At 67.3% G+C, this 53772-nt stretch carries 60 protein-coding genes (2 of these 60 running past the window's edge); 24 read left to right on the top strand and 36 right to left on the bottom strand.

Translation table 11 applies throughout. From position 1 onward, the window contains the following. From NDI56_RS10820 to NDI56_RS10835, 4 genes are all read right to left on the bottom strand, one after another. On the bottom strand, positions 1–199 hold the beginning of the coding sequence (locus NDI56_RS10820) for an ABC transporter substrate-binding protein (protein WP_310919528.1). 1421 nt of this gene lie to the left of the window's left edge; only the first 199 of its 1620 coding nucleotides appear in the window; it begins with the start codon at positions 197–199; its stop codon lies beyond the left edge, outside the window. Positions 200–415: 216 nt separating this feature from the next. Continuing rightward, positions 416–1378: an electron transfer flavoprotein subunit alpha/FixB family protein gene (locus NDI56_RS10825; RefSeq protein WP_310919529.1), complete on the bottom strand. Its 963-nt coding sequence runs from the start codon at positions 1376–1378 to the stop codon at positions 416–418. Further along, positions 1375–2136, bottom strand: a complete 762-nt coding sequence (locus tag NDI56_RS10830) for an electron transfer flavoprotein subunit beta/FixA family protein (protein WP_310919530.1) — start codon at positions 2134–2136, stop codon at positions 1375–1377. Before NDI56_RS10830 ends, NDI56_RS10825 begins: the two co-directional genes overlap by 4 nt. A gap of 90 nt (positions 2137–2226) precedes the next feature. Further along, on the bottom strand, positions 2227–3348 hold the full coding sequence (locus tag NDI56_RS10835) for a helix-turn-helix transcriptional regulator (protein WP_310919531.1): 1122 nt from the start codon (positions 3346–3348) through the stop codon (positions 2227–2229). A gap of 155 nt (positions 3349–3503) precedes the next feature. Here NDI56_RS10835 and NDI56_RS10840 point away from each other — a divergent pair, with 155 nt between their 5' ends. The 4 genes from NDI56_RS10840 (at position 3504) to NDI56_RS10855 (ending at position 6829) form a co-directional block, all read left to right on the top strand. Further along, positions 3504–4754, top strand: coding sequence for a DUF7094 domain-containing protein (locus NDI56_RS10840; protein WP_310919532.1), 1251 nt, complete (start codon positions 3504–3506; stop codon positions 4752–4754). A 62-nt stretch (positions 4755–4816) separates the two neighbouring features. After that, a complete protein-coding gene (locus NDI56_RS10845; RefSeq protein WP_310919533.1) occupies positions 4817–5725 on the top strand; it encodes an AEC family transporter in 909 nt (302 codons plus the stop codon). Positions 5726–5764: 39 nt separating this feature from the next. After that, on the top strand, positions 5765–6139 hold the full coding sequence (locus NDI56_RS10850; RefSeq protein ID WP_310919534.1) for a cupin domain-containing protein: 375 nt from the start codon (positions 5765–5767) through the stop codon (positions 6137–6139). Positions 6140–6178: 39 nt separating this feature from the next. Continuing rightward, positions 6179–6829 carry a bifunctional 4-hydroxy-2-oxoglutarate aldolase/2-dehydro-3-deoxy-phosphogluconate aldolase gene (locus NDI56_RS10855; protein ID WP_310919535.1) on the top strand — a complete coding sequence of 217 codons (651 nt, stop codon included), beginning with the start codon at positions 6179–6181 and terminating at the stop codon, positions 6827–6829. A 252-nt stretch (positions 6830–7081) separates the two neighbouring features. Here the strand turns inward: NDI56_RS10855 and NDI56_RS10860 are convergent, their stop codons facing one another. From NDI56_RS10860 to rpl18a, 4 genes are all read right to left on the bottom strand, one after another. After that, entirely contained in the window at positions 7082–8008 is a 927-nt protein-coding gene (locus NDI56_RS10860) for a DUF4397 domain-containing protein (RefSeq protein ID WP_310919536.1), read from the bottom strand. 155 nt (positions 8009–8163) lie between these two features. Then, positions 8164–9513, bottom strand: a complete 1350-nt coding sequence (gene ftsY, locus NDI56_RS10865; protein ID WP_310919537.1) for a signal recognition particle-docking protein FtsY — start codon at positions 9511–9513, stop codon at positions 8164–8166. Positions 9514–9520: 7 nt separating this feature from the next. Beyond that, complete coding sequence (pfdA, locus tag NDI56_RS10870) at positions 9521–9979, bottom strand: prefoldin subunit alpha (RefSeq protein WP_310919639.1); 459 nt, start codon at positions 9977–9979, stop codon at positions 9521–9523. Next, positions 9979–10152, bottom strand: a complete 174-nt coding sequence (gene rpl18a, locus NDI56_RS10875; protein ID WP_220588820.1) for a 50S ribosomal protein L18Ae — start codon at positions 10150–10152, stop codon at positions 9979–9981. The genes pfdA and rpl18a overlap by 1 nt, the downstream gene beginning before the upstream one ends. Before the next feature lie 122 nt (positions 10153–10274). Between rpl18a and NDI56_RS10880 the strand changes: the two genes are divergently transcribed. Continuing rightward, entirely contained in the window at positions 10275–10634 is a 360-nt protein-coding gene (locus NDI56_RS10880) for a DUF5658 family protein (protein ID WP_310919538.1), read from the top strand. A gap of 17 nt (positions 10635–10651) precedes the next feature. Here NDI56_RS10880 and NDI56_RS10885 read toward each other — a convergent pair whose 3' ends face one another. From NDI56_RS10885 to NDI56_RS10900, 4 genes are all read right to left on the bottom strand, one after another. After that, positions 10652–10783 carry a hypothetical protein gene (locus tag NDI56_RS10885; RefSeq protein ID WP_310919539.1) on the bottom strand — a complete coding sequence of 44 codons (132 nt, stop codon included), beginning with the start codon at positions 10781–10783 and terminating at the stop codon, positions 10652–10654. A 136-nt stretch (positions 10784–10919) separates the two neighbouring features. Continuing rightward, a complete protein-coding gene (locus NDI56_RS10890) occupies positions 10920–11585 on the bottom strand; it encodes a translation initiation factor IF-6 (RefSeq protein ID WP_310919540.1) in 666 nt (221 codons plus the stop codon). Between the two features lie 3 nt (positions 11586–11588). Beyond that, complete coding sequence (locus tag NDI56_RS10895) at positions 11589–11867, bottom strand: 50S ribosomal protein L31e (RefSeq protein WP_310919541.1); 279 nt, start codon at positions 11865–11867, stop codon at positions 11589–11591. Next, positions 11867–12019 carry a 50S ribosomal protein L39e gene (locus NDI56_RS10900; protein WP_310919542.1) on the bottom strand — a complete coding sequence of 51 codons (153 nt, stop codon included), beginning with the start codon at positions 12017–12019 and terminating at the stop codon, positions 11867–11869. Before NDI56_RS10900 ends, NDI56_RS10895 begins: the two co-directional genes overlap by 1 nt. A 226-nt stretch (positions 12020–12245) precedes the next feature. Here NDI56_RS10900 and NDI56_RS10905 point away from each other — a divergent pair, with 226 nt between their 5' ends. Continuing rightward, the gene (locus tag NDI56_RS10905) at positions 12246–12674 is read left to right on the top strand and encodes a hypothetical protein (RefSeq protein ID WP_310919543.1); all 429 of its coding nucleotides are present in this window, start codon (positions 12246–12248) and stop codon (positions 12672–12674) included. On the opposite strand, the gene NDI56_RS10910 is transcribed toward NDI56_RS10905, so the two are convergent. Next, positions 12671–13483 (bottom strand): ZIP family metal transporter, encoded by an 813-nt coding sequence (locus NDI56_RS10910; RefSeq protein WP_310919544.1) that lies wholly within the window; start codon positions 13481–13483, stop codon positions 12671–12673. The two genes, NDI56_RS10905 and NDI56_RS10910, sit on opposite strands and share 4 nt — an antisense overlap. A gap of 81 nt (positions 13484–13564) precedes the next feature. Beyond that, positions 13565–14128 carry an RNA 2',3'-cyclic phosphodiesterase gene (gene thpR / locus NDI56_RS10915; RefSeq protein ID WP_310919546.1) on the bottom strand — a complete coding sequence of 188 codons (564 nt, stop codon included), beginning with the start codon at positions 14126–14128 and terminating at the stop codon, positions 13565–13567. Positions 14129–14212: 84 nt separating this feature from the next. Here thpR and NDI56_RS10920 point away from each other — a divergent pair, with 84 nt between their 5' ends. Further along, positions 14213–14944 carry a tetratricopeptide repeat protein gene (locus tag NDI56_RS10920; RefSeq protein WP_310919547.1) on the top strand — a complete coding sequence of 244 codons (732 nt, stop codon included), beginning with the start codon at positions 14213–14215 and terminating at the stop codon, positions 14942–14944. Continuing rightward, on the top strand, positions 14941–15231 hold the full coding sequence (locus NDI56_RS10925; RefSeq protein ID WP_310919548.1) for a DUF424 domain-containing protein: 291 nt from the start codon (positions 14941–14943) through the stop codon (positions 15229–15231). The genes NDI56_RS10920 and NDI56_RS10925 overlap by 4 nt, the downstream gene beginning before the upstream one ends. A gap of 80 nt (positions 15232–15311) precedes the next feature. Here NDI56_RS10925 and NDI56_RS10930 read toward each other — a convergent pair whose 3' ends face one another. After that, the gene (locus tag NDI56_RS10930; protein ID WP_310919549.1) at positions 15312–15830 is read right to left on the bottom strand and encodes a carbohydrate-binding protein; all 519 of its coding nucleotides are present in this window, start codon (positions 15828–15830) and stop codon (positions 15312–15314) included. A 243-nt stretch (positions 15831–16073) separates the two neighbouring features. Between NDI56_RS10930 and NDI56_RS10935 the strand changes: the two genes are divergently transcribed. Next, positions 16074–17321, top strand: a complete 1248-nt coding sequence (locus NDI56_RS10935) for an aminotransferase class V-fold PLP-dependent enzyme (protein ID WP_310919550.1) — start codon at positions 16074–16076, stop codon at positions 17319–17321. A 198-nt stretch (positions 17322–17519) separates the two neighbouring features. Here the strand turns inward: NDI56_RS10935 and NDI56_RS10940 are convergent, their stop codons facing one another. Next, positions 17520–20291: a G8 domain-containing protein gene (locus NDI56_RS10940; RefSeq protein ID WP_310919551.1), complete on the bottom strand. Its 2772-nt coding sequence runs from the start codon at positions 20289–20291 to the stop codon at positions 17520–17522. Positions 20292–20639: 348 nt separating this feature from the next. On the opposite strand from NDI56_RS10940, the gene NDI56_RS10945 reads away from it, so the two are divergent. Next, a complete protein-coding gene (locus tag NDI56_RS10945) occupies positions 20640–21068 on the top strand; it encodes an iron-sulfur cluster assembly scaffold protein (protein WP_310919552.1) in 429 nt (142 codons plus the stop codon). Between the two features lie 55 nt (positions 21069–21123). After that, on the top strand, positions 21124–21888 hold the full coding sequence (locus NDI56_RS10950) for a class I SAM-dependent methyltransferase (RefSeq protein WP_310919553.1): 765 nt from the start codon (positions 21124–21126) through the stop codon (positions 21886–21888). Here NDI56_RS10950 and NDI56_RS10955 read toward each other — a convergent pair whose 3' ends face one another. Both NDI56_RS10955 and NDI56_RS10960 read right to left on the bottom strand, forming a co-directional pair. After that, a complete protein-coding gene (locus NDI56_RS10955; protein WP_310919554.1) occupies positions 21889–23592 on the bottom strand; it encodes a sensor histidine kinase in 1704 nt (567 codons plus the stop codon). Positions 23593–23674: 82 nt separating this feature from the next. Next, positions 23675–25669 carry a heme-binding protein gene (locus tag NDI56_RS10960; protein ID WP_310919555.1) on the bottom strand — a complete coding sequence of 665 codons (1995 nt, stop codon included), beginning with the start codon at positions 25667–25669 and terminating at the stop codon, positions 23675–23677. 176 nt (positions 25670–25845) lie between these two features. Here NDI56_RS10960 and NDI56_RS10965 point away from each other — a divergent pair, with 176 nt between their 5' ends. Next, on the top strand, positions 25846–26736 hold the full coding sequence (locus tag NDI56_RS10965) for a S49 family peptidase (protein ID WP_310919556.1): 891 nt from the start codon (positions 25846–25848) through the stop codon (positions 26734–26736). Further along, a complete protein-coding gene (locus NDI56_RS10970) occupies positions 26729–27760 on the top strand; it encodes a DUF4350 domain-containing protein (protein WP_310919557.1) in 1032 nt (343 codons plus the stop codon). The genes NDI56_RS10965 and NDI56_RS10970 overlap by 8 nt, the downstream gene beginning before the upstream one ends. 21 nt (positions 27761–27781) lie before the next feature. Here NDI56_RS10970 and NDI56_RS10975 read toward each other — a convergent pair whose 3' ends face one another. From NDI56_RS10975 to NDI56_RS10990, 4 genes are read right to left on the bottom strand one after another with little or no spacing between them, the layout of a single operon-like run. Then, positions 27782–28102 carry a DUF5783 family protein gene (locus NDI56_RS10975; protein WP_310919558.1) on the bottom strand — a complete coding sequence of 107 codons (321 nt, stop codon included), beginning with the start codon at positions 28100–28102 and terminating at the stop codon, positions 27782–27784. 56 nt (positions 28103–28158) lie between these two features. After that, the gene (locus NDI56_RS10980) at positions 28159–28392 is read right to left on the bottom strand and encodes a hypothetical protein (protein ID WP_310919559.1); all 234 of its coding nucleotides are present in this window, start codon (positions 28390–28392) and stop codon (positions 28159–28161) included. 49 nt (positions 28393–28441) lie between these two features. Continuing rightward, positions 28442–29896 (bottom strand): RecJ family nuclease, encoded by a 1455-nt coding sequence (locus NDI56_RS10985; protein ID WP_310919560.1) that lies wholly within the window; start codon positions 29894–29896, stop codon positions 28442–28444. Positions 29897–29940: 44 nt separating this feature from the next. After that, entirely contained in the window at positions 29941–30477 is a 537-nt protein-coding gene (locus NDI56_RS10990) for a hypothetical protein (RefSeq protein ID WP_310919561.1), read from the bottom strand. Between the two features lie 352 nt (positions 30478–30829). Here NDI56_RS10990 and NDI56_RS10995 point away from each other — a divergent pair, with 352 nt between their 5' ends. Then, positions 30830–31552, top strand: coding sequence for a PspA/IM30 family protein (locus NDI56_RS10995; RefSeq protein ID WP_310919562.1), 723 nt, complete (start codon positions 30830–30832; stop codon positions 31550–31552). Between the two features lie 20 nt (positions 31553–31572). Here the strand turns inward: NDI56_RS10995 and NDI56_RS11000 are convergent, their stop codons facing one another. The 4 genes from NDI56_RS11000 to NDI56_RS11015 are packed head-to-tail and all read right to left on the bottom strand — an operon-like array spanning position 31573 to position 34842. After that, positions 31573–32325, bottom strand: coding sequence for a uroporphyrinogen-III synthase (locus NDI56_RS11000; protein ID WP_310919563.1), 753 nt, complete (start codon positions 32323–32325; stop codon positions 31573–31575). Further along, the gene (gene cobA / locus NDI56_RS11005; RefSeq protein ID WP_310919564.1) at positions 32325–33110 is read right to left on the bottom strand and encodes a uroporphyrinogen-III C-methyltransferase; all 786 of its coding nucleotides are present in this window, start codon (positions 33108–33110) and stop codon (positions 32325–32327) included. Before cobA ends, NDI56_RS11000 begins: the two co-directional genes overlap by 1 nt. After that, entirely contained in the window at positions 33107–34246 is a 1140-nt protein-coding gene (gene hemC / locus NDI56_RS11010; protein WP_310919565.1) for a hydroxymethylbilane synthase, read from the bottom strand. The genes cobA and hemC overlap by 4 nt, the downstream gene beginning before the upstream one ends. Positions 34247–34296: 50 nt before the next feature. Beyond that, complete coding sequence (locus tag NDI56_RS11015; protein WP_310919566.1) at positions 34297–34842, bottom strand: CDP-2,3-bis-(O-geranylgeranyl)-sn-glycerol synthase; 546 nt, start codon at positions 34840–34842, stop codon at positions 34297–34299. A gap of 100 nt (positions 34843–34942) precedes the next feature. Between NDI56_RS11015 and NDI56_RS11020 the strand changes: the two genes are divergently transcribed. Both NDI56_RS11020 and NDI56_RS11025 read left to right on the top strand, forming a co-directional pair. Further along, positions 34943–35824 carry a proline dehydrogenase family protein gene (locus NDI56_RS11020; RefSeq protein ID WP_310919567.1) on the top strand — a complete coding sequence of 294 codons (882 nt, stop codon included), beginning with the start codon at positions 34943–34945 and terminating at the stop codon, positions 35822–35824. Between the two features lie 40 nt (positions 35825–35864). Then, positions 35865–36521 (top strand): DUF502 domain-containing protein, encoded by a 657-nt coding sequence (locus NDI56_RS11025; protein ID WP_310919568.1) that lies wholly within the window; start codon positions 35865–35867, stop codon positions 36519–36521. Here NDI56_RS11025 and NDI56_RS11030 read toward each other — a convergent pair. Together NDI56_RS11030 and NDI56_RS11035 are read right to left on the bottom strand one after the other, a co-directional pair. Beyond that, positions 36518–37450 (bottom strand): branched-chain amino acid transaminase, encoded by a 933-nt coding sequence (locus NDI56_RS11030; protein WP_310919569.1) that lies wholly within the window; start codon positions 37448–37450, stop codon positions 36518–36520. The two genes, NDI56_RS11025 and NDI56_RS11030, sit on opposite strands and share 4 nt — an antisense overlap. 176 nt (positions 37451–37626) lie before the next feature. After that, positions 37627–39546 (bottom strand): DUF7282 domain-containing protein, encoded by a 1920-nt coding sequence (locus NDI56_RS11035; protein ID WP_310919570.1) that lies wholly within the window; start codon positions 39544–39546, stop codon positions 37627–37629. Between the two features lie 599 nt (positions 39547–40145). Here NDI56_RS11035 and NDI56_RS11040 point away from each other — a divergent pair. Beyond that, positions 40146–41177: a hypothetical protein gene (locus NDI56_RS11040; RefSeq protein WP_310919571.1), complete on the top strand. Its 1032-nt coding sequence runs from the start codon at positions 40146–40148 to the stop codon at positions 41175–41177. 49 nt (positions 41178–41226) lie between these two features. On the opposite strand, the gene ribB is transcribed toward NDI56_RS11040, so the two are convergent. Continuing rightward, the gene (gene ribB / locus NDI56_RS11045; RefSeq protein WP_310919572.1) at positions 41227–41895 is read right to left on the bottom strand and encodes a 3,4-dihydroxy-2-butanone-4-phosphate synthase; all 669 of its coding nucleotides are present in this window, start codon (positions 41893–41895) and stop codon (positions 41227–41229) included. Further along, on the bottom strand, positions 41882–42580 hold the full coding sequence (locus tag NDI56_RS11050; protein ID WP_310919574.1) for a DUF120 domain-containing protein: 699 nt from the start codon (positions 42578–42580) through the stop codon (positions 41882–41884). The genes ribB and NDI56_RS11050 overlap by 14 nt, the downstream gene beginning before the upstream one ends. A gap of 199 nt (positions 42581–42779) precedes the next feature. Between NDI56_RS11050 and NDI56_RS11055 the strand changes: the two genes are divergently transcribed. Further along, a complete protein-coding gene (locus NDI56_RS11055; protein WP_310919575.1) occupies positions 42780–43877 on the top strand; it encodes an outer membrane protein assembly factor BamB family protein in 1098 nt (365 codons plus the stop codon). A gap of 33 nt (positions 43878–43910) precedes the next feature. Here NDI56_RS11055 and twy1 read toward each other — a convergent pair whose 3' ends face one another. Next, positions 43911–44894 (bottom strand): 4-demethylwyosine synthase TYW1, encoded by a 984-nt coding sequence (gene twy1, locus NDI56_RS11060; protein ID WP_310919576.1) that lies wholly within the window; start codon positions 44892–44894, stop codon positions 43911–43913. Positions 44895–44991: 97 nt separating this feature from the next. Between twy1 and NDI56_RS11065 the strand changes: the two genes are divergently transcribed. The 4 genes from NDI56_RS11065 (at position 44992) to NDI56_RS11080 (ending at position 49137) form a co-directional block, all read left to right on the top strand. Then, entirely contained in the window at positions 44992–46032 is a 1041-nt protein-coding gene (locus NDI56_RS11065; RefSeq protein WP_310919577.1) for a PstS family phosphate ABC transporter substrate-binding protein, read from the top strand. Positions 46033–46134: 102 nt separating this feature from the next. Continuing rightward, positions 46135–46509 (top strand): NifU family protein, encoded by a 375-nt coding sequence (locus tag NDI56_RS11070; protein WP_310919578.1) that lies wholly within the window; start codon positions 46135–46137, stop codon positions 46507–46509. Positions 46510–46607: 98 nt separating this feature from the next. After that, entirely contained in the window at positions 46608–48110 is a 1503-nt protein-coding gene (locus tag NDI56_RS11075) for a sulfatase (protein ID WP_310919579.1), read from the top strand. Between the two features lies 1 nt (position 48111). Next, the gene (locus NDI56_RS11080) at positions 48112–49137 is read left to right on the top strand and encodes a lysylphosphatidylglycerol synthase transmembrane domain-containing protein (RefSeq protein ID WP_310919580.1); all 1026 of its coding nucleotides are present in this window, start codon (positions 48112–48114) and stop codon (positions 49135–49137) included. A gap of 49 nt (positions 49138–49186) precedes the next feature. Here NDI56_RS11080 and NDI56_RS11085 read toward each other — a convergent pair whose 3' ends face one another. Next, positions 49187–50302 (bottom strand): GNAT family N-acetyltransferase, encoded by a 1116-nt coding sequence (locus NDI56_RS11085; protein ID WP_310919581.1) that lies wholly within the window; start codon positions 50300–50302, stop codon positions 49187–49189. Next, positions 50292–50516, bottom strand: coding sequence for a hypothetical protein (locus tag NDI56_RS11090; protein ID WP_310919582.1), 225 nt, complete (start codon positions 50514–50516; stop codon positions 50292–50294). Before NDI56_RS11090 ends, NDI56_RS11085 begins: the two co-directional genes overlap by 11 nt. 126 nt (positions 50517–50642) lie before the next feature. On the opposite strand from NDI56_RS11090, the gene NDI56_RS11095 reads away from it, so the two are divergent. Beyond that, on the top strand, positions 50643–51521 hold the full coding sequence (locus NDI56_RS11095) for a beta-keto acid cleavage family enzyme (protein WP_310919583.1): 879 nt from the start codon (positions 50643–50645) through the stop codon (positions 51519–51521). Here the strand turns inward: NDI56_RS11095 and NDI56_RS11100 are convergent, their stop codons facing one another. Continuing rightward, on the bottom strand, positions 51522–52409 hold the full coding sequence (locus tag NDI56_RS11100; protein ID WP_310919584.1) for a ketopantoate reductase family protein: 888 nt from the start codon (positions 52407–52409) through the stop codon (positions 51522–51524). It lies immediately after the preceding gene. A gap of 409 nt (positions 52410–52818) precedes the next feature. Here NDI56_RS11100 and NDI56_RS11105 point away from each other — a divergent pair, with 409 nt between their 5' ends. Next, positions 52819–53274, top strand: a complete 456-nt coding sequence (locus tag NDI56_RS11105) for a hypothetical protein (protein WP_310919585.1) — start codon at positions 52819–52821, stop codon at positions 53272–53274. Positions 53275–53384: 110 nt separating this feature from the next. Here NDI56_RS11105 and NDI56_RS11110 read toward each other — a convergent pair whose 3' ends face one another. Beyond that, positions 53385–53690, bottom strand: a complete 306-nt coding sequence (locus tag NDI56_RS11110) for a DUF7130 family rubredoxin-like protein (RefSeq protein WP_310919586.1) — start codon at positions 53688–53690, stop codon at positions 53385–53387. Positions 53691–53724: 34 nt separating this feature from the next. Continuing rightward, a protein-coding gene (metX, locus tag NDI56_RS11115) for a homoserine O-acetyltransferase MetX (RefSeq protein ID WP_310919587.1) crosses the window boundary here: on the bottom strand, positions 53725–53772 show its 3' end. The gene runs 1149 nt beyond the window's last position; the window shows 48 of its 1197 coding nt (coding positions 1150–1197); its start codon lies beyond the right edge, outside the window; it ends in the stop codon at positions 53725–53727.

The following is a 53772-nucleotide window of genomic DNA, read 5'->3' on the forward strand; positions in this document are numbered from 1 at the left end:
CCGCCTCCCTCGCGTGCTCGTTGAGTTTCTGCCCCCACTCCTTGATGCCCCGCTGCTTGGGCGGGATGTCCGTCGGGCCGTACTCCGTCTCGGATTCGGAGAAGATCCCCCCGCACCCGGCGAGTCCGACCGTCCCCGTTACGGCCAGTGATTTGAGTGCGCTCCGTCGTGATATTCCGTCAGTAATCCGGTCTGTCATTGTGATCTGTCGTGTGCCGAGAGGTCCCACGCCGGTCGTCATAACGACCGACCCATATACGCCCCTCTTGCTGACACGTACATCATTAATCACACATCATAAGTTTACCGGAAACACGGGTTATGGCAGTAAAGAATACCCTACTAGCAGCTGTTAGACATCAAAATTTAGCTATTTACCATACCCCCGTCGGTCGTGCGATAGCCGAGGGCGATTTCAGCGTTCGGGGGGCCGAAACGCGTCGACGAGTTCGGGGACGACGTCGAAGAGGTCCGCGACGACGCCGTAGTCAGCAACGTCGAATATCGGCGCGGTCGGGTCGGAGTTGACGGCGATGACCGTGTCGCTGTCGGCCATGCCGGCGACGTGCTGGACGGCCCCGGAGACGCCGACAGCGACGTACACCTCCGGCGAGACGACCGCACCCGACTGACCGACCTGCCGGTCCGCCGAGAGCCACCCCTTCTTTACCGGCGGACTCGAGGCGGCGACGGTCGCGCCCATGGCGTCCGCGAGGTCGAATATCAGGTCGAGGTTCGATTCGGACCCGATACCGCGACCGACGGCGACCACCACGTCGGCGTCGGTGAGGTCGACGTCGCCGGGTCCGACCGCCTCGAAACCGGTCACCGTCGAGCGGACAGCCGAATCGTCGATGTCGGGTGTGAACGGGCGCACGTCGGCGTCACCGGAGCCCTCGGCGGCGGACCACGCGCCGGGGCGCAGGGTGAGGACTGCGCGCTCGCCGTCGACGGCGAGTGTCTCGACCAGCTTCGACGCGAGGCACTCGCGCGTGACGGCGAGGCCGTCGTCGCCGCTGAGCCCGATGACGTCGGTCACCAGCGGCCAGTCGAGTCGGCTGGCGAGCGCCGGCGCGTAGTCGAGGCCGGTGACCGTGTGGGGCGCGAGGACGAGGTCGGCGTCGACGGCCTCGACGAGCTGTGTGAGCGCCTGCGTGGCCACGTCGTGGTTGAACGCTTCGCCCGCGGCTGTCGTGTGGACCACGTCGACCCCGACGCGGGCGAGCCGGTCGGCGAACCGCTCGGCGCGCCCGCCCACCACGGCGGCGTGGACAGCCCGGTCGGTCCCCGCGGTCAGCTCCCGGCCGGCCGAGAGCAGTTCGAGGCTCACGTCACGCAGCCGACCGCGCCGGTGTTCGGCGACGGCGAGGACGGTCACGGCCCCACCCCGTGTTCGCGCAGGACCGCTGCCAGCGCGGTGGCCGTCTCCTCGGGGCTCCCCTCGAAGTGTGTCACGCCGCCGTCCCGGTCGGGCTCTGAGGTGCCGGTCCGGGTGAGCGGACGCTCGATATCGGCCGGTGAGAGCCCGAGGTCGGCGAGTGACCGCACGTCGATGTCGGCTCGATGGGCCGCCCGAACCGCTCCGAGACTCGCGTATCGAGGCTCGTTGCAGCCGGTCTGTATCGTCAGGACGGCGGGCAGTTCGACCGTCGTCAGCTCCTCGACGTTCCCCTCCAGCTCCCGGCGGACGGAGACGACGCCGGCCTCGCGGTCCGCGTTCAGGTCGGTGACGACCGTCGCCCAGCCGTAGTCGAGTCGGGCGGCAAGCGTCACACCGGTCGCGGCGAAGCCGTCGCCGCCCGACCGCACACCGGTCAGTACGAGGTCCGGGTCGACCTCGGCGGCGACACCGGCGAGCAGACGGGCTTTCGTCTGTGAGTCGAGTGCAGTATCGGCCAGTCGGTCGTCCCAGACCCGAACCGCCCGGTCGGGGCCCCGGGCCAGCGCGTCTCGAACGGCTTCTTCGGGGCCGATGGCGGCGATGACGACCTCGGCGGCGTCGTGGGCTTCCCGGAGCCGGACCGCCGCCTCGATGGCCTGTGCGTCCCACTCGTGGGGGAGCGACCGCTCGTCGAGGCCGCCGTCGAACTCGTCATCGGGGACGGACACCGCCGTCACTGTGACAAGTATTTGCACACCCGACAGTGGGCCGGGCAGCGAGAAAACGGTACCGCCGTCACGGGGACGGCCCTCCCGAGGTACCGGGGCGTATGGCCGGCGCGACCGTCAGTCCTCGATTTCGGTCACGTCCTCGTCCGGGAAGGAGATGAGGTTCTCCCGGCCGATTCTGAGCTTGTCGACGCGGTCGTCCTCGTCCATCGAGGAGAGCAGCTGGGACACCTTGGCGTTCGACCAGCCGGTCTCCTTGACGATTCGGGCCTGTTTCATGCGGCCGCCGTTCTGTTCGAGCAGCCGTTCGACGCGCTCCTCGTCGCTCAACAGTTCGACGTCTATCTCGTCGCTGGCCGTCTCCGTCCCGCCGTTGGCCGTCTCGGGTGCCGCCGGTGCGTCACCGCCAGCGGTGTCGTCGGTGTCGCTCGCGCCCGCCGGCGGGAACCCGTCCCAGTCGTTCAGATAGAGGACGGCGACCGCCAGAGCGATGACCAGCAACGCGCCCACGCCGAACCACAGCGGCAGGTTCCCGCCGCTGTTCGGTCCGGGTCCGGGCGAGCCCGTCGATGCCGTCGTCCGACCGTCCGGGTCGCCCTCGTAGACGATGTTCAGGTCGCCTCGCTGAAACGTCTCCTGACCGTCGATTCGGATCGACCCGTCCTGGAGATAGGAGTCCGGAGGGGAGTTCTGTACCACGTATCCGGCCGGCGGGGAGACGACGAGCGACTGTCGCTCGGTCAGTCCGTTGAACCACGTGCCCTCCTCCGTGTAGAACGCGTCACGAACGGTGATGCGACTCCCGTTGACGGCCGCGAAGTTCGTCCACGTGAACGACAGGACGAGCTGGCCGCGTCGGTCGGTGACAGCGTAGTCCCGGGTTACGTTTGTGACCGCCATCTCTCGGCCGGTCTCGCTCCCGGTCGCAGCGCTCGCAGTGCGGAACTGCTCGACCAGCCGCCGGTCGGTGTCCCTGCTGGTGAACTCGTCCGCGAGCGACTCGAACGCCCGGCTGTCGTTCGCGTCGCCGAGCGCGTAACTGTCGGTAATCGTCCAGCGTGCGTCACCGTCGGGTGCTAGCTGAACGTGAAACGTCATGTTCTCGCGAACTAGTTCCTGCTGGGGCGTCGACTGCGCAGCCGGCCCGTCGTGTATCGGGGCCGGGGCTGTGGCTGCCGACGCCGCTGGGAACGCAACGAAGAGGAGGACGAGGAGGACGGCGGATACCCGCAGGGCCATGTCAACCAAACAGTGTACAGGCCGGCGGCAAAACCCTTTCTATCGAAGAATAAAACGTCAGATATCGCCGTGAAACGTCTCGGCCGTTCTCGGGCCGCAGTTACGAACGGAGTAATGGGGGATATTTTTGTACGGCCCGGGTGTAAGCAGTGGTGATGCGCCCGCTCCCCTCCCTCCTCGTCGCGTTGCTGTTCGTCGCCGCGACGGTCATCCCGGTCGCTGGTATCCACCCGGCGACAGAACGGACTGAGACGGTAACGGGTCCCGTCCAGAGTGTCACGGCTGTCGATAATACCACCAACCAGCTCACCGTTCCGGCCGACGCGGTCCGTCGGTCGAACTACAACGAGACCGGCATCGATATCAGCACGTCCGCCGAGGCGTGGTCGGCACAGCTCCACCACCGCCACGACTCGCTCGCGTTCGAAGCGCAGTTTCGGCAGACGGAGTCGAACCTGAAGCGGTCACAGCTCATCGATACCCGGCTCGCGACTATCGAGGCGAAACACCGGGCGCTCGACCGCCGGCAGGACACCGCGGTGAGTCGGTACGCCCGGGGGGAGATATCGCCGAAGGAGTTCCTCAGGACTCGGCTCGTCATCCACGCCGAGGCGACCGAACTTCTCGAAACGCTCGACCGCGTCGCCGCGGTCCCGGACGCCGCGCCCGACTACACGCCGGCCGACTCGCTGACGACTCGACTGCGAACCACGGAGGGTGAGCTCAAGACGCTCACCGGCCCGATCGGGAGCCGACTTCAGTCGGGTGTCGCGGCTTCCGACAGCGGGCCGATCTATCTCGAAGCGTCGGACAGCGGGTATACGCTCGCGACCGTGGCCGGCGACCAGTACGTCCGCGAGACCCGACTCGACGACGCGCGCAACGGCACCCTCCCCGACGAGTTCCTCAGTACGGCGGTCAACGACGGGAACCCGGGGACCGACCGGCTGGACATCGCCGGCGAGCGCGCGGCGAACCTGTACCCGTGGCTCTACGAGCGACAGCGGCCCAGCTTCACCTTCTATGGTACGTCTGGCATCTACGAGCTCACGGCCAACCACCCGAACGGCGAGCTGACCGCGTATCTCGACGGCGGAACGACAGACATCTTCTACGAGCAGCAGTTCCGAGACCTCTCCAACGTCCGGACGCGGGGGACCGAGCAGAACGTCACCGACTCACTCCGGGTCACCGTCCAGCGGTCCAGTGACACCGGTCCGCTGCTCGTCTCCGCCGCGAACAACGAGACCGGCGCGGTCGTCGACGGCCGCGTGCTAATCGACGGCCGGTCTGTCGGCACGACCGGGAGCGACGGCCTGCTCTGGACCGTCGAGCCGCGGGGCAGCTACACCGTAACCGTCGCGACCGATTCGAGCAGAACCAACGTCACCGTCCGAGACATCTGAGAGCACGCCACGCGGCGGTCCGGTTACGAAAAGAACAAGAGCGCCAGCCCGCTGGGGTCGGTATGGCCGTCATCGAGCAGCTCGGATTTATGCTCGTCTTTCTCGCCGTCGGCGCGGTCGCCAGCAGCGTCGGGCTACTCGATTCGGCGCGAACGGACACGCTGACCGCGGTGGCGTTTTACGTCGCCCTGCCGGCGCTGGTCTTCGCCTCGACGTTCGACCGTCCCCTGGAGGAGCTCGTCTCCCCGGCGTTGCTCGTCGGGTTCTGGGTCGTCGTGGCTCTCACCGTCGCCGTCGGCTGGGTCGTCCACCGCCAGCGTGCGACCGACGCGCGCCGGAGCGTCGCAATCGTGCAGTCCTACCACGGGAATATGGGCTTTCTCGGCCTCCCGCTGGTGGCGGCCGCCATGGGCGGCGAGGCCGCCGCGATAGCGAGCGTCATCCTCGGTGTCGGAGCGGTGACCCAGGTGCCGGTGACGGTGTTCTTGCTGATACGGCTCAACGACAGCGACGCCTCGGTTTCGGGCGAACTGCGGGCGCTGGCGACGAACCCGGTGCTCGTCTCGCTCGCCGCCGGCATCGTCGCCTCGGTCGGCACCGTTGCCGTTCCGGGGCCGGTCATCGGTGGCCTCGATGCCGTCTCGACGCTCGCGCTCCCGCTCGCGCTGGTCTGTGTCGGCGCGAAACTGGACACCGAGCTGTCCCTGTCGGCGCTGCGGCCGACGACCGGCGTCGTCCTGCTCAAGGTCGTCTGGATGCCGCTGCTCGCGTGGGCGGTGTTCTCCGCGCTCGGGCTGGGGGCGACCCCGCTGTCGGCCGCCGTCGTCATGCTGGGCGTGCCGACCGCCGTCTCGACGTACGTCTACACCAGCGAGCTCGGCGGCGACGAGTCCTTCGCCTCGATGAACGTCCTCGTGACGACGGTCGCGTCGCTGGGGACGCTGTCCGTGCTGGTCTGGCTACTGGGGTGAGCCCCGGTCCTTTTCGTGACCGACATCGTCATCCCGGCTATGGCCTACCACCAGATCGACCCCGAGGACCTCCCGGAGACGCCGGACTACCCGTGTGACCGACGGGGTATCTCGGACGCCGCGGAGCTCGTCTCGCTGCACGCGGCGACCTACGAGATGGCCCCCGGTGAACAGCTCCCGCGGGCGTACCACTACCACGAACAGCGCGAGGAGCTGTTCTACGTCGTCTCGGGCCCAGTCCACGTCGAGACGCCCGAAGCCGAGTACGTCGTCGACCCCGGCGAGGTGTTCGTCGCCGAACCGGACAGCCCACATCGGGCGTTCAATCCGGCGGACGCCGAAACCTCGGCCCGCGTGCTCGGTGTCGGCGCGCCGAAAACCGACATCGCCCACCCCTACGAGCCCGACGACTGACCGGACACGCTTTTGCCGCCAGCCCGACGAGAGTCACCCATGACACGCAAGCAGGAAGTCAGACAGGCACTCGTCGACAGTGGCGTCACGGCCGTCCTGCGCGATATCCCCGAGGAGAAGATGGTCGACGTGGCGGGTGCCGTCCACGAGGGCGGCGTGCGGGCGCTCGAACTCACCGCCGATGCGACCCGCTGTTCCGAGCAGGTCGCCGCCGTCGACAGGGAGCTGGCCGACACCGACGCTATCGTCGGCGTCGGAACGGTGATGGACCCCGCGGCCGCGCGAAACGCTATCGAGGCCGGCGCGGAGTTTATCCTGGGCCCTCATCTCGACGCGGACATCATCGAGGTCTGCAACCGTGCGGGCGTCCTCTGTATTCCCGGCGTGATGACCCCGACCGAGGCGGCGGACGCGATGGCCGCGGGCGCGGACATGCTGAAGCTGTTCCCCGCGTCGACCGTCGGGCCGGGCCACATCGGCGCGATTCAGGGGCCGCTTGGCGACGTACCCATCATGCCGACCGGCGGCGTCTCGACGGACAACGTCGCCGACTACTTCGACGCCGGGGCGACGGCGGTCGGCGCCGGCTCGGCGCTGGTCGACTACGAGGCCATCGAGAACGACGACATGGACGCCGTCCGCGAGAGCGCAGCCGCCTTCGTCGAGGCTGTCGACGCCGCTCGGGAGTAGCGAGGCGTGAACGGAGTGAACGCCTCGGACTGGAACGGGGAACGGCGTGACCCGTGGAGGAGTAGCGAGGCGTGAACGGAGTGAACGCCTCGAAGTAAGCGAGCGGCACAGCCGTGAGCAGCGGGGCTAAACGGAGAAGAACAACGCGAAGCCAAACTCCCGTCGACCGGGCGTGAAGCGACGGGCTGGTCCGGTCGCTTCAGAACGCGAGCGGTGAACAGCGTGACCCTGACAGCCGCGACGGCTGCAGTCTCACATCCCGCCGGTGGCGGTGTCGGTCGGCGTGTCCGTCGGCATGCCAGTCGGCGTGCCCGTCTCGGTCCCGCCGGTCATCCCACCGGCTTCGGCGTCCGTCGCGACGACGACTCGCGCGCCGGGCTGACCGCCAGTGGGTTCGAGATAGCCCGTCGCGAAGATGGTCTGAGCGGCCATCTCGGTCAGATCGACGCTGAAGGTGGCGACCGGCTCCTCGTCGTTGGAGGGACTGTCCGGTCGGAGTTCAATCGAGCTGGTGTCCGAGGGGACGCGGACGTAGTCCCCGGCCTCGCCGAACTGCAGGTTGTCGGCGATGACCGTGTCGCCGGCTGTCACGTCGACGGCCGGGGCGTCGGGAATCGCGTGGACCGCTCGAACACGCGTGTTCCCGGCGGTGGCCGTCGTGTCTTCGTCGGGCAGGAGCGTGACGGTGAACGGCTGGTTCTGCCCGGACACTTCACCGATAGCCGCGGCCGTCTGGGGACCGCTCTCGAGGGTGACGGCTTGGTCGAACACCGGTTCGTCCCCGCCGGTCGGCGTGACGGTGATCTGGTGCTCACCGGCGGTCAGCGACAGGTAGTCGCTCACTGTCTCGAAGGGGACGTCCTCCAGAACGGTGGAGCCGTCGACGGCGACGTCCACGTTCGGTGCGTCCGGAGCGAGATGGGCGACGCGGAGCATCGCCTCGCCGCCGGCGGGCGTCTCGGTGCCGTCACCCTCGGTTTCCGTTTCCGTGCCGGTCTCCGTCTCCGTCTGCTGTTCCGTCTCGGTCACGGTGTCCGTCGAGTCCATGCCGCCGCTTTCGGTGTCGGTCGCGGTTGGCGTGCCGCTCTGCCCGCCGCTGTCACTACAGCCGGCGAGGGCGACCAGCGCGCCGCCGGCAACTGTTAGTACACCGCGTCGAGTCTTGCTTTCTCGTTGCATCGGTTGGCTCGACAGCGTCCGGGGTTATGGTAAGTGACAGTGTACGGCACGTAAACCGGCATTTAATTCGCCACTCCGTCGACGGTGTCCGGCCCGAATAGAGGCCGCGCTCGGCACTACGCGGAAATCGGTCGAGTAACGTCCGGTCAGGGACCTCACTCGGCGAACAGGCTATCGACGATTTCCTCGGGGTCGAACGGTTCGAGATCGCCGTAGTCCTGCCCGGTTCCCAGGAAGAGAATCGGTTTGCCGGTGACGTGGGCCACCGAGATGGCCGCACCGCCCTGCGGGTCGGCGTCGGCCTTCGTCAGCACCGCGCCGTCGATTTCGGCCGCGTCGTCGAACTCGCGGGCGCGGTTGACCGCGTCCTGCCCCGCGACGGCCTCGTCGACGAACAGCGTCATATCGGGGTCGATGTTGCGGTCGATTTTGGCCAGCTGGGCCATCAGATCGTCGGAGGTGTGGAGGCGACCCGCCGTGTCGCCCAGCACCACGTCGATATCGTTGGCCTTGGCGTACTCGACCGCGTCGTAGACGACGGCCGTCGGGTCCGACCCCTGCTCGTGGGTGATAATCTTCTTGTCGAGGTTCTGGGCGTGCTTTTCGAGTTGCTCGTTCGCGCCGGCCCGGTAGGTGTCGCCGTTGGCCAGCACCGTCGAGAGCCCGCGGTCCTCGAAGTAGCGGGCGAGTTTTGCGATAGTCGTCGTCTTCCCGACGCCGTTGACGCCGGTGAAGATGATGACGACGGGCTTGTCGGCCGCCTGCACCCGCTCGTCGAAGTCGAACTGGCCGACGCTGATGACGTCGAACAGGGCTTCACGCAGCGCGTCCCGGACCAAGTTGCCCGTACTGGAGAGCCGCCGGCGCGTCTCGCCGGTGAGGTTCTCCTCCACGCCGGAGAGAATCTCGTTGGCGACGCTCATCTCCACGTCGCTGGACAGCAAGGCGAGTTCGAGGTCGTCCAGATGCTTCTGGAGGTCCTCCTCTTCGATGACGGTCTTCCCCGTGGCCATGATTTTGGCCTTCTCGGTGAAGCTCCGCCCACCGCTGTCGTCGTCTTCCTCGTCGGGTGCCAGCGTCGGAACGTCGTCGGTGGCCTCGTCTCCGGACGCATCGTCGGCATCAGCCTCTGGGGACGCATCGTCGGCGTCCGCAGCTCCGGACACCTCGTCGGCATCCGTCTCTCGGGACGTGTCGTCGGCCGGCACGTCTTCGTCGACCGATGCGTCCTCGGTCGACGCGGCCTCGGCTGGCGGTTCCGGTGTCGAGTCGGCGTCGGGCGAGGTCGCGTCGTCACTGTCGGTCGACGCGTCATCGGCCTCGGCAGTCGTATCGGCTTCGGACTCCGTGTCCGCCTCGGGCTCCGAAACGGCCTCCTCGTCGTCGACCGCTTCGTCGTCGACCGCTTCGTCGTCGACCGCTTCGTCTTCGGCCGCTTCGTCGTCGACGTCTTCTTCGACGTCGCTGGTGAACCCGCTGAGCTTGTCCTTCAGTCCGTCGAACATATCGACCTTACTCGTCGGACTGCTGCTCTTCCTGCTGTTGCATCATCTGCTGCATCTGCTGTTGTTGCATCTGCTGGGCCTGCTGTTCGAGTTCGCTCATCTCGCCCTCGACCTCGGCCTTGTCGTCCTGCAGTCCTTCGATGTGGCCGTCGAGGGTCTCTTTTTTCGTTTCGAGCGTGTCGACGGCGCCGCCCTGGTCGCGCTCCGCGGCGTAGCCGCCGCCCAGGGAGACGACGATCTCGTCGATGTCGTCGACCGTCGCGCGGACGTAGGCCTCGCCGCCGATGGGGACCTGCACCGTCGCGCCCGACTCCAGCACGTCGATGGCCTCGATGGCGTCGTCGATGTCGGATTTCTTCCCCTGCAGGCGCTCGACTTCCTCGTCGATGGCCTCCATCTCCTGTTCGAGCTGCTCGATCTCCTGCTGGAGCTGCTGCATGCCGCCGCCACCGCCACCGCCGCCCATCATGCTGCCACCTCGTCGATGGAGATCTGTGTGCGCTTGAGGTTGTGCTGGGAGCCGAAGTTACTGTAGACGCGCTCGGTGGCGACGTCCTCGTTCGGCGCCTCGACCTCCTGTTCGAACTGCTGTGGCCCGTCTCGGGCCGGGAAACTACCGCGAACAGTGTACGTGCTCATATCCTCCGGTGCGGGCAGGACAGGGAAGTATCTTCCCCTTCAGCCTTTCTCAGTCTCGCTGACGGGGCCCGATTGTGGGGTCGACAGCGCTTATGACGGTCGCCGCCGACAGTAGCGACACAGTGGGACGTGACAGGTCAGAGCGGGGCGGTAGCGGCGGGACGCTGTTCCCGGGGCAGCGCCAGCTCTCCGAGTCGCATACGGTCCTGTGGGCGGTGGTTATCCTGGCGTCGCTGTTCGACGTCGTGACCACCATGGTCGGCATCCAGCGGGGGCTCGGGGAGGGTAACGCGGTCGCCCGGGCGTTCATCGAGACCTACGGCACGCCCGGCATCGGTCTGTTGAAGTTCAGCGCGCTAGTGGTGGTCGTCATCGCGTGGGCGCGGTTCGACGACCGCCGGGCGACGGCCGTCCTCGTCGGCTTCGCGCTCGTCTCGCTCGTCGTGGTCGCGCTGAACGCGGTGACACTCGCCGGCGTCTGAGGCCGTTCGACACCTCGCTACGTCTCCGGCGCGTATATCATATCACCGCCACACATCGGACAGGACGTTCTGAGTATCTCCGTCGCGTACTCACACCGCCGACAGACGAGCGGTTTCGGCTCCGTTATCGATGGTTCCTTCTCTGACATGTCTTACAGTTCGTCATCTATCATGATAAATGTTGACATTGGTCGGGTAGTAGCGCACTCGAACGGCGCCACTACTCACGGTGTGACGAACAGCCCCGCCGCTGGCGGTCGGGACGCGACGCGGAAAACGGAGCGGTCAGTCGATGTAGCCCAGCGTGGCGTCGATACGGCCCAGTTCCGGACCGGAGGTGTCCGTGCCACAGACGTAGCCGGAGTCGTTTGCCACGAGGCCGGAACCGACCAGCGGGCCGCCGTAGTTGACGGTGCCGATGTCGGCCGGTACATCGAGCAGCTCCTCCAGCGCGTCGAGCTCGCCGTCCGTGGCCTTCGGATGACAGAGGACGCCGCTATCGGTGGCGACGGCGGCGGTGCCGACGGTGTTGACGCCGGCGACGACGCCGCGTTCGACGGGCACGTCCAGCCCGTCTCGCACCGCCTGAACGGCCTCGCGGGAGAGGTCGGGGTGGACGTACGCCCCCGAGTCGTTACAGCAGACGACGTTCCCGGCGGCGTTGATGCGGCCGGGTAGCTCCGTCACCGGAACGTCGACGACGTCCTGGATACGTTCGATTTCGGATTCACGCACACGCGAGGAGACGAGGAGCCCGTTCTCGTTGCCGGTCGCCAGCGCGCCGACCGTCGCGGAGTGACCCACGGTGGTCGGGATGGCGGGCACTTCGAGCTCCTCGCTCAGGTCCTCGGCCAGCGATTCGTCTACGTCGGGGCGAACCAGCACGCAGTTGTCGGTCGCACGGGCGAAGACACCGACGTACGACGACCCGGAGAATGCCGCGCGGAGCAAGGGTTATTCCGCTGTCTCTGCTTCGACGACTGCCTCGCCCTCTTCCTCGAAGCGGGCGGCGCGCACGCGAAGCTTGCTCGGCGGGCTCGACCGGCCTCGGGCCCACGTCGTCTCGTTTATCGAGGGGTCGATACGGACGGCGTCCTCCTCGACGGAGAAGTGCTGGGCGAGGTGCTCGCGGACGAGTCGGATCGCCTTGTCGGCCTTCTTGTGGTTCGGCTCGGCTCTCGCGTCGCGGAGCGGAATCGTGACGACACGCTCCTCAAAGTCACCGGCGCTCATTATTCGTCAGTGTCGCCCCGGCGCCAGTGTCGGCGCTTCGGGTTGCGCTGGACTTCGCGGTCGGTCTTGAGCATGACCCAAGACGGGACGCGACTGTTCTGCTTGTCGAGTTTGGCCAGACGCTTCTTCTTGGCCTTCGACTTCTTGCTCATGGTGTCGGCACTTCTGTGCCACGGCTTAAATTCCTTCCTTTTCCGCTCGCCGTGCGTCGACTGTGATAGGCGGCTTTCGTTATCATGGTGTGTAATCGGGCACGAAGCGTTAAGTGCGGAAATCGGCAGATAGCCACACGTGAATCGTCGGTCCGTACTACAGGCGGTCGGAGCGGGACTGGGAGCCGCTAGTTCCGGCTGTCTCGGTGGTGGTGGCGAAGTCATCGTGACCGTCAAGCGAGACGTCACCGTCGACCCCGGGACGGCGTGGATGGAGACGGGGATTCCGGATCTCTCGGAGTCGGGCGGCGCTATCGAATACATCGTTCGCGCGGAGACGCCGTTCGACGTCTACTTCTTCAGCGACGAGGCCGACTTCCGCAAGTACGACGCCTACATCAAGGGCGACGACCCCGACGAAACCCCGCCCGGGAACGACGAGTTCAGCCAGGCGGCAGTGCCAAAAGAGGGCTCCGGGATGTACGAGGCGGCGACGGACGACGGTGGGGGTCGCCAGTCGGTTGGGGCCTCGGGTCCGTACTACTTCGCCGTGGACCACTCGAACTACCGCATGGAGAACCGCGTCGAGGCGTTCGACGACCCGCTGACGGCCTTCGTGGACCTGGAGGTCGTCCGGAAGCGGTCGCTGCTCTAGACGAACGCGAGCGGCACCATCGCCAGCACGCCGGCGAGGACCCCGGTCAGTAGTTCCCGCTTGCCGCCGCCGGCGAGGTTCTGGCCGTACTCCAGCGCCTCGGGAACGAACTCCGTCGCGACGAGGTAGATCATCGCACCGGCTGCAAAGCCGAATCCAAAGGGGAGGAACTCCCGCGCCAGCGTCACGAAGTAGTAGGCGATGACCGCGCCGACGGGCTGGGGCAGCGAGGAGAAGACGGCCCACCACACCATCTTCGGCTCGCTGACGCCGAGTGACCGCAGCGGGATGGCGATAGCCGTCCCCTCCGGGACGTTGTGGATGGAGATAGCCACCGTCATGAACACCGCAAGCAGCGGGACGGCGAGGCCCGCGATAGCGACCGAGTCGCCCGCCCCGGCCCCGTCCAGCCCGAGCTCCGCGAAGGAGACGCCGACGGCGACCCCCTCGGGGAAACTGTGGACCGTCAGGATGCCGAGGATGAGCACCAGCTTCTTGAAGTCGGCCTGCTCGAACTTTTTGGGCCCGTGGTCGAAGCCCTCCAGGGCCTCGTGACCGACGACGACGAGGACGACGCCGGTGAGCAGGCCCGGCACCAGGAGAATCGGTGAACCGTAGTTGAGCCCTTCCCGCACCAACCCGAACACCGACGCAGCGACCATGATACCCGAGGCGAGCCCCCACAGCAACACGTTCCATCGGTCCGAGAAGTCGTCGACCAGAAAGAACGGAACGGCCCCCAGACCGGTCGCCAGCGCCGTCAGCAACCCGGCGACGAAGACGAAGGCGACGTTCTCGAAGGCGACCATGAGAACCCTACTGGACTCCGACGCATAACAATTATCATTTTTCTGATTGTTTTTGGTCGGCCTAGAGCTGCGTACTACCTGTCAGAGCGCAATCGAGTCTACGGTACGGTACACCGGACCGTCGTCCCGCAGGACGCTCTCCGTGAGACGGAGTTCCTCGACCGGCAGTCGGCCCACGTCAGGGTCGTCGTGCTCGACGACGCGGCGGACCTGCGCTTTCCCGCCGGCGTGGTCCAGCCGGGCAATGGTGGCGTGGGGCGTGAACTCGTGTTCCTCGGCCTCGAACCCCATCGCCGTGGTTCGGTCCTCGACGGTCTCGTGGAGCGCCGTCAGTTCCCGGTCACCGTGGTCCTCCCGGACGCCGACCCAGACGACGCTGATGTAGTCGAGCGACGGGAAGACGCCGAGCCCTCCGAAGTGGGCCTCGAACGGGTCGACACCGCTGTCCTCGACGGCCGTTTCGAGCGCGTCCACGAGGTCGTCGACGCGCTCCGGGTCGGTGTCACCGAGGAATTTGAGGGTGACGTGGGCCTGCTCCGGGTCGGTCAGTCGCAGGCCAGCGGTGTCCTCGAACCGCTGTTGTACGTCGGCTACGGCGTGGGCCAGACCGTCGAGGTCGACGCTGACGAACAGTCGTTTGCTCATACCGTGGGTCCGCTTGCCACGCACTTGGAACTGACTGAGCCGGGGACGCAGCCCTTAACCCGCCTGACCGCCAACCGTGGGGCAATGACAGACCGAGAGCCCGAGGACCACCAGTTCTCAGAGGGACAGGGGTTCGACGACCCCTACGAGGGGTTCGACCTCGAACCCCCGGAGTTCGAAGTCGACCCCGACAAGGTCGATCCCGTCGACTCCCGTGTCCTGACTGACATGCTGGACCGGCGCAACGTCACGTCCGACGCCGTCGACCCCGGAAAGCTGCTCGACGTTGGGCTGGAGTACATGCATATCAACCGCCACGAACAGGCCGCCGAGACGTTCGAGCGGGTCGCCCAGTTCACCGACGACGAGCGACTGAAACAGGAAGCGTGGACGAACAAGGGCGCGGCCCACGCGCAACTGGAGGAGTGGGACGCCGCCATCGGCGCCTACAAAGAGGCGCTCAACTTCGACGACGAGTCCGACCACGCGGCGACGGCCGAGACGAACCTCGCGTACGCGCTGTGGGAGTCGGGCCGCACCGAGCAGGCGCTCGAACACGCCGAGCGAGCCGTCGAGATCGACCCGCGCTTTGGCGAAGCGTGGTACAACCGCGGTTTCTTCCTGCTCGAACGCGGGCTCGCCGAGGACGCCCTCGACGCGTTCGACAACGCCATCCGCCTGAGCTTCCGGAACGCCGACGTGCTAGAGGAGAAAGCCCGCGCCCTGGAAGAGCTGGGCGAGTACGACCGCGCCGAGGAGCTCGCAGAAGAGGTAGACGAGATGCGCGAAGACGCCGAACAGCAGCTGCTGGAATGATACTCAACGAGCGCGACACCGACGAGGGGCTGCTCGTCTCCGTCTGTGACCCCGATGTCGTCGGCGAGACGTTCGAAGACGGGCCCGTCTCGCTGACCGTCACCGAGGAGTTCTACGGCGGCGAGACTGTCTCCGAATCGGAGGTCGTCGACAGCCTCGCGCGCTGTTCGGTCGCGAACATCGTCGGCACGGAGAGCGTCGACGTGGCCGTCGAGCACGGGTTCGTCGACGAGGAGAACGTCCTCGACGTGGACGGGACCCGCCACGCCCAGTTGCTCTGGCTCTGAGTGTCGTCGCCGTCGAAAACCCCCGGCTATCCTACTCGGGCGAGCGCGTGGCCTGCGCGCACGTCGTTTCGATCGGGACGCTAGCGGAACTCCAGTTGCTTTAGCTTCCAGCCGCCCTCGAACACGACGAGGCGAACGGTGTGGATGCCCCGCGGCAGGTCAACCGCGGTCGTGACCTCTTTCCAGTCGTACCAGCCGCCAGTCGACCCGAACTCGAACCGTCGGAGCGGGTCGTCGTCGACGACGACACCGAGGTCGCCGCCGCCGAAGCTGTCGGCCGCGGCGACGTGGATGGTCAGTTCGTACGTCCCGGCCTCCTGGATGTAGACGTCGTAGGCGAGCCACTCGTCGCTCGCGAGCCAGTCGATTTCGCCGTCGCCGCTGAGCGGGGTATCGACCGCGTTCCACCGGTCGGCGTGGTGGTACTGGTGGTAGGCACCCACGCTGATGGTCCCGGGGACCTCGTGGCGCTCGATACCGGGCTGTTCGTGCGCCCCGTGGACCCGCCGGTCGCGGCCGCGACGCTCGCCGCCGCGCTGAACTACGCCGCCGTCAGGCTGTCTCGTCACTTCGGAGCGGCGGTCGTCTGGGTCCCCCATCGCTGAACTGTACATACAGCCACTACCATAAAATATTTGTCACTATTTCAGCTATTGATAAATAGACCTCGTATCTGCCCTAATTTATCAGTAGCCGGGTCGAAATTGAGCTGCGTGGCTATCTCCGGCGATAACGACGGCGGGCGGAGTCCGGCAGCGCGGGGACGACCCGTTTCGGTCGAGACGAATCGTGGTTTTGGTGAACCAAAAGAAAGTTCACTGCCCGACCCTTCGATATAGCCAATGGGACAAACCGATATCGAACACCTCGACGTGGCGGCCATCAGGGAGGAGTACCCCATCCTCCAGCGGGAGTTCGGTGGCGAGCAACTCGTCTATCTCGACAACGCGGCGACGACGCAGACGCCCGACCGAGTCGTCGACACCATCGCGGACTACTACCGACACACCAACGCCAACGTCCACCGCGGCCTCCACCAGCTGAGCCAGGAGGCCTCCGTCGCCTACGAGGACGCCCACGACCGCGTCGCCGACTTTATCGGCGCCTCCGGCGGGCGTGAGGAGATCGTCTTCACGAAGAACACCACCGAGAGCGAGAACCTCGTCGCCTACGCCTGGGGCCTGAACGAACTCGGCCCGGAGGACGAGGTCGTCCTCACCGAGATGGAACACCACGCCTCGCTCGTGACGTGGCAGCAAATCTGCAAGAAGACCGGCGCCACCTGCCGCTACATCGAGGTTCAGGACGACGGCACGCTCGATATGGACCACGCCCACGAGCTCATCGGCGACGACACCGCCATGGTCAGCGTCGTCCACGTCTCGAACACGCTGGGGACGGTGAACCCCGTCTCCGAACTCGCGGACATCGCCCACGACCACGACGCCTACATCTTCGTCGACGGCGCCCAGTCGGTGCCGAACCGACCCGTCGACGTGGAGGCCATCGACGCCGACTTCCTCGCGTTCTCCGGCCACAAGATGGCCGGACCGACCGGTATCGGCGTCCTCTACGGCAAGAAACACATCTTGGAGGAGATGGAGCCGTATCTGTTCGGCGGGATGATGATAAACAAGGTCACCTTCGAGGACTCGACGTGGCACGAGCTCCCGTGGAAGTTCGAGGCCGGCACGCCCGTCATCTGTCAGGGCATCGCGCTGGCGGAGGCCTGTGACTACCTCGACGATATCGGCATGGATGCGATTCGCCGCCACGAGAACGAACTCGCCCAGTACGCCATCGAACAGCTGGAGGGCGAGGGCGACATCGACATCCTCGGCCCGCCCGCCGGCGTCGAACGGGGCGGTCTGGTCTCTTTCAACCTGAACTCCGTCCACGCCCACGACCTCTCCTCGATTCTGAACGACTCGGCCGTGGCCATCAGAGCGGGCGACCACTGTACCCAGCCGCTGCACGACAAGCTCGGCGTCCCGGCCTCCGCGCGAGCGTCCTTCTACGTCTACAACACGAAAGAGGAAGTCGACAAGCTCGTGGAAGCGATAGACGACGCTCGGCAGCTGTTCGCGTAAGGCGAGGGACGCGACTGTACGGAGCGGCCCTCGAAAGGAGCGGTGGAACCGCGAGCAGGGAGTGTCGTCGCCCATCGACGACGTTCTCGGTGAACGGAGTGAGCCGAGAGCCAGCGAGACGAGTGAAACGAGTCTCGCCAGGCTCGGCAGCCGTTCGCGTCGCCGTCTGCAGTCGTCATTGGCCTGAGAGACCGTAACTCACCGAACGAACACGGTGTACATCTTGTACGTGTCCGGACAGCCGCCGAGCCACGTCGTCCCAGCGTCGACCGATTTCCTGAACACCTGTCGGGTGCCGTCGTCGGTACCGATGGAGTCGCCGGTGTCGGTCCAGTCGTCGAGCCACGCCGGCCTCGACTCGGCGTCGTAGGCGACGAACACGTCGGCCGGCTCGGCGAGGTCGAGCCGGTAGCCCGACGGCCGCTCGATGCCGTTGTCCCCCTTCTCCGGGCGGAGGTAGGTGAGCCCGGTGTACTTGCCGGGCACGGCCCTGAACCGGGCGTCGTCGTAGACGTAGAGCCGTTCGCCCTGGTCGAGGGTCCCGAATTCGTAGACGGAGCCCTCGGCCGACTCGACCGCGCGGAGCGGGCCCTCCGTCTCGGTGCTGCCCGAACTGCCGCCGGCGAAGCCACCGACCACGTCCGACCGACGGCCCGCGTCGTCGGGCAGCGGTTGCCCCTCGACGGCGAGGCCGAACTCGTTCGACAGCTCGCGGTTCGATTTCCCGACGAACTCGGCCGGCGAGGCCTCCGTCAGGTCGCCCATGGCGTCCGTCCCGGCGTCACCGAGGTCGGCCTCGGTCGGATACGGGACGACGTCGGGGCGCTGGCTGTCGAAGTAAAGGGGCGTGCCGTCGAGTTCGACGCCGCCCGCCGGCGAGAAGACGCCGTAAATGTCGTCGTCAAGGTTCGTCCGCATGAACACCGAGGCGCGGCCGCCCTCGCCGAAGGTCACGTCCTCGATACGGACGTGCTGGGCGGGCGTCCAGCGGCGGTCCGTGCCGCCGCCGATGACGTGGACGTCGACGTCGTTGTCGAGCCGGCCGCCGGTGATGGGGCTCTCCCCGCGCGGTGGCGCGCGGATGCCGGTGAACCACCCCTCGATATCGGGGTTCTCGACACGGAGGTTCTGCGGGGCGTGGTTGCGGTTGATGCCGACGCCGCGGTGGCCGCCGGCGCCGTCGACGAGCGTCGGGTTCCGGACGACGACGTTTGCGCTGTACCGTATCGAGATACCGTTCTGGCCGCCCTGCGCGCCCCGGCCGTTGGGCACCCGGCGGCTGTCCCACGGGCTGTAGTGGGCGCCGACGTTGAACGCGGTGAACTCGTCGACGACGCTGTAGTGCTCGACCTCGTCGTGGGCGTCGGCGAAGCGGTGCCGGGAGATGTCTACGCCGCCGCCCGAGGCGAACGCGGTGTTGCCCGAGAACGAGCGGAGCTTCACCAGCGTGGAGGGGACCGCGCCGTCGGTGACCGCGTCGGACTGCAGCAGGCGGTCCTGCCCCGAGACGTTCTCGACGGGGAAGTTCGCGAAGTCGACGGTGATGCCCGAGAACCGTTCGGGCGCCATCTGCTCGTCAGGTTTCGGTCGGGTCCACCAGACGAAGCCGTGGTGGCGGTGGCCGGCGGCGACGTTGTCGTCGACGGCGACGCCCGGGCTCTGGAGCCAGAAGCCGTAGCCGCCGTGGCCGAAGTCGTCGGTGGCGCCCTCGCGGCCCTCGTGGAACTGCCGGCCGTCGGGGACGCCGCCGGTGCCGGTCGAGCGCAGCGCGAAGTTGCGCTCGAAGGAGCCTATCTCGTTGCCGACTTCGGCGACGAAGCCCGCGCCGAACACGTCGTGAGAGACGTTGTCGCGGAAGGCGACGTTGCTATGGTGGTTGACGTAGCCCCAGCCCGGGCTGCCGTCGACGACGCAGCCCTCGACGACGCGGGGCGCAGTGCTCGCATCGATGCCCGTCCGGTGGAAGTGACAGGCGTAGCGGGCCTTCGGGTTCGGCGTGTCGGGCTCCGGTGGCGTGCCGTTTTCCGGGTTCGTCACCGGGCGGGACTTGTCGGTCCGGCCCAGCGAGTCGAAGGCGGCGTGCTGGACCCGCACGTCCGTCGTCATGAACATCACGTGGCCGCGCCGTTTCGTCGCCTCCGAGGCCGACCGGAGGGTCACGTTGCGGTCCATCGCGGCGACGTAGGCGTCGAACTCCTCGCGCGGCGGCACGTGGTCGTGGGTCAGCGCCCCGTCGAGGTCGACCGTCGAACCCGAGACGCCGGCGACGGTCACCGACTCGTCACGGTTCTCGTCGGGCGTGACACCGGCGACCACGAGCGAATCGCCCTCGGCCCAGTCGGTCGGGCGCTCGGCGAGCGTTAGCGAGCTATCGCCGGCCGACGGCGGTGTCGCCCGCGCCCACGGCGTCCGTTCGGCGCCGGCGATTCGCACCGTCGACCCGGGGAGCGCGAGCAGGCCGCGGCTCACCCGTTCGGGGTCCCACGCTTCGTCGATCGCGCCGTCGTCGGTGAACTCGACGACGGCGCCGGCGCCGCGCTGGACCGGCTGCTCCGGCGTCCCGAGTTCGAGCGTCCCGGTCCCGGCGACGACCATCGTATCGACCAGCAGTCGCGTCGGCGCCGACGGGTCGACCCGCAGCCGGCCGTCGACCCGGACGGTCTTGAGCGCGGCGTCGAGCTCGCCCGCGAGTGTGACGGTCGTCCCCTCCGGAATCAGGACGCGGGCGCCGTCGCCCGGCACCGACGCGTTCCAGCTCCCGCCCTCGGCCCAGTTGCCGCCGGTCGCGCGGTGGGTGACCTGGTCGTCGGAAACGAGCCGTGCGATGTGGTCGTGGTCCGACAGTGAGTTCGCGCCAGCGCCCAGTAGCCGCTCTCGCTGCGTGTACGCTCCGCCCGCGAGCGTGACGCCGACGCCGCCGGCCGCAGCGCCTTTCAGAAACGTCCGTCTGGACGACCCCTTCTCCGACATTCTGTTCGCCCAATCCACGGACGGAAAGATAAGTGTGTGGGCCGGCGGCAGCGCTGTCCAGACGCGTCCGACAGAGTGGTTCCAGCGCTATCCAGACACGTCCGACAGAGTGGTGGCCGGGAGCGGCCGACATGGCCGCGACCCGGGGAAGGGCAGGGTAACAGTGACCAGCATACTGCGCTTCACGCGCAGTTTCCACGGCCGCGAACGCGATGGGCGGCCGCCTCTATCGCCCGCGTTTTTGCCGCCAGGGTGCCCGCAGCGAGCCTACGGCTCGCGAGCGCACCCGACGAAGGGAAAGGTGGAAGCGAACGCTTTTCAGCGTCTGCGCCGTATGATGGTTCAACAATGGGTATCGGAGGCTCCGACATGTACCGGCAGCAGATTCTCGAGCACTACAAGAACCCCCGCAACACCGGGGAGATCGAGAATCCGACGTTCACCCACGTGGGCGAGAACCCGATGTGCGGTGACGAAATCCGGATGGACGTGGTGTTGAGCGAGGACGAGGAGACCATCGAGCGGGTCGCCTTCCGCGGGGACGGCTGTGCCATCTCCCAGGCCTCGGCGTCGATGCTCAGCGAGCGGCTCCACGGGATGGGCGTCGAGGAGCTGCGGGCGCTGGACCGCGACGACATCGTCGACATGCTCGGGGTCGACATCTCGCCGATGCGTATCAAGTGCGCAGTCCTGGCGGAGAAGGTCGCCCAGGACGGCGCGGACATCTACTTCGACGAGTTGGACATCGACCGGACGACCACCGAAGACGACGACTGAGACGACATCACATACCCGCGATAGCTTTTACAGCCACTCGCTCCTCGCTGCACGCATGCCCGACAACGAGTGGGACGCCGACGACTACGACGACGGCCACGGCTTCGTCGCCGAGTACGGCGAGGACGTCGTGGGACTGCTCGACCCCCAGCCGGGCGAGCGGATTCTCGACCTCGGCTGTGGCACGGGTACGCTGACAGCCGAGATAGCCGGCAGCGGGGCCGACGTGGTCGGTATCGACGCCGCCGAGCCGATGGTCGCGCAGGCCCGCGAGGCCTACCCCGACCTGACGTTCGCGGTGGCCGACGCCCGCGAGTACACTCCCGAGGGCACGTTCGACGCCGTCTTCTCGAACGCCGCGCTCCACTGGATACCCGGTCCCGACCACGACGCCGTCCTCGCGACGGTCGCGGACGCGCTGGCCGAGGACGGCCGGTTCGTCGCGGAGTTCGGCGGCCGCGGCAACGTCTCGCGGGTCGAGACAGCGGTGCGGGCCGAGCTGGCCGAGCGCGGCTACGACACCGACCACTCGTGGTACTTCCCGAGCGTCGGTGAGTACGCGCCCCGGCTCGAATCACACGGGCTCGAAGTGACCAGCGCGTGGCTGTTCGACCGCCCGACCGAACTCGACGGCGGCGAGGCGGGGCTGCGCGAGTGGGTCGGGATGTTCGGCGACGAGCTGCTGGCCCCCGTCTCCGAGACGGACCGCGAAGCCGTCGTCAGGGGCGTCGAGGAGCGACTGCGCCCGGCGCTGTTCGACCCGGAGACGGAGACGTGGACGGCCGACTACCGGCGCGTTCGGTTCGTCGCCCGACGGTAATCAATCCTCGACGGTGAGCGGCGCATGCTCGCCCAGCGACACCTCGAACCGAGCGCCGCCCGCGTGGCTCTCCGCCACCGATATTGACCAGCCGTGGGCATCGACGACGCGCTCGACGATGGCCAGCCCGAAGCCGGTGCCATCGGCGTCGGTGGTCATCCCGAGGTCGAAGACGGTATCGCGTTCGGCTTCGGGAATCCCCGGGCCGTCGTCCGCGATGGCGAACCCGTCCTCGGTGTCGGTGACCGTGATGGTCACGCCGGTGCCCCCGTGGTCCAGTGCGTTCCGAAAGAGGTTCTCGAACACCTGCTGGAGCCGCGATGCGTCCGCGACGAGGGTCCGGTCGGTCTCGACGGTAAGCGCGGCGTCGGGCGCCGCTATCGAGGCCCACGCGTCGGCCACGCAGTCCGCGAGGGCCACCTCGTTCGTCTCGTCGAGGACCCGCCCCTCCCGGGCGAGGTCGAGGAGATCGTCGAGCAGCGTCTCCATCCGCTGTGTCGCCTCGCTCGCGTCGTCCAGATGGGAGAGGTCGCCGGTCTGTCGGGCCAGTTCGATGCGGCTGTCGATGACCTGCAGGGGGTTGCGGAGGTCGTGGCTCACGACGCCGGTGAACTCCTCTAAGCGCTCGTTTTGCGTCTCCAGCGCGCGTTTGCGCTCCTCCTGTTCGGTGATGTCCCGCAGGACGACGGCGTGGCCCCTGACGACGCCGTAGCGGTCCGGAATCGCCGTCGTTCGGACGTCGAACGTGACACGCTCCGGTCGGCCGTTCCGGGTGGCGGTCGTCGTGACCGTCGGGGTGGGGGACTCGGCGCCGCCGTCCGTGGACGCGAGCGCGGCCGAGAGCTCCGGATGTCCGATGTCGTCGATAGCGGGATACGCGTCGTCGGTGTCGATGTGCGCCGCAGCCGCGCGGTTCCAGTCGGCGATTCGGCCGTCGGTGTTGACCACGAACACCGGGTCTTCCATCTCCGCGAGGAGCGTGTGTGCGGCCATCGGCGAGACGTCGAGGAAGTCGTACCGGTACAGCGCGATGCCGATGCCTACCGCCTGAACGACCAGGAAGACAGGCGTCAGGACGAGCTGTGGGTGGAGGCTGAAGCCGGCGACGTAGAAGACCGTCGAGAGCGTCACTACGATAGTCGCGCCGAATATCAGCGCGGCCTGCTTACGGTAGAGGTTCCGAGTCCGGAGCAGGAACCGCCCCAGCAGGCCGAACGTGACCGCCAGCAGGACGTAGGTGAACAGCGTGTAGCCGAGCAAGACCGGGCCGGGCTCCGGATAGGGGAGCCGGAGGAGCCCGTAGCGGCCGACACCGCTCGCCGCGTGGACGACGCCGCCGGGGTTGAGTGCGAACAGCGTCACGTACAGCGCGGCGAGGCCGAACAGCGCTCGTTCGACGGCGACAGGAATCCACTCGCTGTCGGCGGTGTATCTGGTGACAAAGATGAACCAGGCAACGGTGCCAAACGACGAGGCGGCGGTCGTCGGCACCGGCCACAGCAGGGCGATGGCGTCCGTCGGGCTGATGTAGCCCAGAAAGCTAAACAGCGCCCAGAGCCCGTCCGCGAGCATCAGCAGGGCGAACGTCTCGGAGATAGGGTGGTCGGCTCGGAACCAGGAGTACCAGACGAACACGAAGCTCACACCGGCAGCGGTGACCATCAGGAGGGCGATGATTACACTTGTTCCGGCCGCGTCGACCATTATCCTAGCTAGCGAGACGACAGTGAAAACCGTTGTTGATAACAACCGTCGGTGGCCAGAGACCGCGCTCCGGTCGCTCGCGTCAGGCCAGGAACACGTGGCGCGGTCGGTCTGCCAGCACGTCCCGACCCCAGCTGACGGTGTCGGAGAAGGCGTCCGACCGGAAGAACGCCATCGCGTCCTCCTTGCTGTCCCACTGGCTGGCGATGAACATGTCGTTCTCGTCGTCGCGGTTAGCCAGCAACGCGGTCTCGCGGTGGCCGTCCATATCGGCCAGCAGGCCGCCGACGGTGTCGAACTTCTCGACGAACTCCTCGCGGTGTTCCGGTTTGACCGTGTAGAACATCCCCATCGTCCCGAAGCCGTCGCCCTCGCCCTGCCGGCGGACGATGCCCGGGAGGTCGGTGAGGTAGTCGCTCGCGGTGCCGGCGGCGTCCTCGGTGTCCCACAGCGAGGCGACGGCGGTGGTCGCCGAGTCCGGGTCCCGATAGATAGTCGTCCGGACGTGCGTGTCGTAGCGGTCGAAGGCGCTCCGGAGGTCGGCTACGTCGTCGGCCAGCGTCTCTGTGTCCGCCTCCGAGTAGACGACCAGGGCGTACACGTCCTCGCCGTGTGGCTGGCCGGCGTAGACGCCTTCGGCGTCCAGTTCCTCGCGGATGGACTGGGAGGAGGCGGCGGTCTGTTCGCCGCTGCTGTCCGCCTCGTCCTCGCTCGGTTCGCCCAGCTGCCCGCCGACGCGCTCCTCGATACCATCGAGGTCCCCGAGGAAGCCGGCGGCGGTCTCGGCGGCCTCCTTGGCGGTCCAGATGCTGACGACGTAGCTCTGGCCGCTCTGTGCGCGGACCGTCGTGGCGACGTGGCGGTCGTAGTGGTCGAAGCTCTCGGCGAGTTCGCCGACCGCCTCGACCAGATCCTCGGCGTCGGCCGATGAGTGGAAGACGAGCGCGTAGTCGCCCGCGTCGTAGGCCTCGCCCGCCTGGAGCCCGAGCCGGCCGAGCCGGCCGGCGGCGTCTTCGACCTCCTCGAAGTCGCCCGAAACGTCCGGCCGGCCGCCGCTGTGACCCGACGAACTGTCCTCGTCGGTGTGGTCCGAGCCGTCGGTGTCCCGTCCCGTCGGGTGGTCGGCGTCGGCGGTCTCCTCGGTGTGAGGGTGGTCACCCTCGCCGGGGCGTCCGGGGTGGGCGTTCCCGTGGCCGTCGGCGTCGCCCGCGTGGCCGCTCCCGTGGTCGGTGCCGGCCTCCGTCGCGGTCGCGTGGGCCGACGCCTCGTGGCCGCCGGCCGTCGACTCGGTCGGGACCCGGTGGCCGGAAAGCACCGCGGGCAGGTCGGCCGGGTCGAACCGGCGGCCGACGTAGAACTGACCGAACTCCGCGAACTTCGAGGTCGAGGGGTCGAATCGCATCTCCGTCAGCAGCTCCTTGATATGTGTCATCTGGTCGCTCCACAGCGTGATACCCCACTCCCAGTCGTCGAAGCCGATGGAGCCGCCGATCATCTGGTTCACCTTGCCGCCGTACCCCCGGCCGATGTCGCCGTGGCGCTTGATGTGGGCGGCCCGTTCCTCGAAGCTAGTGTCGTACCAGTTCTGGTCGGGCTCGCGGCGCTTGCTCATCGGGTAGAAACAGACGAACTCCGCGTCGGGCACGTCGGGGTGGAGCCGCGACTGGATGTACTGTGCCAGGCCGGAGTCGTCGTCGACGTCGCCCTCGAAGTACTCCCGTGCCTTCTCGGTGTAGCCCGACGCCTCCGTGACCGAGACGTACGAGTAAGCCCGTTCGGTGAAGGCCGCGAACTCGGTCTGCTCGAAGTGGCGCTCGGCGGCGTCGAGGTCGGCCATCGTCGGCCGGAGATGGAGAATCATGATGTCGGCCTTGTGGCCCATAACGGTGTAAACGGCCGTCTGACCCGCCTCGGAATCCGCCAGCGATTCGTATCCCTCGAGGAAGTCGATACCCTCGGAGAGCGCCCGGTCCCGCGTCCGGTCGGGGGCATCGCGCCAGGCGTCCCAGTCGATGCGCCGACAGTCGTGGAGCACGTACCAGCCCTCCTCGGTCTGGGGCGGCGTCCGTTGGTCCATGGCCGCGGGTTATGCGTCGAACGTAACGAACTTTCCCATGTCCGTCGCTGCGTTGCACCGGTGGGTATCTGCCAACAAGATAGCCATTAGATTCATATACTTTTATTATCCAGACGTGTAACCGGGGAAACGTAGGCGATATGAATAACCCAATTGATAACTATGTGGCGACTGCCTTGCAGTCGTACACAGTCCTCGCGATCGTCGCCCTCCTCATCGGCGCGGCCGTAGCGCCGTACGCGGTGACATTCGCGGAAAGCAACGAACAGCACGTCGCTGTCGTCAGTGTCGACGAACCAATATCCGGCTCCTCCGCCGAAGATACGGTCAGAGAACTCCGCTCGCTGCGGAACAACGACTCCGTCAAAGCCGTCGTTCTCAACGTCAACAGCCCCGGCGGTGGCGTCGCGGCGAGTGAGTCGATGTACATGGCGGTCAAGCGGCTGGCGAACGAGAAGCCGGTCGTCACGAGCGTCACGGGAACCGCCGCATCGGGTGCGTACTACACGGCCATCCCCAGTGACCGCATCTTCGTCACACCGGGCAGCGTCGTCGGCAGTGTGGGTGTCAGAGCGAGCGCCCCCGCCGGTGGCCTGCCCAGCACCACGACCACCGGCCCCGACAAGGCCTCCGGGCTGACTCAGGACGAGTACTACGCCGCCGTCGAGTCGATGAAACGGTCTTTCGTCGGCTCCGTGATGCAGGAACGCGGTGAGAACCTCACAGTCTCCCGGGAGACGGTCGCAGAGGCGACCCTCTACTTCGGCGGCCGAGCGGTCAACAACGGCTACGCCGACGAAATCGGTGATACTGAAGACGCCATCTCGGCAGCCGCCGAGTCCGCCGGCGTCTCGAACTATCAGGTGACGTACCGTGACCCCGCACAGCAGCAGGGACTCAGTCTGCTGGGTGTGAACGGGGCTGCTGCGAACGACACAGGCGCCGAACAGGTAGCGGCGGACTCCGACGGCGTCCAGCGAGTCAGATTCCTCATGTTGTACGGCACACTCGAAAACGAGCGAGTCATTGTCAACAGCACCGACAAGGGAGGTGTTCAGGATGAGTAGCGCTGTGAAACGAGTCGGCGTCTTCCTCGGCGCGCTCGTGCTCGCGATCGCCGTCGGGTCGCTGTTCCTGGGCGTCGGGGGCCAGTCGGCCCCGACGGTCAACGAGGCGAACGCCTCGGCGTTCAACGCCGACGACAGTGTCGCGAGCGTCCCCGAAGAGACCGGTGAGCTCTCGATGTCGGCCAACGGAGACGGCAAAGTCGTCGTCATCGATACGGCCCGCAGCTCGAGTGTCACGCCCGAGACGGTCGCACCCATGGCAGCCGAACTGACCGAGAGCGGTGCGACGGTCAAGTACAACACCGGTTCGTCCAGCTTCGGAAGTAGTGGCCTGAACGCCACGCTGCAGGAGGCCGATGCCTACATCGTCTTCGGCACCCAGCAGGAGTACACCGACTCGGATATCGCCGGCATACAGGCGTTCAGCGACGCCGGTGGCCGCGTCATCCTGATGAACGAGCCACAGGGACAGGTGGCCGGCCTCGGCGGCCTGTTCGGCGGTGGTTCGATAGGTGCTCCGAGTCCGCTGCTCCCGCTGACCAGCCAGTACGGGTTCACCTACGACAACGGCTACCTGTACAACATGGCGGACAACTCCAACAACTACCGGAACATCTACGCGACGCCGTCGGGCGACTCGACGCTCACCGACGGTGTCAACCGGGTCGTCCTCCACGAGGCGGTCAGCATCAACGGTGGCGAGTCGGCCCTGACCGCGACCGAGGGGACGACGCTGTCCTCGACCCGACGGGCCGAAACGTACGGCGTGCTCGTCCGTGAGGGCAACGTCGTCGCCGTCGGCGACACGAGCATCATGGACCAGGAGTACGTCTACCGGGCTGACAACGAGGTGCTGGTCAGCAACCTGCTCGACTTCATGGTCTCCGGCGACAAGTCGCCCGAAGACGTCCCCCGGACGAGCGGCGGCTTCGGTGGCGGTGGCGGTGGCGGCGGCTTCGGCGGTGGTGAGTTCGGGAACACGACGCCCGACAGTCCGACCAACGACACGGAACCGATTCCGTAACCACCGGCCGACGCGGTTTTTTTAGGCCTCGACGCCGAAGATGTCGTGCAGTTCGGTCTCGAGCTGTTCGACGTACTCCGAGAGCACCACGTCGAGTTTCTCGTCGTCGACGATGACCGCCGTGAGCCGCTCGCTCGGTGAGTCGGGGAGTTCGACGTAGAAGCCCGTCTCGTCGTCGTAGAACGGTTCTGACTCGTTGAGCACCTGCTGGTCGATGGCGTGGACCAGTTCCGAGTCGTACCGGTCGTTCATCACCTCGAAGGCTTGCTGGTACGCTTTCTGCAGTTCCGGGAAGTAGTTAGCGTACTTGTCCTCGAACTGTTCGGGGTCGAAATCAGTCATTGGGCGGGACGAGGGCGGCCGGGAATAAAGGTGGTGCGGAGTCGTCGGCGCGGCGCTCACGGCCGGATTGTCCGGGCGTCTCGCTGTGGCAGGTACACGACGAGATAGCCGACGAAGACGATGCCAAAGAGGCCGGAGAGGACGAGATAGACCCGGACGTCCAGCGTCGATAGGATCGTCAGAATCTCCCGAATCGTCGCTCGCGGGTCCGCGAAGCCGAAGGTCTCGGTGTAGGCCAGCAGCCCCCCGACGACGACCAGCGCGAGGTCGAACAGTTCACGCGAGTCCATTCGCCCGGGTATCGGATATGCGAGCGTATAGCTCTTTTTGCCGACCACGCTAGCCCAGCTGGTCGGCGACGATGTCGTCCGCCGCGGCGACGAAGGCGTCCTCTTTGCCGGCCGGGACGGTCGCGCCGGCGGCGATATCGTGGCCGCCGCCGTCGCCCCCGACCGAGCGGGCCGCCTCGCCCATCACCACCGAGAGGTCGACGCCCCGTCCCACGAGCGGGGCCGTCGCCCGCGCCGAGACCTTCGTCTCGCCGTCGGCGTCGGCGAAGGCGATGATGGGCTTGTCGGCGTCGACGCCGGCAGTCCCCAGCGCCATCCCGGCGACGATACCGACGATGGTCTCGCGGATGGCGTCGCCGGCGTCGAAATACTGGACGTGGTCGGCGTGGGAGATGCCGCGCTCTTTCACCAGGTCCAGCCCCTGTGAGAGGTTCCGGCGGTGGTTCGCCAGCAGCTTTCGGGCCTGCTGTAGGGGCGCCTCGCGGTCGCCCAGACAGACCGCGAGTCCCACGTCGGCCCGCTCGTAGCGCGCCGTCGCGTTCAGCAGCGTCGAGAACTCGCTGGCGTCGCGGAGCTCCGTCCCCGTTGGCTCGGCGGTCAGCGTGTAGGTCGTGCCCACGAGCGTCTCTATCTTCCCGGCCGGGACGCCGCGTTTGACGGCCCGCTGGACCAGCGCGCTGGCGACCGTCCGGCGTTCGTCGTCGGAGAGGTCCGCCCAGGTGCGCCACTCGCCCTGTCTTTTCAGGTCCAGCCCCAGCTCTTCCAGAAAACGTGTCGCCCCGGCCTGGTCGTTCGAGATGCCCGGGATGGGGACCTCGGTCGCGTACTCCAGCAGTTTCGGGAGCGGCCGCGTCTGCTTGCCGTACAGCGAGAGGTCGGTCCCCTCGGTCAGCACCTCGGCGGCGACCCCCTCCTCGACGATTCCGCTGTTTGCCCCCATCAGTTCGCCGCCGACGGCCTGCATGTCGCCGACGGCGCCGACGACGGCCAGCGCGGCCAGGTCGCGGTTGTCGCCGCCGTCGGGTTCGAGGGCCCGGGCGAGGACGTACGCCGCCCCGGCCCCCGACAGCTCCGAGGCCCCGTTTATCCCCACGAGCAGCGGGTTACAGTGGTAGTCGAAGTCGGCGTAGCCGTCGGTGTCGACCACGGCGTCGCCGTGGCAGTCCTCGGGGGCCGACGGCTGGTGGTGATCGGCGACGACGGCGTCGAAATCGCCCGCCGCGACGTGTTCGGAGATGACGTCGAGCTGTCCGGAGCCGAAGTCGGTGAAAAACACCGTCTCCTCGTCTCTGGCGGCGATGCTCGCTATCTCGTCGGCGTCGAGTTGCTTCTTGAACACCGTCTCGACGGGGATGCCCGCCCGCGAGAGCGCCGAGGTGGCGATTGCGGCGCTCGTCAGGCCGTCGGCGTCGATGTGGGAGGCGAGCAGGACGCGGTCGGCCGCTCGGAGCCGGTCGGCACACGCGCTCGCGCGGTCGGCCAGCGCGGGGACGGGGGAACTCATCGTGCCGAGGTAGGAGCGCCCCCGGATAAAAACTTTCAGACGCGTCAGCCGACCTGCTGTCGGTCGGTGACTGTCACGTTGTTCTCCTCGCTCTCGACGGTCGTGCGTATCGTCACCCAGCCGTCGGCCTCACGGATGGCGAGGGCCGCATCGAGGGAGAGTTCCACCTGCCGGGTCGCGACGTAGGTCTCGCCGGGGCCGAGCGTTCCCACCTGCTCGGTCCGGCGCCAGCGAACGTCGCCGTCCGTGTCGTTACCGGCGTAGAGCCGCGTCTGAATCGTCACGTTCGTGGCCGTCACGGACTGTTCGTTGGTCACCGTCGAGGTCACGTTCCGACAGAGCATCCCGCACTCTTCTACGTCGCGGGTCGCGAGGCTGAACGCCGGCCCGTCGGTCGTCGGTGTCTCGGGGGTCGCCGTACCGTTCGGCGTCGTCGGCTCGGCGCTCGTCGATTCCGTCGGGGCCTCCGTCGCGCCGGTTCCGAAGACCCCGGTGGCGCCGGTGAGCGCCAGTCCCGCCGTGACCAGCAGCAGGACACTTATCACGCCGAGAAAGCCGACGACCGGTAGGTCCTCGGGCATCAGTCCTCGTGGGTTCCGCCGCTGTCAGTTACCGACGCTGCCGTCTCCTCACCGAGCGAACGTGCGCGGGCCGATAGACGTTCGACGGCCGCTGGGAGTCGTACCATCCGTGGCCGACTGTTCTCTCGTCTATCATATCAAACAACGGAGATTGACAAGAACCACGCATATATCCTGAATGTGAATAGTACGTTATTTGTCCTGAAGTGGTTTACCGGCCGTTTTATCGTCGACTGCGTTTAGCGATACCGCAGTCAGTCACAGCACCCGATGGCATTATCTTGTTGTCAATCCTACAGTGTCGTATGTATCTCCACTGGGTCGCGGGCCGGCACGGCAGGGTGATGGGCCGATGAGCCTGCTGGGCCGACTCGCCTTCACGATCCGTGCGAAGCTCTCGGCGCTGTTGAACCGGAGCTCGGACCCGTCGAGCGAACTCGACTACTCGTACGAGCAGCTCCGTGACGAGCTCCGGAACGTCACGCGCGGCATCGCGGACGTGACCACGCAGAAGAAACGACTGGAGATTCACCGTCGACGGCTCCGCGAGAACGTCGAGAAGTACGACGCACAGGCCCGCGAGGCGATGCGTCAGGACCGCGAGGAGCTCGCCCGGCGCGCGCTGGAGAAGAAACAGGCTCACGTCTCACAGATCTCCGAGCTCACCGGGCAGATATCGACGCTGCAGGGGACACAGGACAGTCTGGTCGGCAAGCGCGCCGAGCTCAGCAGTCAGATAGAACAGTTTCGCACGCACAAGGAGACGGTCAAGGCCCGCTACGAGGCCGCCCAGGCCTCGGCACGCGTCTCGGAGGCGTTCACCGGCGTCGGCGAGACGATGGCGGACGTGGGCCGGACCATCGAGCGGGCGACCGAGCGCACCGAGCGGATGGAGGCCCGCGCCGCGGCCCTCGAAGAGCTCGAGGAGACCGGCCAGCTTGAGAACGTCCTCGACGAGGGCGACGATATCGACCGCGAACTGAACCGGCTGTCGACAGAGCGCTCTATCGAGCACGAACTCGACTCGCTGCGGGCGGAAGTAGACGGCGAGCAGGCGACGGAGCGGGCGGACTGAGGCCGTCGCTCGTGGCGGGACTACTCGTGGTGGGTGGGTCCAGCGGCTTCGACGACCTCGCAAGCAAGCGCCTCGAAGTCGGCCCGTTCGGGGACGATATCGACGCTGATGCCGGTGCTCTCGGCTGTTTCCTTCGTAGGCGTTCCGATGGCGCCGACCGTCGCGTCACACAGCCCGTCGCGGGCGGCGTCGCGGACGCCGCGCTCCTCGGCCGCCGCGAGGAAGTGCTCGACGGTAAGCGAGGAGGTAAACAGCGCGGCGTCGAGTTCGCCCGCGGCAGCGAGTTCGGTCGACTCCCCGGCCTCGGGCGGTCTGACGAGTCGGTAGAGCACGGTCTCGTGGACGTACGCGCCGGCGGCTTCGAGACCGTCGGTCAGCACGGCCGACCCGTGGTCCGAGCGGGCGACCTCGACGCGGGCGCCGGCCACCTCGGCGCCCAGCGCCTCGACCAGCCCCGTCGAGGAGAACTCCTCGGGGACGACGTCGACGGCGTAGCCCGCGTCGCGGAGGGCGGCGGCGGTCGACTCGCCGATGGCGCACACGGTCGCCTCGCCGGGGTCCCAGCCCGAACCGGCGGCCAGTTCGACACCGGTCTTGCTCGTCAGGATACTGTAGGTCGAATCCCCGCGGGGCGTCGCTCCCGTGGGCTCGACCGCGAGCATCGGGTCCGGGACGGGGTCGGCGCCCAGCGATTCGAGGAGCGCGACCGCGTCGGCGAGTCGCTCGTCGTCGGGTCGGAACGCCGCGACCCGGAGCCGCGGTGCCTCCCGCATCAGGCCCCCTCCAGGAACTCGACCACCCGCTCGCGCTCGCCGGCGACCTCGCCGATGACGGTGATGGCGGGCGGTTCGATACCCTCGCTGTCCCGGACGTCGACGATGGTGTCGAGCGTGCCGGTGGCGACGCGCTGGTCGGGCCACGTCGCGCGCTCGATGAGCGCGACGGGGGTCTCGGGGTCCATGCCGTATTTCAGCAGTTCACCGGTGTAGCCGGGCAGTTTGCCGACGCCCATCAGAACGACGATGGTGCCGCCGGTGTTCGCCAAGGCCTCCCAGTCGACCGCCGACTCGTCTTTCGTGGGGTCCTCGTGGCCCGTGACGAAGGAGACGGAGGAGACGTAGTCGCGGTGGGTGACGGGGATGCCCGCCACCTCCGGCCCGGCGATGGCGCTCGTGATACCGGGGACGACCTCGAACGGAATCCCGCTCTCCGCGAGGTGGACCATCTCCTCGCCGCCGCGGCCGAACACCGTCGGGTCGCCGCCCTTGAGCCGCACGACCGTGTTCCCCTGCCGGGCGAGTTCGACCAGTCGGTTGTTGGTGTACTCCTGGGGCGTCCACTCGCCGCCCGCCCGCTTGCCCACGTCCTCGCGTTTCGCCTCGGGAATCATCCCCAGAATCTCGGGGCCCGGGAGCTTGTCGTGGAGCACCACCTCGGCCGATTCGATGAGGCGTTTTGCCTTCACCGTCAGCAGGTCCGGGTCGCCCGGTCCGGAGCCGACGAGATACACCTTCCCGACCGTCGACTCCTTCTTGCCTTCGTGTGAGTCGTCGCTCATTCGTCTTCCTCCCGGGCCGTCGCGGCGTCCTCGTCGGCGCCCTCGCTGTCGCGCCGCGCGGACTGGATGAGCTCTCGGGCCCCCCGGTCGGCCAGCTCCGCGGCGAGCTCCCGGGCCGCGTCGATGTGGCGTTCGGCCGGGAGGTCACGGGAGACCTGTATCGTCTCGGTGCCGTCCTGTGAGAGCACCCGGACGACGGTGCGGACCACGCCGCCCGCGAGCGTCGCGTAGATGCCGATGGGGGCGACACAGCCGCCGCCCAGTTCGGCCAGGATAGTCCGCTCGACGGTGGTCTCGACGCGGGCCCGGCGGTCGTCGAGACGCTCGTTGATGGTCGCGGCCACCTCGCCGTCGACGGCAGTGATCGCCAGCGCGCCCTGGCCCGGCGCCGGGACGAACTGCTCGGGGTCGAGTTCCACGGTGCCGACGTGGTGGGTCAGCCCGGCGCGGTCCAGCCCGGCCCTCGCCAGCACGATGGCGTCGTACTCGGTGTCGGGCTCGCGTTCGAGGGCGCGCCGTTCCAGCTCCGCGAGCCCGTTGAACCACGCCTCGACGTCCTGGTCGTAGGGGAACTCGTAGTCGTCGTCGTCCACGTGCTCCTTTCGCTCCTGCTCGGCCTCGTGGCGCTCCTGGTGTCGTTCCTGCAGCGACGGCGCCAACAGCTTCTCCAGACGGGTGTCGACGTTGCCCCGTAGCGGCTCGACGGTCAGGTCGGGTCGCTCGGCGAGCAGCTGGGCCTTCCGGCGCAGGCTCGACGTGCCGACGACGCTCCCCTCGGGCAGCTCGTCGAGTTCGGCGCCGTCGGGGGTCACGAGCACGTCCACGGCCGCCGCGCGCTCGGGGACCCCGGCGACGACGAGCTCCTCGGGTCGCTCGGTCGGCATGTCCTTCATCGAGTGGACGGCGGCGTCCAGTTCGCCGGCCAGCACCTTCTCGTCCAGACTGTGGACGAACGCGCCGGTCTTGCCCAGCCGGTGGATGAGCTCGTCGGTGAGCTCGTCGCCGGTCGTGGTTACGGTTTCGAGTTCGACCGCCAGCCGTCGGCTCGCGAGGCTGTCCCGAACCGTCGCGGCCTGTCGCATGGCGAGGTCGGAGCCGCGTGTCGCGAGTCGCAGCGTCTCCGCGGAAGTAGTCATACCCCTCTTTGGAGGGGGCGCTGTGAAAAGCACATCACTTCGGACAGTGCTTACCAGGGCTCGTCTTTCAGCCCGAGCAGGTAGGCGACGACGTTCGTCACGACGTGCAAGAGCGGGGTCAACACCAGCACGGCGAGGAGTACCGGCGTCGTGAACGTCGCCGCGGTCCACTCGGGCGCCAGCACCCACACGCAGGCCAGCGCGCCGACGACGAAGTCGAGCTGGTCCAGTCCGGGGAAGGCCGCGCCGCGCTCGCGGCCGGTGCGGCGTTTGAGGAAGGAGGCCGCGATGTCACCCAGCATCGCGCCGAAGGCCAGTCCGAGCCCGGCGACCACCGGGAACTCGGGGAGCCCGACGCCGACGAGGTCGCTCACGGCCGGCGCGAGCGCCGACAGCCCGACCGCCAGCGCGAGACCGGCCGCCGTCCCGACGACGGTCCCGCGCCAGGTCTTCCCGTCGCCGAGAATCCGGCGACCGCCCATCGTCCGACCGCCGTCTATCGGTTTTCCGCCACCAGCCAGCACGGCCGCGTTGTTGGGCACGTACGCGGGCAACATCGCCCAGACGGCTGTCACGACGACCCCGACTATGTCCATGTGCCCGGCCTCACGTGGCGCTGTCTTAATCGATGTGGCTTTCGCCCGCCGAACCGTCCGGACGACAACACTCTTGGCCTCTGGGCGGCAAATATTACCTATGTTGCCGCCAGTCGCGAGCCGGTTCGTGGCCGGGGAATCGGCCGCCGCCGTTCTGGAACACGCCCGACGGGAGAACGACCGCGGCGTCGGCGTCATCTGTAACCACCTCGGTGAACACTACCACGAGCGGGCGCCCGCGGACGCCGACACCGTGGCCTACGAACGGCTCATCCGGGACATCGGGGCGAGCGAGCTCCGGGCGTGTGTCTCGGTCAAGCCCTCCCAGCTCGGCCTGTCCGTCGACGAGTCGGTGTTCCGGGAGAACCTCGCCCGGGTCGTCGCGGCCGGCGCGGAACACGGCGTCTTCGTCTGGGTCGATATGGAAGACCACACGACGGTCGATGCGACGCTCGACACCTTCGAGGAGTACGCGAGAGGGCCGCGGGGTGCTGTCCACCACGGGACCAGCGAGCGGCGGGGCCGCGAGCAGGGCGGGATGGGCCTGTGTCTGCAGTCGAACCTCCGGCGGACGGCCGACGACCTGCGACGGCTGGCCGACTGTCCCGGGAAGGTCCGACTCGTCAAGGGCGCCTACGACCCGCCGGCAGAGGTGGCCTACACCGAGAAATCGCAGGTGAACGAGGCCTATCGCGAGGACCTCGAATACATGTTCCGCGAGTTCGATGACGGCATCGCGGTCGGGAGCCACGACCCGGCGATGTTGACACGCGCGGCGGACCTCCACGCGGACTACGGCACCCCCTACGAGGTCCAGATGCTGATGGGCGTCCGGGAACGGGCCCAGAACGACCTCGCCCGCACGTGTGATGTCTGGCAGTACGCCCCCTACGGCACCTCGTGGCCAGCGTACTTCCGGCGGCGGCTGCTCGAACGCAAGGAGAACGCGCTGTTTGCGCTACGGGCGATAGCGAGCGGGTAGAAAGGAAAGGGCTCATAATCTATCGCCGTAAGATGGGGGTATGGCAACAGGTTCGTCGTGGAAGCGGGATTTCGCCAGCGGTCTCATCATCCTGCTGCCGATACTCGTCACGACGTACGTCATCGTCTACCTCTACAGCATCCTCGCCGGCGCGTCCGTCCTGTTCCCCTCTATCGACCGGTCACTGCTGATTTCGGTCGGGTTCCCCGAGGGGACCGCCACGCCGACCGCGGTCGAGTTCGTCCGCGTCTCCGTCGCGATGATGCTTTTCGTCCTCATCGTCTTCTCCGTCGGCTATCTGATGCGGACGGCGTTTGGCGACTTCGTCGAACAGGCTCTCGACGACGCGATGAATCAGGTCCCGGGGTTGCGGGTGGTGTACAACGCCTCGAAGATGGCGGTCGAAACGGCCGTCGGGGGGACCGACGAACTCCAGGCGCCGGTGAAACTCGAAGTGTGGGACGGGATGCGGATGACGGCGTTCAAAACCGGGCAGACGACCGACGACGGCCGCGACGTGCTCTTCTTGCCGACCGCGCCGAACATCACCACGGGCTACGTCATCGAGGTGGAGTCCGACCAGTACGAGGAGACCGACGAGCGCGTCGAGGACGCGCTGACACGCATCCTGTCGGCCGGCTTCGGCGATACGAACGACAGGCAACAGACGATTCCGATACCGGGCGAAGACGACTAGAGGTAACGGAACCACTCCTCGCGGTCGCCCGACTCCACGAGGTCGAAAAAGGCCGTCTGGATGTCGTCGGTGACCGGTCCCTTGGTGCCCGCACCGATCTCGTTGTCGTCGACGCTCCGGATGGGCGTGACCTCCGCGGCGGTCCCGGTGAAAAACAGCTCGTCGGCGGTGTAGAGCTCGCCACGCGAGATAGTCGCCTCGTCGTGGACGGTGTACCCCATCTCCTCGGCGAGTTCGATGGCCGTCTGGCGCGTGATACCGTCGAGGATGGACTCGGCGAGCCCCGTCGTGTATATCTCGCCGTCGCGGACGAGGAAGATGTTCTCGCCGGGGCCTTCGGCGACGTTGCCCTCCTTGTTGAGAACGATGGCCTCCGCGTAGCCGTTGGCCTTTGCCTCCTGAGAAGCGAGGACGCTGTTGACGTAGGTGCCCGTTGTCTTGGCGTTGGTCGGGATCTGGCTGGAGGCGTACTTGCGCCAGGAGGAGACGGCCACGTCGACGCCGTCTTCGAGCGCCTCGTCGCCCAGATAGGCGCCCCACGGCCAGACGGCGAGGGCGACCTGCACCGGCGACTTGCCCGGGTTCAGCCCCAGCGGCCCGTAGCCGTAGAACGCGATGGGACGGATGTAACAGGAGTTCAGCTCCTCCCGGCGGATGAGCTCCTCCGTGGCCTCGGTGAGTTCGGCCTTCGAGAACGGGATGTCGATGTCGTACACCTCGCCGGAGTCGTAGAAGCGGTCGAGATGTTCCTCCCACCGGAAGATGGCCGGCCCCGCCTCGGTGCCGTAGCATCGGACGCCCTCGAAAACGCCGGTGCCGTAGTGGAGCGCGTGGGTGAGGACGTGAATCTGTGCGTCCTCGAAGTCGACGAACTCCCCGTCGAGCCAGATTTCCTCGACCCCCTCGAACATCTCCGGGCGGTCGCTCATGCTGGCCGCCCCCACGTCCCTCGATGACTGCCCTCGGTACCGGCGAACGGGTCGTCGTGTGTCATATCTACCCCATTGAAGTCCTCGGTTAAGAGTGTTGACGGTCCGTGCCGTCAGTTCACGCCCGCGGCTGGGGGCAGGTGAGCGAAAAAAGTGCAGCTACGACAGTCGCGTCCTCAGTTGGGCGTCGCCTCGTCCGGCGTGTCGTCTTCCGGCGTCGCCTCGTCCGGCGTCTCCTCGTCCGGCGTGTCATCGTCCGGCGTCTCCTCGTCCGGCGTATCTTCGTCCGGCGTTTCGGTGTCGGTATCGTCCGTGACGTTACCGTCCGTCTCGTCCGTCTCGTTACCGTCCGTCTCGTCAGTCTCGTTACCGATCGTGATTTCGGCGTCGTCGGTCACCGCTTCGCCGTTGTCGGTGTACGGGACGTCGTCGGTGCCGTTACTGCTGACGAAGTCGTAGGTCTCGTCGCCGGTCGTCTCCTCGTGGGGCATCGCGATGAGCGTCTGGTTCTCCGTCAGCTCCGACTCGTTGAACTCGGCCCCCGGCACGTCGAACAGGTCGACGGTGAGATTGTCGTACTCACCGGCTTCGAGGTAGTCACTGACGCCGACGACACTGCCGACCGCGTCGCCGTCGAGCAGGCTCTCGTTGTGGATGGTGACGTAGCCGCCACGCGGCACCGTCGCGTTCTGGACGATGACGCTCGTGCCGTCGGACGTCTGGTCATCGAAGGAGACCGTCGCGGTCTCGTTCGTCGCAGTGTCGTTGTCGGTCGTGTCGTTGTTCGCAGTCTGGGTAGCGTCGTTGCCCCCCGCCGGCACCAGCACGTTATCGAAGTCGGTGTCGAGGCCCGACTCGTTATCGTCGGCCACGGTCGTCTCGTTACCGATGGTGACGTTGGCGTCGTCAATCACCGCTTCGCCGTTGTCGGTGTACGGGACGTCGTCGGTGCCGTTACTGCTGACGAAGTCGTAGGTCTCGTCGCCGGTCGTCTCCTCGTGGGGCATCGCGATGAGCGTCTGGTTCTCCGTCAGCTCCGACTCGTTGAACTCGGCTCCCGGCACGTCGAACAGGTCGACGGTGAGGTTGTCGTACTCGCCCGCTTCGAGGTAGTCGCTGACGCCGACGACGCTGCCGACCGCGTCGCCGTCGAGCAGGCTCTCGTTGTGGATGGTGACGTAGCCGCCACGCGGCACCGTCGCGTTCTGGACGATGACGCTCGTGCCGTCGGACGTCTGGTTCTCGAAGGAGACCGTCGCGGTCTCGTTCGTCGCAGTGTCGTTGTCGTCGGCCGCGTCACCGGCGACATCCCCGCAGGTGCCGGCCGCTAGCTGCAGGGACTGGTTCAGTTCGAGGTCGGTCCGGTTGACGTCGTCCGTCTCGTTCGAGAGCACCTGCCACTGCTGGACAGTGCCGCTGGTGGTGTTGGTTCCGTTGGTGGTGTTAGCGAGCGCCGACGCCTCGTTGAACGCCGGGTCGATGGTCACGTTCGTGTCGTTGTCGAGGCCGGTGAAGGCGCCGCCGTCCGTCGCGGCCTCGCCCCACAGCCAGTCGACGACAGTCTCGGTCTCGCTGACGTTCCAGTTGTCCTCGTTCGTGGCGCCCTCGTAGTCGTCGTCACGGACCTCCCACTCGCCGTCTTCGGGCAGGTTCGTGATGGTGAACGTGGCCGTGCCACCGTCGGAGGAGTCGTCGGCCTCCGCGCCGTGGACGAGCACGAGACTCGTGTCGTCGTCGCTGGTCTCGTTCGTCCCCTGGGTGTCAGTGTACAGGAAGACGATGCTCGTGTTGGGCTCCTGGAGCTCCGTCGTCCCCTCCGAGCCGAACGCCTCGCCCGTCGCGTTGACGTACGGGTTGTCAGCGAACTCTTCGGGGAGCCGGTAGTCGTAGAACTCGCGCGCGGACTCCTCGCCCGTGAACGACGTTATCGGGACACACTCGCCGTTCTGTACGGCGACGTAGGACTGGTTTCCTGCCTCACCGGCCGTCTGCGCGGCTCCGAGCCCGGTCAGCGGAACCAGGGCGAGAGTTACGACCACAAGTAATGTACTGATGCGACGATACGCCGAACCGCGTTGTCTGGAATCCGTTTCCATACGGACCACCCAACCCCTAAATACGGTTTGTTATTGCCGCCGTAGCGAACGGTAAGCTCGTGCCAGCGCTGACTCGTCGGCCGAAAGTGAATTATATCTGATATTTCTGGGTCGGTGCTGTGACAGTGTAGAGCCACCGAGCCGGTCGACTGGACGCTGTGAGTTCAGTACGGACAGGCTAGAACACGTCGGGGGTACCGGTCTCGGACTCGCCGAGGGCGTCGTCGGTGTAAGTCCCCGTTACCCGCCCTGCGACGGGACCGGTCGGTGGCAGGGACGACCTCCGATGCGGTGCCCGGGTCGTAGTTCCGGGGGCGGTCACGACGTCTCCGTGGCCGCGAGCGTCTGTATCGACGTCTGGTCTCCCGCCGCTGGGACAGCCAGCGAGACCCCACAGCAGCCGGACCGAGCGGTTCCAGCACGTGGCGACGGGAGTATCTACGCGTGCTATGGCCGCTCACAGACGGTAGCGAAGAGATATCCCACGTGTATCGAACACGAGCCTAACGGCCCGTACAGCCCCGGACACATGTCTTTCGGGCCGTTCTTCGCCCGGTATTTCCAGTAAATTGAAGTATTGGGGCGAGTAGGAACCAACTGTGAAACACATAGAGCGACGGAAACTACTCCGCACCGCCGCGGGACTGGCGTCCGTGGCTGCGGTCGGTAGTACAGCGGGCTGTCTCGATTCGGCGCCCTCCACCGCTGAGTCGTCCGATGTGCTCGACGCTATCCCCGCAGGTGCTGACGCAGTCGCCTACGCGAACGTCGATACTATCCGACAGGACGAAGGCGTGAAAACGCTGACCAACACCCACCTCGAACAGCGGTCGCAGTACGAATACTACGACGGCCCCGAGGACTTCGACGGGCTACTCGGCCATATCGAGGACGAGTGGGAGACCGACCCGTCGAACGTCCACGAGGCGACGGTTTTCAGCGAGTTCGGCGGGACGGACGACGAACTGTTCGCCGAGTACGGCGGCGTCGTGCTTCGAGCGGACCTGGAAGCCGAGGACGTCAAACGCGGCCTCGAGAACGTCGAGAACATCGACTTCAGCGAGGTCGAACACTCCGGGTCGGTCGTCTACGAACCCGAGTCGGCGGACGGTCGGTGGGTCGGGTCGCTCTCGACGGACCGAGTCGTCGTCGGGACCGAAGACGCCGTCTACGACGCTATCGACGTGCAGAACGGCGATAGCGACACTATCGATTCGGAGGTCGAGAACGCCTACACCGAGACCCGGGACGCGCCCGTCCGATTCGCCGGTCGGATGCCGAGTCCCAGCGACAACCCGGCGGTCCCCGAGTCGGTAGCCAAACGCAGCGACGAGCCGATCGACCTCACCCCGCTCGACGACGTCGACACCCTCAGGGGGTCCGTGTACCGCGACGACGACGTCCGGGGGCTGGAGACGACGCTGGCTGCGAGCGACCGCGACGCCGCCGCCGACGCGACGGACGTGGTCACGGAGCTGCGGGACCGCGCTCAGTCGTCGATTCCATACGGCTCGGTCGCCGACCTCGTCGGCGATATCTCCGTCGAGCAAGACGGGTCGAGCGTGAAGGCCTCGCTCAGAAAGACGGTGTCGGAACTCGATTCGGTGCTCGAAGACACCTACGGCGGATAGCGCGGCCCCGCCGGTGTCCGTTTTTCGGACGTGACTCCTCACTGCGCCGTCACGGCAGCGCGTCGACGAGCGACCGCCCCTCGACGTAGGGGAAGCCGTGCTCGGCCGCGTACGCCCGGGCGTCGGCGGGCGAGAGCGCGCCACCGGTCTCGCCGTCGAGCATCTCGCAGACGACGACGGCCGGTGGCTGGTCGGCGGCCGCCGCCAGCGCGATGCCCAGTTCGGTGTGGCCCTCGCGGTCGGCGAGCAGCTCCGGGGCGGCCCGGAGCAGGTGGACGTGCCCCGGCGACCGGAACGACGCGGCGAAGACGTCGGCGTCCGGGTCGGCCGCGAGCCCGGCCAGTTCACGGATGGTCAGCGAGCGGTCCTCGTCGGTGATACCGGTGAAGGTGTCCCGGTGGTTCACGGTCAGCGAGAACGAGGAGCGCTCGTCGTAGGCGAGGTCGTGGGCGGCGGCGGTGGGGTGGTCGAGCACCTCCTGCATGAAAGGGAGTTCGAGCGCCGCGGCGACCGAATCGGAGAGCGCGACACAGACCAGCCCGCCGGCGTCGTTGCGGAGGCGGGCGACGGCCGCCGGGGTGACCGACCCCGCCGGATAGACGATGTCGGTCTCGCCCTCCCGGTCGGCGGCGTCGTGAATCAACACGGGCTCGCCGCCGGCGAAGGCGGCCACCGCGTCGGCGGCGCTGTCGGCGTCCACGCGCTCACTCCGAGACATGGACGGTCACCTCGTCGCCGTCTGCCAGCTCCAGCACGTCGCGGAGCTTCTCCGGCGCGATAAGCTCCACCTTCTCCTCGCCGTGGTGGGTCCGCTCGGGCGCGATGATGTGGGCCGGCTCGTACTCGCCGTCGCCGCTCTCGACGGAGACGGGGTAGCAGTAGGCCGGGCCGTAAGTGCGCTCGTCGTCTTCCCATCCCTCGATGGTGACCGGCTCCAGCGCGCTCAGACGGGCGCGCTTGCGGACGCTGTCGTCGGTGAGTTCGAGGTTCAGCGTCCCGGCGAACGGCTCGTAGTCCAGCCGCTCGATGAACTGTTTCATGTAGCCCGGGAGGGTGATGTAGTGGCGCCCCTCGCCCATGCCCGAGGTGACGATACCGTTCAGGTGGACGCTGGCGTCGGCCTCGAAGATGCGCCGGTAATCCGCGTATTCGGACTGGAGCCGGCGCTCGCCCGTGCTCGTGACGTGCACTTCCTGCCCGTCACCGAGGATGTCCCGGTCGAGCAGGTCGGCGTCCTCCAGACGCTGGAGGCGCCGTGAGGCCGTCTGGTTCGAGGCGTCGAGGCGCCCCGCCAGGTCCGCACAGGAGACCTTCGTCGGCTCGTCCAGCGCGCCTTCGAGCGCGAGCAGCTTCAGCGTCGCGAGTTCGTCGCGCCCGACGGCCTGTCCCGATGGTTCAGCCATGACCAAAGGTACGGACTAGATTCGGATAAGCATATCGAACGTGATACCGATTCCAGATGTGGAACAGTTCGCGTGCGCCAGAAGCTATTTGTTCCGACTTCGCGGTGTACAGGCCAGTGGGACGCACTGACACGCCGGTTCGCGGCGGGACCGGAGTCTCGGAACGAGGCCCCCGCGTGCACCGCGGAGCTGAGACGGCGTGAGCGGCTCACGCCGAGCGCTCCTGGCTGCGGTCGGGAGCGCCGCGGCCGGTCTCGCCGGCTGTGCCGGAGACGACCGGGACGAGACGCCGACCGCGGCGCGGCTCGGAGAGTGTGCCCGTCGGTGGCGGACCGGGACCGGTGGCGCAGTGGCCTCGTCGCCGGTGGGCCTCGACGACCGCCTCTACGTCGCGAGCGACGACGGGACGCTGTACAGTTTGCACGCCGACACCGGCGCCGTCGACTGGGAGTTCGAGATCGGGGCCAAACTCCCGTTCAATCCGGTCGTGGACGGCGAGACGATATACGTCGGGAGCTGGGACACCGCTCTGTACGCCGTCGACACCGACGGGACCGAACAGTGGCGCTTCGAGACCGGGGACAAACTCGGCCGGGGCGCGACGGTCGCCGACGGAACCGTCTACTTCGGGAGCGAGGACGGCCACGTCTACGCGGCCGACGCCGCGACCGGGGCGGAACGGTGGCGGTACCGGACGGGCGCCGGCGTCGTCGCGACCCCGGTAATCGCCGACGAGAGGGTCTACGTCGGCTCCCGAGACCGGACGTTCTACGCTCTCGACGCAGTCGCTGGCACCCCCGACTGGACGGTGTCGACGGACGCGAGCATCGTCGGCGGCGCACGCGTCGGCGGCGACCGCGTGTATTTCGGGAGTTCTTACGAGAGCCCGTTCTACGCGCTGCACCGAGACGACGGGACGACCGCGTGGACGATTACGAACGACACCGGGTTCTCGATGCGGCCGACGCTCGTCGACGGGACGCTGTACTACGGCGACAACGAGTCGCGAATCCAGGCGGTCGACGCGGCCACCGGCACCGTCCGCTGGCGGACAGACCTCGGATACGGTACCATCCTGTCTGCCCCTGCGGTCGCGAACGGGCTGGTGTACTTCGGGAACGCGGGCTTCAGAGACCCGAGTGGCATGAACGCCGTCGACCGGGAGACGGGGGCGGTGCGCTGGCGGTACATCCGCGACGACTACGTCCACTCGAACCCGCTCGTGTCCGGCGACACCGTCTACTTCGGCTGTTACGACACGTACGTCTACGCCATCGACGCGACGCCGGACGGATGATCGGGGCGCGACGAGTCCCCTCGTCGCAGGTGGTCAGTACTCCGCCAGCGGGTCGTCGGCCCAGAAATCGCTGTCTTTCTGCAGTTTGGGCACCCAGGTATCGGCGTCCCGGGCCAGCATCGCCACGCGAGAGGGTTCGACCTCTTTGATGGTGCCGTGCTCCGGGAGGAACTGCTGCATCTCCTCGGCGAACTCGACGATCTCCTCGTGGCTGGGCATCGACTCGCGGTCCAGCCGCCCCCGCGAGTGACCCACGTGCATGTACGCTTTCAGCTCCACGAAGTCGGCGTCGGCGCGGTCACACATCGCCGCGTACCACGCCGGGCGGTGCATGTTCTCCTCGCGGACCAGCGTGCTCCGGACGACGGTTCGGGTGTCGTCTTTCTCGGCCAGCACGTCCAGGGTGTCGACGAGGTTGTGCCAGGCGTCGTCCTCGACGGCTTTGACCGTCGAATCGAACGTCTTGCGGTCGGGCGCGTCGACGGAGACGTACAGCTGGGTGGGGTCACAGCGCGACAGCATCTCCGGGTCGGTGCCGTTCGAGACGAGGAACGTCGTGATATCGCGCTCGTGGAACTCCTCGATGAGTTCCGGGAGATAGGGGTAGAGGGTGGGCTCGCCGTCCAGCGAGATGGCGACGTGGCGGGGCTCCATCGCCTGCTCGAACACCTCGCGGGGCACCTCGTCGTTGCCGCCAAAGCCCGAGAGGAGCCGCCGCTGGAGTTCGACGGAGGCGTCCGCGACGGCGGCGGGGTCGTCCCACTCGACGTCGCCCAGTTCGTACGCGTGGCCGGCGTGGTCGCGCCAGCAGAAGACACAGCGCTCGTTGCACTTCACCACGGGCGTCATCTGGATACAGCGATGGGATTCGATACCGTAGAAGGCGTACTTGTAGCATTTCCCCTCCCCCCGAAGGGCGTTGGCCGTCCAGCCGCAGGTCTGGGCCGCCGTGTGGTTCCGGCTGTGGTAGTCGGGGTCCGAGACCTGCTTGGGCCCGCCCGAGTCGCTGTCGCTCATTGCTGCAATCGTTTCTCGCCGGACTGTAAGGGGCTTTCGTCCGGTCGGGGAAGCAGAGACCACCGGTTATTTATTTCACAGGTTCGAGCGCGGTGATATGTCGAACCGACGCGAGTATCTGGGTCTCGTCGCGACCGGGCTGACGGTCGCGGTGGGTGGCTGTCTCGAAAGCGGCGTCGACAACTCGGCTGCGACCGAGGACGACGAGGCGACGACCGGCACGGACGCGACGGAGACGGAGACAGGGACGGACCCGGGTACAGCCGAGGGGACCGACACCCCGCTCAGCGGGACCGTAGACATCACCGGGAGCAGTACCGTGTACCCACTCGCACAGGCCGTCGTCGAGGGGTTCAGGCAGCGACATCCCGATGTCGACTTCGCTCTCTCGATAACCGGCACCGGCGGCGGGTTCAGCGAGCGATTCTGCGAGGGCGACGCCGATTTCAACACCGCCTCGCGGCCGATCAGCGCCGCGGAGCGGGACCTGTGTGCCGGCAACGGCGTCGAGTACCACGAGCTCACGCTCGCGAGAGACGCGGTGACAGTCGTCGTCAACGCCGACAACGACTGGGTCGACTGCGTGACGACCGGCGAACTGCGCGAGCTATGGCGCGCGGACGGCGCGACCCGCTGGGCAGACGTGCGAAGCGAATGGCCCGACGAGGAGATAGCTCGGTTCGGCCCCGCGGACAGCTCCGGCACGTTCGACTACTTCGGTGAGGCGGTGCTCGGCGAGAACGCCGCGCACACCTCCGACTACCAGCCGACCGAGCGGGACAACGCCGTCCTCCGGGGCGTCCAGAACGACCGGTACGGCATCGCCTATCTCGGCTTCTCGTACTATCGGGACAACAGCGACCGCGTGAAAGCACTCGGCATCGACGCCGAGGGATGTGTCGAGCCGTCGCTCGACAGCGCCGCGAACGGCGACTATCCGCTGGCGCGGCCGCTGTACACGTACGTCAACACCGACCGACTCGGCGAGGCGTCCGTCGCCGAGTTCGCCCGGTACCTCCTCAGACGGACCACCAGCGAGACGCGCCTGACTGAGCAGGTCGGCTACGTTCCGCTGACACAGGCGGCGATGCAGGCCGAACTGGACGCGCTGAACGACGTTATCGAGCGCGTGCAGTGACTGCCGATAGGCCGGCTGGCCCCGGACGGACTGTCACGAACGTCCACGCGAACGGTATCAGTCCAAAGGTCTAAGCCTCCCCGGCCCCCAATCTCAGCCACTATGAGCACGGAGACCGAGGACGGGGACGACCTGCGCGAGCGAATCACGAACTTCCTGCGCCGGAACTTCCCACAGATCCAGATGCACGGCGGGAGCGCGGCTATCACGGACATCGACCGCGAAGAGGGGAGCGTCACCATCCAGCTCGGCGGCGCGTGTTCGGGCTGTGGCATCTCGCCGATGACCATTCAGGCCATCAAGACCCGCATGACCAAGGAGATCCCCGAGATCGACTCGGTCACCGCCCGCACCGGGATGGAAGGCGGCGAGGGCATGTCCGGCGGCGCCGACAGCGGCATGAACCCCTCCTTCCCCGGCGGCGACTCCCGTGGCGGCGACGTCGGCGGCGACGAGGGGCCGGAAGCGCCGTTCTAGGCTCGCCGTACCGCGGGCGTCGAACGCCGAGTCCGCACGGGCGGTCCGTGCGGACGGAAATCACACCGTATTAACCCAATGGCGAATTTTGACACCGTATGACTGATACGGACGGGTCCAACGTTCTCTTCGTCGTCCTGGACACGGTCCGGAAAGACCGGCTATCCGTCTACGACGAGGACCGCGAGACGACACCGCACCTCGCAGAGTTCGCCGCGGAGGCGACCGTCTTCGACGGCGCCGTCGCGCCGGCCCCGTGGACGCTGCCGGTCCACGCCTCGCTGTTTACCGGGCTCTATCCCAGCGAGCATGAGGCCACACAGGAAGACCCCTATCTGGAGGGGGCGACGACGCTCGCCGAGTCGCTGTCGGCGGCGGGCTACGAAACCGCCTGCTACTCGTCGAACGCCTGGATCACGAGCTACACGAACCTCACCGCGGGCTTTGATCACCACGACAACTTCTTCCAGATAATGCCCAGCGAGCTCCTCTCCGGGCCGCTCGCGAGCGTCTGGAAGACGATGAACGACAACGACACGCTCCGCAGCGTCGCCGACCGGATGGTCCAGCTTGGCAACAAGATACACGAGCATCTCGCCGAGGGCGGTGGCGGGGACACGAAGACGCCACAGGTCATCGACAAGACCATCGAGTTCATCGACGGGAGCGACGACTTCTTCGCGTTCATCAATCTGATGGACGCCCACCTCCCATACCACCCGCCCGAGGAGTACGCCGAACGGTTCGCGCCCGGCGTCGATTCGACGGACGTGTGCCAGAACTCGAAGGAGTTTAACTGCGGCGCCCGCGATATCGACGACGACGAGTGGGACGACATCAGAGGCCTCTACGACGCCGAACTGGCCCACATGGACGACCAGCTCGACCGGCTGTTCACCCACCTGAAAGAGACGGACCAGTGGGACGACACCACCGTCGTCGTCGCGGCTGACCACGGCGAGCTGTTCGGCGAACACGACCTGTACGGCCACGAGTTCGGCATCTACGACCCGCTCGTCAACGTCCCGCTCGTGGTCAAACACCCCGACCTCACGGCCGGCCGCGACGACGAGACGGTCGTCGAACTCGTCGACCTCTATCACACCGTCCTCGACGCGGCGGGCGCGACGGGCCAGGGCGAGGCCCTGCAGTCGACCCGCTCGCTGCTGTCGGCCGACTACCGCGAGTTCGCCGGCGAGATGGGCGGCGTCCCGCGGGGTGAGGTCGGCTTCGTCGAGTACCACCAGCCCGTCGTCGAGCTGCGCCAGCTGGAAGGGAAAGCCAGCGGGGCCGGTATCGAACTCGACGAGCAGTCCCGCTTTTACTCCCGGATGGGCGCGGCACGGACCGTCGACGAGAAGTACATCCACTGCACGCGCATCCCCGACGAGGCCTACGACGTGGGGCACGACCCGGGCGAGACCGAGAACCTGGTCGGCACCGACGCGGAGCCCGAGGCGCTCGCCGACGCCCTGTTCGAGTTCGTCGACTCGGTCGACGCCACCTGGCCCGACGAGGCCGACGGGGCCGACGGCGACGTGCTGGGCGAGATGGACGACGAGACGAAGGACCGACTGCAGGACCTCGGGTACATCGACTGACGTGAGTTCGGACAGCGCTGCCCTCGATTTCGTCGACAGGCGGACCGTCGCCCAGATACTGCTGGGTTTCGTCGTCGCGGGCGGCGTCCTCGCCCTGCTGGTCGATTTCGTCGGGACCGAGGGCGTCGTTGCGGGCCTCCGGCAGGCCGACGTGGGGTGGCTGGCGCTCGCCTGCCTCTCGACAGCGGTGTGTCTCACCGCCTGGGGGAAGGCCTGGCAGATCGTGCTGGGCGTCGCGGGCATCGAGGAGTCCTTCTCGCGACTCGTCGTCACCTACTACGCCGCCACCTTCGCGAACTACGTCACCCCGCTGGGCCAGGCCGGCGGCGAGCCCTTCATCGCCTACGTGCTCTCGCGGGACACGGAGGCCAGTTACCAGGACAGCCTCGCCAGCGTCGTCACCGCCGACCTGCTCAATCTCTTCCCCTTTGTCACCTTCTCCGGGGTCGGCTTCGCGGCGCTGCTGTACGGGAGCGAACTCCCCGACGCCATCGAGCCACTGGCCGGCGGGCTGGTCGTCCTCTCGGTCGGTGTGCCCCTGCTTACCGCTATCGGCTGGCGCTTTCGCGACCGGCTCCGGGCCGCGATACTCCGGTTCTCCGCGCCGCTCGTCCGGCGCGTACCGGTGTTCAGCCTCGACGGCCTCCGGGACCGAATCCACGAGACAGAGGCGGCCTTCGAGCGTATCGCCCGCGACCGCCGCGCGCTGGCGAAGGCGCTCTCGGTCTCTTACGTCGGCTGGGTGTTCTTCGCGCTCCCGCTGTACTTCTCCGCACAGGCCATCGGCGCCGACCTGACGCTGCTGCTCGTCTTCTTCATCGTCCCGGCCTCGACGCTGGCCGGGCTGGTCCCCTCCCCCGGTGGCTCGGGGGCCGTCGAGACAGCGCTCGTCGTGCTCGTCGTCGCGCTCACCGCCATCGGCCGGACCGACGCCGCGGTCATCGCCATCCTCTATCGCGTCGCAAGCTACGTGTTCGCGCTGGTTCTGGGCGGTGTCGCGGCGCTGTACGTCGTGAAGCGGAACTAGGAACGACGCCAGCCGCTCGGAGCACCGCAAAATCCGGATTCGACGCTGCCTAGGCGGTGTTGTGCTCGACGAAGGTGGGCCGCCAGTTGTCCATCACGCGAATGTCCCGGCCGGCGACGCGCCAGGAGCCGTCGGGTGGAATCGGCGAGACGACCAGTTTCGTCGGCGTCGCCACGGGACTGAAGGGGAGCGCCCGGTCGCTGTGGAATCCGAGACCGGTCAGGAGCCCGTCGGGGACGGACTGGCCCCGGACCGCGATGACGTCGGCGTCGTCGTGGTCGGCCACGAGCCGGTCGAAGATAGCCGGGAGGGCCCGGTCGCGTTCGGCGTCGCCGACCAGCGGAACCACGTCGGCGACGTTGGTGACGGTATGGTGCTCTTTCTCCCCCGTCCCGGTGACGACACCGGCGACGGGACGGCCGCCGATGCGGGCGGTGTAGGCGGTGTAGCTCCAGTTCGGGTTGCCAAACCGGTACCGGAAGAACTGCTCGTCGCGGAGGGCGTGAATCTCGGTCGGCGGCCGGCGCCGGTAGAGACTGGCCAGCGTCTCGGCGGGGATATCGGTGTGGCGGGTGACACTCACCTCGGACGGGGGGTCGAACCGCTGTTCCCGCGTGGCGAGGTAGGTACGGGCGGCCTGCGTGCCCGCCGTCTCCGCCAGCCGACTGTCGATGCCGGCGTACGCGGCGGGGTTCTGTATCCGGTAGTACGTGGTGTGTTCGCCGGCGATGTCACAGCCGAGCTTCGAGAGGCCCGCCGTCGTCTTCTGGTTCGGGTTGTTGAACGTGAACGCGGGCTGGCCCTCTGCGTAGTCGGCAAAGAGGCGCTCGCTCATGCGACTGAACAGGCCCTGCCGGCGGTGGGCCTCGTCGACCATGGTGTCACAGGACTGCAACGCCGTGTGGTAGGTGTCGCCGGCGCGCATCTGGAACGCCAGGTTGGGCCGGGCGCCGACGATGTCCCCGTCGTGTTCGGTGACGACGATGGGCACCTCCGGGAGATAGGGGTTGTCGAGGAACTTCCACTCGAACCACGCTTCCGAGCCGTCCGGAAAGGTGTCCCGGTGTAGCTCCATGAACCCCTCGCGGTCGGCCTCGCGGAACCAGCGGATGTCGTAGTCGTCCGCGTCGGTCCGGGCAGTCGTCGTGACCGTCTCAGTCGGCATCCTGGAGCTCCAGCCCGGGGACGAGCTGGTCAGCGTCGAGATGGTGGCGCTGGAACACCGCACAGTCGTCTTCGTGGTCGAACTCGTGGCGGTCGTTACAGAGGTCGGCCTCCATCGGGGAGACGAAAGACTCCTGGAGCTGACAGTAAGCGCGCTCGTGGTCGAACTCCTGCTCGCCGTCGGAGTCGCGGTATTCGAGGTACGGACAGGTCATCGACGCTAACGGAAACCGTGTTCGGGCTTGGTTATTCAGACGTTTCCGGGGATACGCTGGGAGTAACCCCAACGGGGGGGCGATAGCTGTGTCATACCCAAGTAGCGAACGCCGCGAGTCGGAGTAGTGCCATACGACGACTACCACCGGCAAAAGAAGGTCATCATCACGGTGGCCACCACCGGCGCGATCCACGGTAAAGACGTGAATCCGAACTTACCCGAGCAGCCCGAGGAAATCGCACAGCAGGTGGCCGCCTGCGAGGAAGTCGGGGCGTCAATCGCGCACGTCCACGGCCGCAACGAACACGGCGAGAACGACGCCAGCCGACTGCAGGCGGTCAACGACGCTATCCGCGAGGCCTGTGACGACATCATCATCCAGAACACCACCGGCGGCCAGGCCCAGTACGAGAGCCGCATCGCGGGCATCCGGACGGACCCCCCGCCGGAGATGGCGTCGCTCGACATGGGGCCGTTCAAGCGGGACAAACACATCATCACGAACCACACCCGCAACAACATCGAGCGCTTGGCCGTCGAAATGCAGGCCAAGGGCATCAAACCCGAGATGGAGGTGTTCAACTCCGGCCAGCTCGCGGAGGTCCGCCGGCTCATCGACGAGGGGCTGGTCGAGGAGCCGCCGTACATCAACCTCATCTTCGGCGGGTCCTTTACCCCGGCCACCCCGCGGAACCTCCTCACGATGGTCGACAACATCCCCGAGGGCGCCGAGTTCAACGTCCTCGCGGTCGGCCCCCACCAGCTCCCGCTGACGACGATGGCCGTCCTGCTGGGCGGACACGTCCGCGTCGGGATGGAGGACAACCTCTACTACCGGCGCGGGGAGAAAGCGGAGAGCAACCAGCAGCTGGTCGAGCGCACCGCGGAGATAATCGAGCGGCTCGACCGCGACATCGCGACCCCCGACGAGGCCCGGGAGATGCTCGGGATGGCGACCCAGTCGGTCGAAGCGGCGGCCGACGGCGGCAAGGACGCCGACTGACTAGCACCGTTCCTGTTCCGTTTCCCACGTCCGGACCAGCCGCGACAGCGTCGTGTTGACGGGCACTGGCTCCGCAGCGACGCGCACGACGTAGCCGTTGATGGCGTCTATCTCAGTCTCGCGACCGGCTTCGACGTCCCCCAGCATCGACGAGCGGTTCGCGGCGGTGTCACGCACGACCTGCCGAGTGCGTTCGACGGCCCGCTCGTCGGGCAGGTCGACGCCCTGCTCGCGGGCGACGCGGGCCGTCTCGCGGGCGGCGTCGGCGGCGAGGGACCGACCGGGTCCATCGACGAGCGCGCCGTTCTCGACGCGAGCCAGCGCCGTCGCGGCGTTGACGGCGGTGTTGACCGCCAGCTTCTCCCAGAGGCGACGGGGCATATCCGTCGCGACGGTGGTCTCCACGCCGGCGGCGGTGAACGCAGCGCCGACCCGGTCGGCCGTCTCGGACGGCCCGCCCTCGCGGGCGCCCAGCACCACGTCACCGCGGCCGGTAAAGGCAACAGTGCCGGGCTCCGCCAGCCGTGCGCCGTAGGTGCAAGTCCCTGCGAGCACCGGACAGGAGAGGGCCTCGGCCAGCCGTGACTCGTTGCCCATCCCGTTCTGGACCGAGAGGCAGGCGCCGAGGTCGCAGTCGGCCAACTGGGCAGCGACGGCGGCGGTGTCGTAGCTCTTGACCGCGACGACGGCGAGGTCGGCTTCCGCAGGGGGGTCGGTACGGGCCGCAGGCGAAACGTCGAACTGCTCGACGCCGGTCACGGTCAGCCCGTCGCGGTCGACAGCCGAGACGTGTGGGTCCCGGCCGACCAGCGTCACGTCGTGCTCGCGGGCCAGCAGCCCGCCCAGCAGGCTCCCGAGGCTGCCCGCGCCGACGACGGCGATATCCATGGGTCGGAGGAGGGCAGCGGGCTACAAAAGCCACCGGTCACGTGACCGATTCAGGGACGTCCGCGGGGTCGAAGTCGTCGGCGTAGTCGTCTACGACGCGCTCGGAGGCGTCCGAGACCACGAGTTCCGGGACGGAGTCGTCGTGGGACCGTACTGCGCGCGGAGGACGCCGGCGACAACGCCCAGCGCGACTCCGACGCACCTCGGACTGGCGGACCGTCGACAAAACAGTACTTGTGGGCCGTCAGTGGCCACGTGATAGCGGATAGATAGTACGGGTGGCACAGCTTTCGAGGTCCTATCGAGACGCTCAGCCCGCGCTCCGAAGAGACCTCGGCGAGCGGTACCACCACCCAAGTGACGGCGTGGGAACCACCAGCCACAACAGCGCCGACCTCGAACGATGCGTATGACCGACACTGTGCCCGCCTGGCCCGACGACGAGCCGGCGTACCGCCTGCGTCCCCCGGCCGCCGACGAAGGCGCCGGCCTCGACGCGCTGGCGGCCGTGCTGGACGCGACGCCACGCGGCCCGTCGACCGCCGTCGTTCGGCTGGCCGTCGGACGCCGGACGGACGTCGTGGGACCGCGCCGAAGGGCGCTGGAGACACTGTCCGGCGTCTCGGCAGTGACCGTCCACGACGACCGGACCACCGGGATAGCGCCGCTCACGGGCGAGTGTTTCGAGGCCATCGCCACGCTGTTTACCGACGTCGACCGCCTGCTGGTGCGGGACGACGAGGACGTCGCTATCGCGGAGTGGCGCGACGAGACGCTCCGGTTCGCGCTTCCGGACGCGGCCGTCGAGGCGCTGCAGTCAGACCTCGACGGGGCACTCGTCGACCGAATCGAGCCCCTAGAGTAGTCGGCTCACGAGGACGAATCCGCGCTTCGCGGCTGAAACCGCTCACTGGGCGGATTAGTCTCCACGAGGACGAATCCGCGCTTCGCGGCTGCAACCGCTCACTGGGCGGATTAGTCCTCGGTCCAGTAGTAGATGTCCTCCTTCGGTGCGCCACAGTCGGGACACTCCTCGGGGATATCGTCGTCGATGTTGCCCATCGCGCCACACTCCCAGCAGCGCCACATCAGTTCGGCCTCGCCGGCGGCACCCGTGCTCCGGTGGTCGTCGGTCAGCGACTGGATGCCCTCCTCGACCGTGACGTAGAAGCCGTGCTGGTCGAACCCGCGGATGGTGCCGAGTTCGGTGCCGTCGTCGTCGTAGACGGTCTGTCCGAACTCCAGGTTCTCCTCGTCGGCGCTCGTGAACATATCACTCATACATATTTATAGAGGAACCAACCTATGATAAGTGCTAGCGTGAGAAGAGACTCGTGTGGACCGGGGCGAAATCCGAGGAGTC

Source organism: Halomicroarcula saliterrae (genome assembly GCF_031624395.1).
Taxonomy (GTDB): Archaea; Halobacteriota; Halobacteria; order Halobacteriales; family Haloarculaceae; genus Haloarcula; species Haloarcula saliterrae.

Coding starts and splice junctions, on each gene's coding strand:
- NDI56_RS10975 (WP_310919558.1), bottom strand. CDS start 28,102: ATGACTGATTTCGACCCCGAACAGTTCGAGGACAAGTACGCTAACTAC.
- NDI56_RS10960 (WP_310919555.1), bottom strand. CDS start 25,669: ATGGACCAACGGACGCCGCCCCAGACCGAGGAGGGCTGGTACGTGCTC.
- NDI56_RS10920 (WP_310919547.1), top strand. CDS start 14,213: ATGACAGACCGAGAGCCCGAGGACCACCAGTTCTCAGAGGGACAGGGG.
- NDI56_RS11085 (WP_310919581.1), bottom strand. CDS start 50,302: ATGCCGACTGAGACGGTCACGACGACTGCCCGGACCGACGCGGACGAC.
- NDI56_RS11035 (WP_310919570.1), bottom strand. CDS start 39,546: ATGGAAACGGATTCCAGACAACGCGGTTCGGCGTATCGTCGCATCAGT.
- ribB (WP_310919572.1), bottom strand. CDS start 41,895: ATGTCTCGGAGTGAGCGCGTGGACGCCGACAGCGCCGCCGACGCGGTG.
- NDI56_RS10945 (WP_310919552.1), top strand. CDS start 20,640: ATGGGTATCGGAGGCTCCGACATGTACCGGCAGCAGATTCTCGAGCAC.
- hemC (WP_310919565.1), bottom strand. CDS start 34,246: ATGACTACTTCCGCGGAGACGCTGCGACTCGCGACACGCGGCTCCGAC.
- NDI56_RS10900 (WP_310919542.1), bottom strand. CDS start 12,019: ATGAGCAAGAAGTCGAAGGCCAAGAAGAAGCGTCTGGCCAAACTCGAC.
- NDI56_RS11020 (WP_310919567.1), top strand. CDS start 34,943: ATGTTGCCGCCAGTCGCGAGCCGGTTCGTGGCCGGGGAATCGGCCGCC.
- NDI56_RS10995 (WP_310919562.1), top strand. CDS start 30,830: ATGAGCCTGCTGGGCCGACTCGCCTTCACGATCCGTGCGAAGCTCTCG.
- NDI56_RS10950 (WP_310919553.1), top strand. CDS start 21,124: ATGCCCGACAACGAGTGGGACGCCGACGACTACGACGACGGCCACGGC.
- NDI56_RS10970 (WP_310919557.1), top strand. CDS start 26,729: ATGAGTAGCGCTGTGAAACGAGTCGGCGTCTTCCTCGGCGCGCTCGTG.
- NDI56_RS10940 (WP_310919551.1), bottom strand. CDS start 20,291: ATGTCGGAGAAGGGGTCGTCCAGACGGACGTTTCTGAAAGGCGCTGCG.
- thpR (WP_310919546.1), bottom strand. CDS start 14,128: ATGAGCAAACGACTGTTCGTCAGCGTCGACCTCGACGGTCTGGCCCAC.
- NDI56_RS10925 (WP_310919548.1), top strand. CDS start 14,941: ATGATACTCAACGAGCGCGACACCGACGAGGGGCTGCTCGTCTCCGTC.
- NDI56_RS10910 (WP_310919544.1), bottom strand. CDS start 13,483: ATGGTCGCCTTCGAGAACGTCGCCTTCGTCTTCGTCGCCGGGTTGCTG.
- NDI56_RS11100 (WP_310919584.1), bottom strand. CDS start 52,409: ATGGATATCGCCGTCGTCGGCGCGGGCAGCCTCGGGAGCCTGCTGGGC.
- NDI56_RS11000 (WP_310919563.1), bottom strand. CDS start 32,325: ATGCGGGAGGCACCGCGGCTCCGGGTCGCGGCGTTCCGACCCGACGAC.
- ftsY (WP_310919537.1), bottom strand. CDS start 9,513: ATGTTCGACGGACTGAAGGACAAGCTCAGCGGGTTCACCAGCGACGTC.
- NDI56_RS11105 (WP_310919585.1), top strand. CDS start 52,819: ATGACCGACACTGTGCCCGCCTGGCCCGACGACGAGCCGGCGTACCGC.
- NDI56_RS11070 (WP_310919578.1), top strand. CDS start 46,135: ATGAGCACGGAGACCGAGGACGGGGACGACCTGCGCGAGCGAATCACG.
- NDI56_RS11030 (WP_310919569.1), bottom strand. CDS start 37,450: ATGAGCGACCGCCCGGAGATGTTCGAGGGGGTCGAGGAAATCTGGCTC.
- NDI56_RS11090 (WP_310919582.1), bottom strand. CDS start 50,516: ATGACCTGTCCGTACCTCGAATACCGCGACTCCGACGGCGAGCAGGAG.
- NDI56_RS11065 (WP_310919577.1), top strand. CDS start 44,992: ATGTCGAACCGACGCGAGTATCTGGGTCTCGTCGCGACCGGGCTGACG.
- NDI56_RS10895 (WP_310919541.1), bottom strand. CDS start 11,867: ATGAGCGCCGGTGACTTTGAGGAGCGTGTCGTCACGATTCCGCTCCGC.
- NDI56_RS10985 (WP_310919560.1), bottom strand. CDS start 29,896: ATGAGTTCCCCCGTCCCCGCGCTGGCCGACCGCGCGAGCGCGTGTGCC.
- NDI56_RS11075 (WP_310919579.1), top strand. CDS start 46,608: ATGACTGATACGGACGGGTCCAACGTTCTCTTCGTCGTCCTGGACACG.
- NDI56_RS10860 (WP_310919536.1), bottom strand. CDS start 8,008: ATGCAACGAGAAAGCAAGACTCGACGCGGTGTACTAACAGTTGCCGGC.
- NDI56_RS10935 (WP_310919550.1), top strand. CDS start 16,074: ATGGGACAAACCGATATCGAACACCTCGACGTGGCGGCCATCAGGGAG.
- NDI56_RS10835 (WP_310919531.1), bottom strand. CDS start 3,348: ATGGCCCTGCGGGTATCCGCCGTCCTCCTCGTCCTCCTCTTCGTTGCG.
- NDI56_RS10990 (WP_310919561.1), bottom strand. CDS start 30,477: ATGCCCGAGGACCTACCGGTCGTCGGCTTTCTCGGCGTGATAAGTGTC.
- NDI56_RS10850 (WP_310919534.1), top strand. CDS start 5,765: ATGGCCTACCACCAGATCGACCCCGAGGACCTCCCGGAGACGCCGGAC.
- pfdA (WP_310919639.1), bottom strand. CDS start 9,979: ATGGGCGGCGGTGGCGGTGGCGGCGGCATGCAGCAGCTCCAGCAGGAG.
- NDI56_RS10840 (WP_310919532.1), top strand. CDS start 3,504: ATGCGCCCGCTCCCCTCCCTCCTCGTCGCGTTGCTGTTCGTCGCCGCG.
- NDI56_RS11110 (WP_310919586.1), bottom strand. CDS start 53,690: ATGAGTGATATGTTCACGAGCGCCGACGAGGAGAACCTGGAGTTCGGA.
- NDI56_RS10930 (WP_310919549.1), bottom strand. CDS start 15,830: ATGGGGGACCCAGACGACCGCCGCTCCGAAGTGACGAGACAGCCTGAC.
- twy1 (WP_310919576.1), bottom strand. CDS start 44,894: ATGAGCGACAGCGACTCGGGCGGGCCCAAGCAGGTCTCGGACCCCGAC.
- NDI56_RS11050 (WP_310919574.1), bottom strand. CDS start 42,580: ATGGCTGAACCATCGGGACAGGCCGTCGGGCGCGACGAACTCGCGACG.
- NDI56_RS11015 (WP_310919566.1), bottom strand. CDS start 34,842: ATGGACATAGTCGGGGTCGTCGTGACAGCCGTCTGGGCGATGTTGCCC.
- NDI56_RS10855 (WP_310919535.1), top strand. CDS start 6,179: ATGACACGCAAGCAGGAAGTCAGACAGGCACTCGTCGACAGTGGCGTC.
- NDI56_RS10980 (WP_310919559.1), bottom strand. CDS start 28,392: ATGGACTCGCGTGAACTGTTCGACCTCGCGCTGGTCGTCGTCGGGGGG.
- NDI56_RS10955 (WP_310919554.1), bottom strand. CDS start 23,592: ATGGTCGACGCGGCCGGAACAAGTGTAATCATCGCCCTCCTGATGGTC.
- NDI56_RS10885 (WP_310919539.1), bottom strand. CDS start 10,783: ATGTCAGAGAAGGAACCATCGATAACGGAGCCGAAACCGCTCGTCTGT.
- rpl18a (WP_220588820.1), bottom strand. CDS start 10,152: ATGAGCACGTACACTGTTCGCGGTAGTTTCCCGGCCCGAGACGGGCCA.
- cobA (WP_310919564.1), bottom strand. CDS start 33,110: ATGAGCGACGACTCACACGAAGGCAAGAAGGAGTCGACGGTCGGGAAG.
- NDI56_RS10845 (WP_310919533.1), top strand. CDS start 4,817: ATGGCCGTCATCGAGCAGCTCGGATTTATGCTCGTCTTTCTCGCCGTC.
- NDI56_RS11025 (WP_310919568.1), top strand. CDS start 35,865: ATGGCAACAGGTTCGTCGTGGAAGCGGGATTTCGCCAGCGGTCTCATC.